52 protein-coding genes (2 of these 52 running past the window's edge) are annotated in these 55633 nt (G+C 69.5%); 31 read left to right on the forward strand and 21 right to left on the reverse strand.

Annotation, left to right across the window (positions count from 1 at the left end; all coding sequences use genetic code 11):
• The 3 genes from U9J39_RS00735 to U9J39_RS00745 form a co-directional block, all read left to right on the forward strand.
• Positions 1-1295, forward strand: the 3' portion of a protein-coding gene (locus U9J39_RS00735) for an NCS2 family permease (protein ID WP_115714173.1). 70 nt of this gene lie to the left of the window's left edge; the window shows 1295 of its 1365 coding nt (coding positions 71-1365); the start codon falls outside the window, past its left edge; it ends in the stop codon at positions 1293-1295.
• Between the two features lie 668 nt (positions 1296-1963).
• A complete protein-coding gene (locus U9J39_RS00740; RefSeq protein ID WP_115714172.1) occupies positions 1964-2434 on the forward strand; it encodes a hypothetical protein in 471 nt (156 codons plus the stop codon).
• A 125-nt stretch (positions 2435-2559) separates the two neighbouring features.
• Complete coding sequence (locus tag U9J39_RS00745; RefSeq protein ID WP_116313731.1) at positions 2560-3927, forward strand: sigma-54 dependent transcriptional regulator; 1368 nt, start codon at positions 2560-2562, stop codon at positions 3925-3927.
• A 145-nt stretch (positions 3928-4072) separates the two neighbouring features.
• Here the strand turns inward: U9J39_RS00745 and U9J39_RS00750 are convergent, their stop codons facing one another.
• The 3 genes from U9J39_RS00750 to U9J39_RS00760 form a co-directional block, all read right to left on the reverse strand.
• Positions 4073-4489, reverse strand: a complete 417-nt coding sequence (locus U9J39_RS00750) for a hypothetical protein (RefSeq protein WP_240987748.1) — start codon at positions 4487-4489, stop codon at positions 4073-4075.
• A gap of 99 nt (positions 4490-4588) precedes the next feature.
• Positions 4589-4810, reverse strand: coding sequence for a hypothetical protein (locus U9J39_RS00755; RefSeq protein ID WP_240991384.1), 222 nt, complete (start codon positions 4808-4810; stop codon positions 4589-4591).
• 430 nt (positions 4811-5240) lie between these two features.
• A complete protein-coding gene (locus tag U9J39_RS00760) occupies positions 5241-5438 on the reverse strand; it encodes a hypothetical protein (RefSeq protein ID WP_240987750.1) in 198 nt (65 codons plus the stop codon).
• Between the two features lie 204 nt (positions 5439-5642).
• Between U9J39_RS00760 and U9J39_RS00765 the strand changes: the two genes are divergently transcribed.
• On the forward strand, positions 5643-6611 hold the full coding sequence (locus U9J39_RS00765; RefSeq protein ID WP_240987751.1) for a YihY/virulence factor BrkB family protein: 969 nt from the start codon (positions 5643-5645) through the stop codon (positions 6609-6611).
• Positions 6612-6830: 219 nt separating this feature from the next.
• Entirely contained in the window at positions 6831-8432 is a 1602-nt protein-coding gene (locus U9J39_RS00770; protein WP_018005752.1) for a peptide chain release factor 3, read from the forward strand.
• A gap of 85 nt (positions 8433-8517) precedes the next feature.
• Here the strand turns inward: U9J39_RS00770 and U9J39_RS00775 are convergent, their stop codons facing one another.
• Complete coding sequence (locus U9J39_RS00775) at positions 8518-10701, reverse strand: TonB-dependent receptor family protein (RefSeq protein WP_326346290.1); 2184 nt, start codon at positions 10699-10701, stop codon at positions 8518-8520.
• A gap of 320 nt (positions 10702-11021) precedes the next feature.
• Here U9J39_RS00775 and U9J39_RS00780 point away from each other — a divergent pair, with 320 nt between their 5' ends.
• From U9J39_RS00780 to U9J39_RS00790, 3 genes are all read left to right on the forward strand, one after another.
• On the forward strand, positions 11022-12269 hold the full coding sequence (locus U9J39_RS00780) for an MFS transporter (RefSeq protein WP_326346291.1): 1248 nt from the start codon (positions 11022-11024) through the stop codon (positions 12267-12269).
• A 181-nt stretch (positions 12270-12450) separates the two neighbouring features.
• Positions 12451-13329 carry a helix-turn-helix domain-containing protein gene (locus tag U9J39_RS00785; RefSeq protein WP_115714168.1) on the forward strand — a complete coding sequence of 293 codons (879 nt, stop codon included), beginning with the start codon at positions 12451-12453 and terminating at the stop codon, positions 13327-13329.
• A 316-nt stretch (positions 13330-13645) separates the two neighbouring features.
• Positions 13646-14605, forward strand: coding sequence for a mechanosensitive ion channel family protein (locus U9J39_RS00790; RefSeq protein ID WP_115714167.1), 960 nt, complete (start codon positions 13646-13648; stop codon positions 14603-14605).
• On the opposite strand, the gene edd is transcribed toward U9J39_RS00790, so the two are convergent.
• Entirely contained in the window at positions 14602-16449 is a 1848-nt protein-coding gene (gene edd / locus U9J39_RS00795; protein ID WP_116313736.1) for a phosphogluconate dehydratase, read from the reverse strand. The two genes, U9J39_RS00790 and edd, sit on opposite strands and share 4 nt — an antisense overlap.
• A gap of 217 nt (positions 16450-16666) precedes the next feature.
• On the opposite strand from edd, the gene zwf reads away from it, so the two are divergent.
• The 6 genes from zwf (at position 16667) to U9J39_RS00825 (ending at position 22753) form a co-directional block, all read left to right on the forward strand.
• Positions 16667-18124, forward strand: coding sequence for a glucose-6-phosphate dehydrogenase (gene zwf, locus U9J39_RS00800; RefSeq protein WP_115682058.1), 1458 nt, complete (start codon positions 16667-16669; stop codon positions 18122-18124).
• Between the two features lie 34 nt (positions 18125-18158).
• Entirely contained in the window at positions 18159-18839 is a 681-nt protein-coding gene (gene pgl / locus U9J39_RS00805) for a 6-phosphogluconolactonase (RefSeq protein ID WP_326346292.1), read from the forward strand.
• A 45-nt stretch (positions 18840-18884) separates the two neighbouring features.
• A complete protein-coding gene (gene glk / locus U9J39_RS00810; protein WP_326346293.1) occupies positions 18885-19898 on the forward strand; it encodes a glucokinase in 1014 nt (337 codons plus the stop codon).
• Between the two features lie 2 nt (positions 19899-19900).
• Entirely contained in the window at positions 19901-20614 is a 714-nt protein-coding gene (locus U9J39_RS00815; protein WP_326346294.1) for a response regulator transcription factor, read from the forward strand.
• The gene (locus tag U9J39_RS00820) at positions 20614-21939 is read left to right on the forward strand and encodes a sensor histidine kinase (RefSeq protein ID WP_116313739.1); all 1326 of its coding nucleotides are present in this window, start codon (positions 20614-20616) and stop codon (positions 21937-21939) included. The genes U9J39_RS00815 and U9J39_RS00820 overlap by 1 nt, the downstream gene beginning before the upstream one ends.
• 358 nt (positions 21940-22297) lie before the next feature.
• Complete coding sequence (locus U9J39_RS00825) at positions 22298-22753, forward strand: YccF domain-containing protein (RefSeq protein WP_115682052.1); 456 nt, start codon at positions 22298-22300, stop codon at positions 22751-22753.
• 4 nt (positions 22754-22757) lie between these two features.
• Here U9J39_RS00825 and U9J39_RS00830 read toward each other — a convergent pair whose 3' ends face one another.
• The 3 genes from U9J39_RS00830 to U9J39_RS00840 are packed head-to-tail and all read right to left on the reverse strand — an operon-like array spanning position 22758 to position 25130.
• Positions 22758-23231 (reverse strand): MarR family winged helix-turn-helix transcriptional regulator, encoded by a 474-nt coding sequence (locus U9J39_RS00830; protein WP_115714162.1) that lies wholly within the window; start codon positions 23229-23231, stop codon positions 22758-22760.
• The gene (locus tag U9J39_RS00835; RefSeq protein ID WP_115714161.1) at positions 23228-23452 is read right to left on the reverse strand and encodes a hypothetical protein; all 225 of its coding nucleotides are present in this window, start codon (positions 23450-23452) and stop codon (positions 23228-23230) included. Before U9J39_RS00835 ends, U9J39_RS00830 begins: the two co-directional genes overlap by 4 nt.
• Positions 23442-25130 carry an FAD-dependent oxidoreductase gene (locus tag U9J39_RS00840; protein ID WP_326346295.1) on the reverse strand — a complete coding sequence of 563 codons (1689 nt, stop codon included), beginning with the start codon at positions 25128-25130 and terminating at the stop codon, positions 23442-23444. The genes U9J39_RS00835 and U9J39_RS00840 overlap by 11 nt, the downstream gene beginning before the upstream one ends.
• A 191-nt stretch (positions 25131-25321) precedes the next feature.
• Here U9J39_RS00840 and U9J39_RS00845 point away from each other — a divergent pair, with 191 nt between their 5' ends.
• The 3 genes from U9J39_RS00845 (at position 25322) to U9J39_RS00855 (ending at position 29004) form a co-directional block, all read left to right on the forward strand.
• Positions 25322-27115 (forward strand): OPT/YSL family transporter, encoded by a 1794-nt coding sequence (locus U9J39_RS00845; protein ID WP_326346296.1) that lies wholly within the window; start codon positions 25322-25324, stop codon positions 27113-27115.
• 128 nt (positions 27116-27243) lie between these two features.
• The gene (locus U9J39_RS00850; RefSeq protein WP_115699299.1) at positions 27244-28401 is read left to right on the forward strand and encodes an acyl-CoA dehydrogenase family protein; all 1158 of its coding nucleotides are present in this window, start codon (positions 27244-27246) and stop codon (positions 28399-28401) included.
• A 30-nt stretch (positions 28402-28431) separates the two neighbouring features.
• Entirely contained in the window at positions 28432-29004 is a 573-nt protein-coding gene (locus U9J39_RS00855) for a hypothetical protein (RefSeq protein ID WP_326346297.1), read from the forward strand.
• A gap of 120 nt (positions 29005-29124) precedes the next feature.
• Here the strand turns inward: U9J39_RS00855 and U9J39_RS00860 are convergent, their stop codons facing one another.
• Together U9J39_RS00860 and U9J39_RS00865 are read right to left on the reverse strand one after the other, a co-directional pair.
• Positions 29125-29499 carry a PHA-granule associated protein 4 gene (locus U9J39_RS00860; RefSeq protein WP_115682045.1) on the reverse strand — a complete coding sequence of 125 codons (375 nt, stop codon included), beginning with the start codon at positions 29497-29499 and terminating at the stop codon, positions 29125-29127.
• Positions 29500-29683: 184 nt separating this feature from the next.
• Positions 29684-32536 (reverse strand): M16 family metallopeptidase, encoded by a 2853-nt coding sequence (locus tag U9J39_RS00865; protein ID WP_326346298.1) that lies wholly within the window; start codon positions 32534-32536, stop codon positions 29684-29686.
• A gap of 119 nt (positions 32537-32655) precedes the next feature.
• Between U9J39_RS00865 and U9J39_RS00870 the strand changes: the two genes are divergently transcribed.
• From U9J39_RS00870 to thpR, 3 genes are read left to right on the forward strand one after another with little or no spacing between them, the layout of a single operon-like run.
• Positions 32656-34137, forward strand: a complete 1482-nt coding sequence (locus U9J39_RS00870; protein ID WP_326346299.1) for an AlkA N-terminal domain-containing protein — start codon at positions 32656-32658, stop codon at positions 34135-34137.
• Entirely contained in the window at positions 34134-34634 is a 501-nt protein-coding gene (locus tag U9J39_RS00875) for a methylated-DNA--[protein]-cysteine S-methyltransferase (protein WP_115682042.1), read from the forward strand. Before U9J39_RS00870 ends, U9J39_RS00875 begins: the two co-directional genes overlap by 4 nt.
• Positions 34635-34650: 16 nt before the next feature.
• Positions 34651-35232: an RNA 2',3'-cyclic phosphodiesterase gene (gene thpR, locus U9J39_RS00880; RefSeq protein ID WP_115714156.1), complete on the forward strand. Its 582-nt coding sequence runs from the start codon at positions 34651-34653 to the stop codon at positions 35230-35232.
• Here the strand turns inward: thpR and U9J39_RS00885 are convergent.
• Positions 35216-35839 (reverse strand): LysE family transporter, encoded by a 624-nt coding sequence (locus U9J39_RS00885; RefSeq protein WP_326346300.1) that lies wholly within the window; start codon positions 35837-35839, stop codon positions 35216-35218. The genes thpR and U9J39_RS00885 overlap by 17 nt on opposite strands.
• 132 nt (positions 35840-35971) lie before the next feature.
• Here U9J39_RS00885 and U9J39_RS00890 point away from each other — a divergent pair, with 132 nt between their 5' ends.
• The 3 genes from U9J39_RS00890 (at position 35972) to U9J39_RS00900 (ending at position 39074) form a co-directional block, all read left to right on the forward strand.
• Positions 35972-36853 (forward strand): LysR family transcriptional regulator, encoded by an 882-nt coding sequence (locus U9J39_RS00890; RefSeq protein ID WP_326346301.1) that lies wholly within the window; start codon positions 35972-35974, stop codon positions 36851-36853.
• Between the two features lie 208 nt (positions 36854-37061).
• Positions 37062-37814 (forward strand): flagellar brake protein, encoded by a 753-nt coding sequence (locus U9J39_RS00895; protein ID WP_240991383.1) that lies wholly within the window; start codon positions 37062-37064, stop codon positions 37812-37814.
• Positions 37815-37898: 84 nt separating this feature from the next.
• Positions 37899-39074, forward strand: a complete 1176-nt coding sequence (locus tag U9J39_RS00900) for an NAD(P)/FAD-dependent oxidoreductase (RefSeq protein WP_326346302.1) — start codon at positions 37899-37901, stop codon at positions 39072-39074.
• 25 nt (positions 39075-39099) lie between these two features.
• Here U9J39_RS00900 and U9J39_RS00905 read toward each other — a convergent pair whose 3' ends face one another.
• The 4 genes from U9J39_RS00905 to U9J39_RS00920 form a co-directional block, all read right to left on the reverse strand.
• Positions 39100-39948, reverse strand: a complete 849-nt coding sequence (locus tag U9J39_RS00905; protein WP_115682036.1) for an IclR family transcriptional regulator domain-containing protein — start codon at positions 39946-39948, stop codon at positions 39100-39102.
• A 94-nt stretch (positions 39949-40042) separates the two neighbouring features.
• Positions 40043-40468 carry a DUF6691 family protein gene (locus tag U9J39_RS00910; RefSeq protein ID WP_326346303.1) on the reverse strand — a complete coding sequence of 142 codons (426 nt, stop codon included), beginning with the start codon at positions 40466-40468 and terminating at the stop codon, positions 40043-40045.
• Between the two features lie 3 nt (positions 40469-40471).
• Entirely contained in the window at positions 40472-40906 is a 435-nt protein-coding gene (locus tag U9J39_RS00915) for a YeeE/YedE family protein (RefSeq protein WP_326346304.1), read from the reverse strand.
• Between the two features lie 238 nt (positions 40907-41144).
• On the reverse strand, positions 41145-43442 hold the full coding sequence (locus U9J39_RS00920; protein WP_326346305.1) for a patatin-like phospholipase family protein: 2298 nt from the start codon (positions 43440-43442) through the stop codon (positions 41145-41147).
• A 248-nt stretch (positions 43443-43690) separates the two neighbouring features.
• Between U9J39_RS00920 and U9J39_RS00925 the strand changes: the two genes are divergently transcribed.
• The 3 genes from U9J39_RS00925 (at position 43691) to U9J39_RS00935 (ending at position 46090) form a co-directional block, all read left to right on the forward strand.
• Positions 43691-43903 carry an oxidoreductase-like domain-containing protein gene (locus tag U9J39_RS00925; RefSeq protein WP_373429586.1) on the forward strand — a complete coding sequence of 71 codons (213 nt, stop codon included), beginning with the start codon at positions 43691-43693 and terminating at the stop codon, positions 43901-43903.
• Positions 43904-43926: 23 nt separating this feature from the next.
• Entirely contained in the window at positions 43927-44799 is an 873-nt protein-coding gene (locus U9J39_RS00930; protein ID WP_326346525.1) for an NAD-dependent protein deacetylase, read from the forward strand.
• A gap of 382 nt (positions 44800-45181) precedes the next feature.
• The gene (locus U9J39_RS00935; RefSeq protein ID WP_326346306.1) at positions 45182-46090 is read left to right on the forward strand and encodes a DMT family transporter; all 909 of its coding nucleotides are present in this window, start codon (positions 45182-45184) and stop codon (positions 46088-46090) included.
• A gap of 47 nt (positions 46091-46137) precedes the next feature.
• Here the strand turns inward: U9J39_RS00935 and U9J39_RS00940 are convergent, their stop codons facing one another.
• The 3 genes from U9J39_RS00940 to U9J39_RS00950 all read right to left on the reverse strand — a co-directional run bounded on the left by U9J39_RS00940 (position 46138) and on the right by U9J39_RS00950 (position 47518).
• Positions 46138-46692 carry a DUF1439 domain-containing protein gene (locus U9J39_RS00940; protein ID WP_115714328.1) on the reverse strand — a complete coding sequence of 185 codons (555 nt, stop codon included), beginning with the start codon at positions 46690-46692 and terminating at the stop codon, positions 46138-46140.
• A gap of 102 nt (positions 46693-46794) precedes the next feature.
• Positions 46795-46998 carry a SlyX family protein gene (locus U9J39_RS00945; RefSeq protein ID WP_115682029.1) on the reverse strand — a complete coding sequence of 68 codons (204 nt, stop codon included), beginning with the start codon at positions 46996-46998 and terminating at the stop codon, positions 46795-46797.
• A 94-nt stretch (positions 46999-47092) separates the two neighbouring features.
• Entirely contained in the window at positions 47093-47518 is a 426-nt protein-coding gene (locus U9J39_RS00950; protein ID WP_012357054.1) for a VOC family protein, read from the reverse strand.
• A 247-nt stretch (positions 47519-47765) separates the two neighbouring features.
• Here U9J39_RS00950 and U9J39_RS00955 point away from each other — a divergent pair, with 247 nt between their 5' ends.
• A complete protein-coding gene (locus tag U9J39_RS00955) occupies positions 47766-48713 on the forward strand; it encodes a LysR family transcriptional regulator (RefSeq protein ID WP_115714144.1) in 948 nt (315 codons plus the stop codon).
• A gap of 23 nt (positions 48714-48736) precedes the next feature.
• Here U9J39_RS00955 and U9J39_RS00960 read toward each other — a convergent pair whose 3' ends face one another.
• From U9J39_RS00960 to U9J39_RS00970, 3 genes are read right to left on the reverse strand one after another with little or no spacing between them, the layout of a single operon-like run.
• Positions 48737-49513 carry an enoyl-CoA hydratase gene (locus tag U9J39_RS00960; protein ID WP_116313751.1) on the reverse strand — a complete coding sequence of 259 codons (777 nt, stop codon included), beginning with the start codon at positions 49511-49513 and terminating at the stop codon, positions 48737-48739.
• 15 nt (positions 49514-49528) lie between these two features.
• Positions 49529-50488: a Bug family tripartite tricarboxylate transporter substrate binding protein gene (locus tag U9J39_RS00965; RefSeq protein ID WP_115714142.1), complete on the reverse strand. Its 960-nt coding sequence runs from the start codon at positions 50486-50488 to the stop codon at positions 49529-49531.
• 44 nt (positions 50489-50532) lie between these two features.
• Positions 50533-51696 carry a CaiB/BaiF CoA transferase family protein gene (locus tag U9J39_RS00970; protein WP_115682025.1) on the reverse strand — a complete coding sequence of 388 codons (1164 nt, stop codon included), beginning with the start codon at positions 51694-51696 and terminating at the stop codon, positions 50533-50535.
• Positions 51697-52031: 335 nt separating this feature from the next.
• Here U9J39_RS00970 and argG point away from each other — a divergent pair, with 335 nt between their 5' ends.
• From argG to U9J39_RS00990, 4 genes are all read left to right on the forward strand, one after another.
• Positions 52032-53357, forward strand: coding sequence for an argininosuccinate synthase (gene argG / locus U9J39_RS00975; RefSeq protein WP_063237605.1), 1326 nt, complete (start codon positions 52032-52034; stop codon positions 53355-53357).
• Between the two features lie 232 nt (positions 53358-53589).
• Positions 53590-54945 (forward strand): MFS transporter, encoded by a 1356-nt coding sequence (locus U9J39_RS00980; RefSeq protein WP_115714140.1) that lies wholly within the window; start codon positions 53590-53592, stop codon positions 54943-54945.
• A 17-nt stretch (positions 54946-54962) separates the two neighbouring features.
• The gene (locus tag U9J39_RS00985) at positions 54963-55556 is read left to right on the forward strand and encodes an RBBP9/YdeN family alpha/beta hydrolase (RefSeq protein WP_115714139.1); all 594 of its coding nucleotides are present in this window, start codon (positions 54963-54965) and stop codon (positions 55554-55556) included.
• 68 nt (positions 55557-55624) lie between these two features.
• Positions 55625-55633 carry the beginning of a porin gene (locus U9J39_RS00990; protein WP_116313752.1) on the forward strand. It continues 1155 nt past the right edge of the window, so only the first 9 of its 1164 coding nucleotides appear in the window; the start codon lies at positions 55625-55627; its stop codon lies beyond the right edge, outside the window.

Genomic DNA, 55633 nt, shown 5'->3' on the forward strand with positions numbered 1-55633 from the left:
TGCTCGAGCGGGTATTCAGGCTGCGCGAGCACCATACCGATGTCCGTACCGAGATCCTGGCCGGCATCACCACGTTCCTGACGATGGCGTACATCATCTTCGTCAATCCCTCCATCCTCGGCGATGCGGGCATGCCCAAGGACGCGGTGTTCGTTGCCACCTGCGTGGCCGCGGCGATCGGCACGCTGATCATGGGCTTCTACGCCAACTATCCGATCGCGATGGCGCCCGGCATGGGCCTGAACGCGTATTTTGCGTACACCGTGGTCAAGGGCATGGGCTTCCCGTGGGAAGCGGCACTGGGCGCGGTCTTTATCTCGGGCTGCCTGTTCCTGCTGGTGACGCTGTTCCGCGTGCGCGAGATGATCGTCAATGGCATTCCGCATTCGATCCGTGTGGCGATCACCGCGGGCATCGGCCTGTTCCTGGCCATCGTTGCGCTGAAGAACGCCGGCATCGTCACCGCGAGCCCGGCCACGCTGGTAACCATCGGTGACCTGCACCAGCCTTCGGCGGTGCTGGCGATCGTCGGCTTCTTCGTGATCGTGGCGCTGGACCACCTGCGCGTGAAGGGGGCCATCCTGATCGGCATCCTGCTCACCACGCTGCTGAGCTTCGCCTTCGCCGGCAACACCTTCCACGGTGTTTTTTCCGCGCCGCCGTCGCTGAGCCCGACGCTGTTCAAGCTCGATATCACCGCGGCCTTGTCGATCGGCATCATCAACGTGGTGCTGGTGTTCTTCCTGGTCGAGCTGTTCGATGCGACCGGCACGCTGATGGGCGTGGCCAACCGCGCGGGACTCCTCAAGGCCGGCAAGATGGACCGGCTCAACAAGGCGCTGATGGCCGACAGCACCGCCATCATGGCGGGCTCGTTCCTCGGCACCTCGTCCACCACCGCGTATATCGAAAGCGCCTCGGGCGTGCAGGCGGGCGGACGTACCGGCCTGACCGCGGTGACGGTGGCCGTGCTGTTTCTCGCGGCACTGTTCATCGCGCCGCTGGCGGGAACGGTGCCGGCCTATGCCACCGCGCCGGCGCTGCTGTATGTGTCGTGCCTGATGTTGCGCGAACTGCTGGAGATCGACTGGAACGACGTCACCGAGGTGGTGCCCGCGGTGATGACGGCGCTGGGCATGCCCTTCACCTATTCCGTCGCCAACGGCGTGGCGTTCGGCTTTATCAGCTATGCGGCGCTCAAGCTGCTGACGGGACGCGCGCGCAGCGTGCCGGTGATGGTGTGGATCATTGCCGCCGTGTTCGTCTTCAAGTTCTATTACCTTCCGGGGCACTGACCGGCACGCGCCGGATCAACGACCAGTCTCGTGCGCAGGGCGGCCCCAGGGCCGCCTTTTTTATCGCCGTGATGACACGCAGCGCAGTTTGCACGCAGCTGCGGCGTACCCGTTTCTGCGCGCGGCCGATGCCGCGAGGCCGGCGCAGCGTACCCGATTCTGCGTGCAGGCCGAGACAGCGATTCTGGGCTCCGACATGGTCATGTCCCTGCCGCGGTGGGGTGTCGGAGCGTACCCGTTTCTGCGTAGTATGTCCGCGTCGCATCACGCGCACGCGCGTTGCTGCGTGCCGCTGCCAGCGCTCTCGCGTGTGTGCGCGAGGGCTCATACCAATGGATGAGATTGGCTGTAAGTCACCCACACAGGGCTGGACAAACCGCCGCAAATGCACTGAACTATAGGCGTGGCAAAGAGGGGCGCGGCAAGCGCCCCTTCTTGACTCCGGTGTATGCGGCAGGGTGCCGGAGCCAGACCGAAAGCGCGTCGGCGCAATGCGCCAGGGCGGCAGTGCTTTTCGGGACAGAGACCGTCAATATCAATGACGGCGCCGCCCACAATCCGGGAGCGTGCGGACAACATGCGCGCCACGCAGACAAGAAAATTCCAAGACTGAAAAGTGGTAAACGTAGACGTGCAGTGCCGGGGGATGTTGTTCAACGGGGATAATCATGACCGCAGGAGAGATCCGGCGACCCGTCATCGGGCCTGTCAGGGAGTCCAGTAACCGATCCATCCGATCTATGCATCCAGCCTGGGCTGCCGTGGGGGAAGCCGCAGGTGAAGTGCCCGCCAAACGGGCCGTGAGCGACGCGGCCACCGCCAATGTTGTCGCCCTGCTTGCCGAAGACAGCGAACTCAGCGACAGCGCCCGTGCGGCGGTGTCCAACCTGCTGCGCCGCCATCGGCTGCTCGAGGGGGAACTGGCGCGTCAGCGCACGCTGCTGCAGGAATGGATCCTGAGCCAGCTGACCTACAAGACGCTCTACTACCAATACTCCGGCCAGTCGCCGCAGGCGCCTCGCGTGGAGTTGATGCGCGAGAAGGAGGCTGTGCGGCGGCGCATCCGCGAGCAGCTCCAGCCGGGCGCGGATTACCTTGCCGCGCCTGATGAATCCACCCGCAGTCTGTCCAGCTCGTGACACCGACGTCGACCGCGGGCGCATGCCCGCAGCCAGTTCAGCCCCACCGTCCGCCACGGACGCGCGCCGCTGCGGCGGCCACGGGTGCCGGCACCAAGAACAAGCCTAACGTCCGGGAGATCGTGATGGACCGACTGTGCAAGGCGTCACGCACTGCACAGCTCGTGGTCGTGTCGCGTCATGAAGATTTTGGTTTCGACCCGTCCGTGATCGGCACGGAATGGGAAATCCGCCGTGTCGCGCAGGTCCGCGATGCCGAGCGCACGGTGCGCGCCTGTCCGCCCACGGCCGGCGTGATCGACCTGCAGTCCGACTACAGCGAGGCCGAGTTCACGCAGCTGGAACAGGCGCTGCAGTACCTGCATGTCACGTGGGTGGCGATCACCTCCGATGCGATGCTGGCCAACGAGCGCGTACGGCGGATGATCCGCGACTATTGCGTCGACTACGTGCGCCTGCCGTTCTCGATGCCGGAGTTGCTGTACACGCTGCGGCATGCGCGCGGCATGGCGTCGCTGCACGGCACGCGCCCGCAGGAAAGCGCGTCGCGCGGCACCATGATTGGCGAATGCGCGGCGATGCGGGCGATGTTCCGCTCGCTCGCCAAGGTGGCGCACAATGAAGCGCCGGTGTTTATCTCGGGCGAGTCCGGTACCGGCAAGGAACTGGCCGCGCAGGCGATCCACGATGCCTCGAGCCGGCGCAAGGGCCCGTTCATCGCCATCAACTGCGGTGCCATTCCCTCGCACCTGGTGCAGTCAGAGCTGTTCGGCTATGAAAAGGGCGCCTTTACCGGGGCCAACCAGCGCAAGATCGGCTGGATCGAACAGGCCGAGGGCGGCACGCTGTTTCTCGACGAAATCGGCGACCTGCCGCTCGAAAGCCAGGTGGCGCTGCTGCGCTTCCTGCAGCAGGGCACGATCACCCGGCTGGGCGGCCATCAGTCGATCCCGCTCAACCTGCGCATCATCTCGGCCACGCACGTGGACTTGGTGGCGGCGCAGGGCGACGGGCGCTTCCGTTCGGACCTGTTCCACCGGCTGTGCGTGCTGACGCTGTCGATCCCGGCGCTGCGCGAGCGCGGCGAGGACATCCTGCTGCTGGCCAATGCGGTGCTGGCCGAGCACGGCCACGAGGCGCACCGTCGCATCCGCGGGTTCTCCGCGTGCGCGACGCAGGCGATGATGCAGTACGCCTGGCCGGGCAATGTGCGCGAACTGATCAACCGTGTGCGCCGCGCCATCGTGATGACCGACAACCGCAAGATTACCGCCGAAGACCTGCAGCTGCACAACGGCGCCGAGCTGCCGCGCAAGACCCTCGATGCGATCCGCGAAGAGGCCGAGCGTGAAGCGATCCGCACCGTGATGGCCAGCCACGGCTTTCACGTGGTGCCGGCCGCGCGCGAACTCAACGTGTCGCGCGTGACCCTGTACCGGCTCATGCACAAGCACAACATCCGGGTGGAGAGCCACGCCTCGGCGGGGGAGTAGCGGCAGTCAACAGCTCCGGTCATGTGTGGGTTGCCGGCACGGCCGGTACCGCGGCCAGTAACACGACCAGGACAGGCGCCAGCGGGAAAGGGGAACCGGCGACGTCCGCTCGCCGGTTCCGCCTTTCCCCGTGCCGGCCGGCACGTCAGCGCACCACCCGCGGGGGCCTAGCGGCCCACTTCCCGTCCGCGAACCCGTCCGCGAACCCGCCGCCGTATGCCTGCGCGGGCGCGGGCGTGGTGGCGAGGTTCATGCTGATCTTGCCGCGCGCCCGCCGCGGCGGCTCGCAGGCATCCTGCGCTGGCCACGGCACCATGTCGCGACGGCGCTGGCCGTCGCGTGCGTGCCGCGCGGGCGGCGCCAGCGCTTCGCCGCCGGTCGTGTCCGGATCCAGCCGCAGCTCTCCCCAGGCCCAGCCGAAGCCGCGCACATAGACGTCATGACTGACCGCGGCGTGGCTGTTAGCGTCATCCGCGTCGGGGCGGTCGAACCACGCGTAGCTGGCCGCCGCCGCGCTGCCCGAGCCGATCGCCAGCGCCGTGGCGAGCATTGCAGCTTTCATGGTCGGCTTCTCCCTGTGGAAAAAAAGTGTCCGCCGGGGGACAGAACACTAATCGGCGCGGTCACGCTGGCTCGCGTCCCCGCTTGTTGTGTCAGTCCGTCACGCGCGCCGCTTGCCGGCATGACGCCGGCAGGACGGACTGGCCTGCGCCGGTCTGCGGATCGCCATGCATGCCATGCCGTGCGCGCTGCGCGCGAGTTGCACCCGCGCGCGCGGATAGGGCAGCAGCGGCGCCGACACCAGGTCCGTCTCTGACGGCGGCGGGCCGGCCAGGCGGTATGCGCGCCGGCGCGCGGTCATGCGGGAAGGCGGGTTACGCATGTGGTGATCTCCAGCGCGCAAACGACGGGTTTGACGGAACTGGCGCCAGCCTGCTGTGCGCCCTGGCCAAGCCAGAGCGACAAGTGTGCCAAGGGCCGCAAACGCTTGTGCCACGCGGCTTTGCGAGACGCTTCGCGGTACCTGGCCGTCACTGCTCGGCGGCGCTGGACCAATCGGTTTCGTCACTGCAACGCGTTGCGCTGGCGCCGTGGCGGCGCAGGCGGCGCGCTGGTGTCCGCTGGCGCGCCCTGGCCGGCGCTTTGCCGTGGGCGCGAGGCGTGGCGCTACGGCCTCGCAGCCCGTTGCACGGTTGAAACTGGCCTTACATCAGTCATGCACGCGAGTAACCGCGGTGCATCGCGCCAGCAAGACGGGGCCCGTGCGTGGCGACGCAGAAACGGGTACGCGCGGTGGCGCGGCCAGCGTGCAGTCAGCGGGGCTGGCCCGAGGTGCCAGAGGGATTGGCCGGGCTGGACGGTGTCGCGGCAGGCGCTGCCGAGGGCACGGCGCCCGATGCGGTGCCGGAGATGGGCTTGGGTCCGGGCTGGCTGCGCTCGCAGCCGGCGCAGCCGAGCACGGCGATGATTGCCAGCACGGCCGCCGGGCGTGCGCGGAGGTTGCAGGTCACGGGTGCCTCCTTGCGCCGGCGCGCGGGCAACGGATGCGCCGGCAGGTATGCCTGGTCTTACTGTAGCAGGTCGCCTGCGGCGCGCCGCGCCAGGCGCGCCTTGGGCAAGCGGCGCGATGCGCAGTATGATGAACGCAGCGCCGGCCGCGCGGGCAGGCGCAATCCATCCGCGGTCCCCGCGCCGGATCGCGCCAGCACCAGGCCGTGACTGACAAGACCGAACCTTCCTCATCGGCTGCCGCCGACGGCGTGCCGCCGCCGCGCCGGCACCGCCCCCACTGGCTGCCCGACCGCCACACCGGCGCGCGCACGCTGCGCGTGGTGGCCGCCGCGATCACCTCGTGGTTCGCGCACCGCGCCGCCAGCAAGGGCGCGGCGCTGTCCTTCTACATGTTGTTTTCGCTGGCGCCGATCCTGGTGCTGGTGATCTCGATCGCCGGCCTGTTCTTCGGCGCCGAGGCGGCGCGCGGCGAGATCTTCGCGCAGCTCGAAGGGCTGGTCGGCGAACAGGGCGCCGCCGCCATCGAGGGCATCCTGGCCGCGACGCACCGCGCCGGCGGCAGCGGCATGGCCGCGCTGATCGCGACCGGCATCCTGTTCGTCGGCGCCACCAGCGCCTTTGCCGAACTCAAAAGCAGCCTGGACGACATCTGGCACGTGCCGGTGCCCGACACCGCCGGCTGGCGCCAGTTGCTGCGCACGCGCCTGCTGTCGTTCAGCCTGGTGCTGGTGCTGGCCTTCATGCTGCTGGTGTCGCTGATCGTCAATGCGGCGCTGGCGGTGGTCGAGCGCATCTGGGGCCAGCTGTGGACGCAGTCGTGGTTCGCTCCGGTGGCCGAAGCGATCTCGTCGCTGTTCTCGTTCGCGGTGGTGACCGCGCTGTTCGCGGTGATCTTCAAGATGCTGCCCAATGCGCGCATTGCCTGGCGCGACGTCACCATGGGCGCGGTCATCACCGCGCTGCTATTCTCGATCGGCAAGCGGCTGATCGGGCTGTACCTGGGCAACAGTGCCGTGGCCTCGTCCTATGGCGCTGCCGGCTCCGTGGTGGCGCTGATGCTGTGGGTGTATTACTCAGCACAGATCTTTTTCTTCGGCGCAGAGCTGACGCGCCAGTACGCGCTGCAGTTCGGCAGCCTGCGCGGCAAGCCGGCGGACAAGCTGGCCGAGTAGCGGCAGCACGCCGGAGCGGGCATGGAGCAGACATGGATCGGGGTGTGGACCCGGCAGGCGACAACGCAAATCCCGTAGCGGCGCCCAAACCGGTAAAATAACGCCCCATTCCCTTCGCGTGCCCGCAGGGCCCGGCCCTGCGGCCGCCCGCGGCGCTGCCGGTCCTGGTTCCGGCCACCGCCGGGCCATCCCAATATTTCCCAGTCTGATTCCGCTGCCGTGAGCTCGCTCGTTCCTGAAATTGCGCGTCGTCGCACCTTCGCCATCATCTCCCACCCCGACGCGGGCAAGACCACCCTGACCGAAAAGCTGCTGTGGTTCGGCGGCGCGATCCAGGTCGCGGGCGAAGTGCGGGCGCGCAAGGCGGACCGCCATGCCACCTCGGACTGGATGGAGCTGGAAAAGCAGCGCGGCATTTCGGTGACGTCGTCGGTGATGCAGTTCCCCTACCGCCGCGACAGCGCGGACGGCAAGGCGCAGGAGAACATCGTCAACCTGCTCGACACCCCGGGCCACGAGGACTTCTCCGAAGACACGTATCGCACGCTGACCGCGGTGGACTCGGCGGTGATGGTGATCGACTCGGTCAACGGCGTGGAAGCGCAGACCATCAAGCTGCTGAACGTCTGCCGGCTGCGCGACACCCCCATCCTGACCTTCATCAACAAGCTCGACCGCGAAGGTCGCTCGCCGATCGAACTGCTCGATGAAATCGAGGACGTGCTGCAGATCCAGTGCGCGCCGATGACCTGGCCGATCGGCATGGGCAAGGCCTTCCGCGGCGTGTACCACCTGATCGACGACAAGGTGCAGCTGTTCGACCCGCACGGCGACAAGGGCACGGCCGCGATCCTGGACGGCCTGGACAATCCCGAGCTGGACCGCATCCTTGGCAGCCAGGCCGAAGAGCTGCGCATCGAGATCGAGCTGGTGCGCGGGGCCTCGCATACCTTCGACAAGGAGGCCTTCCTCAACGGCAAGCAGACGCCGGTGTACTTCGGCTCGGCCATCAACAACTTCGGCGTGCAGTCGCTGCTGGATGCGCTGTGCGAACTGTCGCCGCCGCCGCTGGCCCGCAACACGGATTCGCGCGTGGTCGAGCCGCAGGAGCCCAAGTTCACCGGCTTCGTGTTCAAGATCCAGGCCAACATGGATCCGCGCCACCGCGACCGCATTGCCTTCGTGCGAGTGTGCTCGGGCCGCTTCGAGCGCGGCATGAAGCTGCTGCACGTTTCGGCGGGCAAGACCGTGGCGATCAACAACGCCATCACCTTCATGGCGCAGGACCGCAACACCACCGAAGAGGCCTACGCCGGCGACATCATCGGCGTGCCCAACCACGGCACCATCCGCCTGGGCGATGTCTTCACCGAAGGCGAGCCGCTCAAGTTCACCGGCATCCCGTCGTTCGCGCCGGAATTCTTCCGTCGCGCGCGCCTGAACAACCCGCTCAAGGTCAAGCAGCTGCAGAAGGGGTTGCAGCAACTGGCGGAAGAGGGCGCCACGCAGATGTTCCGCCCGCTGGCGTCCAACGACCTGGTGCTGGGGGCCGTGGGTATCCTGCAGTTCGACGTGGTGGCGCACCGGCTCGAGCATGAATACGGCGTCGATGCCATCTTCGAATCGCATGAATGCGCCACCGCGCGCTGGCTCAAGGGCACGCCGGCCGAGATCGAGAAGCTGATCGCCAAGGCCGGGCATAACGTGGCGCTGGACGGTGCCGGCGACCATGTCTACCTGGCGCCAAGCATGGTCAACCTGCGGCTGACGCAGGAGCGGTTCCCGGAGCTGCAGTTCCTGGAGACGCGCGAGATCGTCTGATCATCGTCCTCGTGCAAAGCAAAACGGCTCGCCATGGCGAGCCGTTTTGCTGTTCTGAGGGTTTGCCTGGCGCTTTTGCAGCCAATCAATACGCCAGTGATGCCTGGATATAGAACGTCCGCGGCATGCCCACATACTTGCCGGCATTGTTGTCGGTCGAGCGGGTGAAATGGCGCTTGTCGAACACGTTCTTCACGCCCACCGCCAGCTTCAGGTTCTGCGCGGCCTTGCCGAAGTCATAGCCCACGCGCAGGTTCATCAGCGCATAGCCCGGGATATCGCCCAGCGCGCCATTGGCGCTTTCCGCGGTCTGGTAGGTGGTCGACGTGCTCGGGTCGCCCGGCGAGTGCTGCTTGGACTGCGCAAAGCCATCGACATTGAACGACCAGCGGTTGCGCGCGTAGCGCATGCCCACCGTGGCCACGTGGCGAGAATAGAACGGCAGGTCGCGCCCGGCAAAGTTGCCCTGGTTGTAGGTGGCTTCGGTGTAGGTGTAGGTGGCGTAGGCCGACAGGCCCATCAAAGACTTGTCGAGCGCGCCGAAGTCATAGCGCAGCGACGATTCCACGCCGCGGTGAGTGGTGGCGCCGAGGTTGGTCCATGCCTCAGGCGAGCCGCCGGTGGCGCCACGCAGTTGCAGCTCGTCGTCGAAGTCGATGTTGAACAGGGTCAGCTCGCCGCCCCAGCCATTGGCGTTAAAGTGCGTGCCAATCTCGTAGGTCTTGGCCTTTTCCGGCGTCAGCCCGTTGGTGGTCTGCGCGATCTGGAAATACTGCAGCGGGCCGAACGACACGCCGGCGTTGGCGAACAGCTTCCACTGGTCGCTGACGTGGTACATCACCGCCAGCGACGGCAGCGGCTCGTTGGAAGACACGTCGCGGCGCACACCGCTGAAGTTGTCGGTCACGTACGAGCGGATGAACTCATAGCGCAGCCCGGGGGTGATGGTCCAGTTGCCGACGTTGATGGTGTCGTCGATATAGACCGCGTTGGCGGTGGTGCCGCCGGTGCGCCACTGGTAGACCGGCGACGGCAGGGTGGTGGGATCGAGCGAGCCGGGCGGGTAGAAGGCTGTGCGCGCGGCCTGCTCGTCGCTGGCTTCGCGCAGGAAGCGGTAGCCGACGCTGACTTCATGGCTCATGCTGTCGCCGCGAAACAGCTGCGAGTAGCGCGGCTCGATCGCGAATGTATGGTAGTTGCGTGGCGCCGCGGTCAAGCGCAAGGGCCGGGGATTGGCGTTGCTCCGGACGTCTTCCTGCTCGATATTGCTGCCGCGGAAGCTGTCGGTGTAGTACGTCAGCACCTCGAACTTGCGGTCGGCGTCGTTGTGGCTGTATTTCAGGCTGAAGTCGTGGCGCCGCCCGCTGAAGTTGTCGTAGGGGCGCATCGACTGGAACGGGTCGGCCGCGTACTGCGCCGCCGTCAGGCCGCCAGGCATGCCGGCCGTGCCTTCGTAGTAGTGGAAGGCGGCGCTCAGCGAGTCGGTCTTCGAGATCCGGTACGCGCCCTTGAGCAGCAGGTCGTCGATATTGACGTGGTCGTTGCTGGCGCGGTAGCCGTTGCCGTGGATGCCCGAGTACAGCAGCGCCCCGCCCAGCCCCTGCTCGTTGGTGCCGCCGATGAATGCGGTCGGGTTGGTCTTGACGTTGCCGCCGTGGCTGTAGATGTCGGTCGAGACCGAGGCATCGGCGGCGAAGGTCGCGGGGATCGGGCGCGTCACGAAGTTGATGATGCCGCCCACGTTCTGCGGGCCGTAGCGCACCGAGCCCGCGCCGCGCACCACGTCGATGGTCTCGAGGTTGCCCAGCGACAGCGGCGCCATCGACAGCTGTGGCTGGCCGTAGGGCGCCACCGCCAGCGGGACGCCGTCCATCAGGATGGTCGAGCGCGGCGACAGCCGCGAGGCCAGCCCGCGCACGCCCACGTTCAGCGAGACATCGCTGCCGCCGGTGCCGTTGTTCTCCTGCACCTGCACGCCGGGAATGCGGCGCAGCACTTCGCGCACATTGTTGGCGCCGGCTTCGGCGAAGGTCTCGCGGTCGACGATGGTACGTGCGCCCGGATGCTCCAGCACCTTGGCCTCATTGGCGTTTTCCAGCCAGTTGCCCACCACGGTAACCGTGTTCAGCGTGGCTTCGGTATTGGCGGCGGTGGCAGTGGCGGGCGTTGCGGAAACCGGTTCGGCGGCGTGGGCCGGCATCGCGGCGAACTGGGCAAACAGCAGGGCGGCGCTGATGGCACCCCCGGTCAGGCGGAAAGCGGGCTGCAAGGTGAGGTTCCTGGGGAGAGCGGCGCGTCCCGCTGCGCCGGAAGCGATGGTCCGGACGGTCGCGCCAATGGGCGGCGATTATAAATGCGAGTGATTCTCAAAAGCGAGAAGCCCGGCGTTGCGCCGCCAGCGCGTGTCGCGTCTCTGCATCATTGTGCTGACAAAGAGGCAAGATACGCGCTTCATTCCGCACATTCCGTAACCGGTGTGCAGGCGTGGGCATTTGCATGCAGCAATTAAACGCACGCTTTAGAATCTGCCCTTTGCGCACGGCGAACCCGCTTCCCGGGCGCAAGCTCCGCTCCCTTCCTGCCCCGTCCATGTCTTCCCCTGCCACCGTTCCGGCCGCCGAGCCGGACAGCGTCTTCCGTGATTCCGTCTTTCGCCGCTACTGGTTCGCGCGGCTGTGCACCACCATCGGCTACCAGATCTTTACCGTGGCGGTGGGCTGGCAGATGTACGACCTGACGCGCGACCCGCTGATGCTGGGCATGGTCGGGCTGGTGCAGTTCCTGCCGTCGGTGGCGCTGATCCTGATGTCGGGCCACGTGGCGGACCGCTTCGACCGGCGCCGCATCGTGCGCACCTGCCAGTCGCTCGAGGCGCTGCTGGCCGCCGGCATGGCCGCCGCCAGCCTGGGCGGCTGGATCGATAGCCACCACATCTTTGTCTTCGTCGCGCTGATCGGCGCCACGCGCGCGTTCGAGAACCCCACGCTGCAGGCCTTGCTGCCCAGCGTGGTCACGCCGCGCCAGCTGCCGCGCGCGGTGGCGCTGGCCAGCTCGGCGGGGCAGGCCGCCATCATCATCGGCCCGGCCATCGGCGGCTTCGCCTATGTGGCCGGCCCGGGGGTGGTGTACACGCTGAGCGCGACGCTGTTTGCGATCGCCGCGCTGCTGGTGGGCGGCATCACGCTGCGTCAGGCGGCGCAGCGGCTGACCGCGCCGGTCAGCGTGCGCACCGTCTTTGCCGGTTTCGCCTATATCCGCAGCCGCCCGGTGCTGCTGGGCGCGATCTCGCTGGATATGGTGGCGGTGCTGCTGGGCGGCGCCGCGGCGCTGTTGCCAATCTACGCGCGCGACATCCTGCATACCGGACCGTGGGGGCTGGGGCTGCTGCGCTCGTCGCCGGCCCTCGGCGCGCTGGCGATGGCGCTGTGGCTGGCGCGCCATCCGCTGAACCGGCGCGCCGGACGCGTGATGTTCGCCGCGGTGGCGGTGTTCGGCGTCGCCACGGTGGTGTTCGGGGTCTCGACCTGGCTGCCGCTGTCGATGGCGGCACTGGTGGTGCTGGGTGCCTCGGACATGATCAGCGTGGTGGTGCGCTCCACGCTGGTCCAGCTCGATACGCCCGACGACATGCGCGGGCGCGTCGGCGCCGTCAATTCGGTGTTTATCGGCGCTTCCAACCAGCTGGGCGAGTTCGAGTCAGGCGTCACCGCCGCGCTGTTCGGCCCGGTGGGCGCGGTGGTCCTGGGCGGGGTCGGCACGCTGCTGGTGGTGGCGGTGTGGATGCGGTTGTTCCCGGCGCTGGCGGCGCGCGACAAGCTGCACGAACATCCCGCCTGAACGGCCGCATGGCGCGTGCGGGCCTGCATGGCGATGCCCGGAGCGTACCCGTTTCTGCGTGCGCGGCGGCGGGGCTGACGGCGGTATAGTGATGCCTCGCGCGCCAACTTTCGTCGCTGAAAGTCGCGCCCGACTGTTGCCGCTCGCATCACCGCCCGCATCCCGCCACGCCTTGCGCCACATGACCTTGCCGACCGATCCGCTCCAGCGCCACGCGGTGTTCGCCGCGCTCAGCGGCTCGCGCGCTTCGCTGGAGCGCGCCGCCCCGTTGGGCGATGGCCTGGGCGTGGCGCTGTGGCGCAACCGGAACGACAGCACCGGCTATGCGCGGCCCGGCCACCACACCATGTCGGTCTACCTGCAGGGCGGCCACGCTACCTACCGGCGCGACCAGCCCGGCAACAAAGGCGCCCCGGGCAGGCTGTGCCTGTTGCCGGCCGACCATGAGTCGCGCTGGCATGTCGGCGGTCCGCAGCGCTTCCTGCATCTGTATTTCCGCCCCGAAACCCTGGCCTGGCACTGCGTGCGCCTGCTCGACCGCGAACCGCGCTCGGTGGCCTTGCGCGACCTGACCTTTGCCGACGATCCGCGCCTGCATGCGCTGAGCCAGCATCTTGCCGCGCTCGACTGGCGCTTGCCCGAGGCCCGCATGGCCGGCAACGCGCTGGCGCACGAGGCGCTCAGCCACCTGGTGCTGAACCACGCCGGCCGCGCCGCCCCGACCGACTGGCGCGGTGGCTTGTCCGCGCAGGCGCGGCGGACCGTGCGCGACTGGATCGAAAGCCATCCCGACAGCAACCCGACGCTGGGCGATCTGGCGGCACTGGCGGGCCTGTCGGAATTCCACTTCGCGCGCATGTTCCGGGTGTCGTTCGGCATGCCGCCGCATGCATGGGTGCTGCAGACCCGCCTGGAGCGGGCGCAACGGCTGCTGGCCGATCCGCGCCGCCCGCTGCATGAAGTCGCCGCCCGCGCCGGGTTTGCCTCGGCCAGCCATCTCAGCCGTCGTTTCCAGGCCGCGTTCGGCATGACACCCGGTGCCTGGCGCGCGGGCGCGTAGCCTTTCTGGTTGCGGTCGGACCGGCGCCAGCCGTTGCAGCGCAAGGCCTGGCGCCCACAGCACACAAATCCGCGTCCGAGTCCTGGGAACCCGCTTCCGCTTCGCTTGTCCCCTCATATGTGTCGTGTTTCCGGCTTTGTCGGTGATCGTCTGACATCTTGCGTTCAATGCTCATCAATTTGTCAAACGTGAACCGCTGTCCAGCGTTCCGGCAAGTCCGCCCGGGCATCGCACGGCACGCAGAAACGGGTACGCATCGCCGTCCCAGGCCAGCACCGTCGACAACCTGACAACAACCGCAAACGGAGCCGCTCCCATGGATCTCAACTTCATCGATGCCGACCAGCTTGAGGCGGGCTGGTCCTACCTGGTCCGCTTCGGCATCAACCAGGGCATGAACTGCCTGGCGGCCATCCTGATCCTGATGATCGGCTGGTGGCTGTCGGGCCGCGTCGGCACTGCGGCGCGCGCTGCGCTGGCCCGCACCCATGTCGACGCCACCATGCGCCCGCTGCTGGCCAATGCGCTGCAGTGGATGGTGCGCGTGCTGACCATCGTGCTGGTGCTGTCGCAGTTCGGCGTGCAGACCGCCAGCATCATCGCCATGCTCGGTGCCGCCGGCCTGGCGATCGGGCTGGCGCTGCAGGGCACGCTGCAGAACATTGCCGCCGGCATCATGCTGGTGCTGCTGCGCCCGTTTCGCGTGGGCCAGTACATCGACGCGCAGGGCGTGGCCGGCACCGTGCGCGAGACCGGGCTCTTCATGACCGAGCTGACCACCTTCGACGGCGTCTGCCTGCGCGTGCCCAACGGCAAGCTGTGGGGCAGCGCCATCACGAATTACAGCGAGAACGCCACGCGGCGCGCCGACATCGAGGCCACGGTGACCTTCGACAGCGACGTGCAGCGCAGCCTGGAAGCGCTGCGCGCGATGCTGGCGCGCGAGCCGCGGCTGCTGGCCGAGCCCGCCCCCGAAACCATGGTGGTCAACTACACCCAGCAGGGCATTACGCTGAACGTGCGCTACTGGACCTCGAACGACGATTACTGGAACGTGCGCTTCGCCTTCTACGAGCGCATCAAGCAGGTGCTGGAGCAGGCCGGCAGCAAGCTGGCGGTGCCGATCCAGGAGCTGCACGTGCCGGGCGCGTCGTCGGTGCCGGGCGTGGTGAAGGTGGCCGACAGCGCGCCGTCGGCAGCCTCGCGACCGGCCGCGCCGCAGTCGCACCAGCCGTCGCACCAGCCGACGCGCCAGCCCGCGCGCCAACCGGGCTAGCCGCGCGCGTCCTGCGCCTCGCCCTCGTCCGAAAACAGCGTGCAGGCCCCGCTTTCGGCCGTGCTGACCTGGCGGCGGAAGCTCGCGAACAGGTCACGGCCGACGCCATGGCGATTGGCGCTCAGGTCCGGGCGCGCCGGCGTGCGTGCCTGCCATTCGTCGTCGGGCACCAGCACGTCGAGCGTGCCCGTGGTCGCGTCGACGCGCATCATGTCGCCGCTGCGCACGCGCGCGATCGCGCCGCCGCGCAGCGCTTCCGGGCAGACGTGGATGGCGGCCGGGACCTTGCCCGAAGCGCCCGACATGCGTCCGTCCGTCACCAGCGCCACATGGAAACCTCGGTCCTGCAGCACCGTCAACGTGGGCGTGAGCTTGTGCAGCTCCGGCATGCCGCACGACGCCGGGCCCTGCCACGGCAGCACCGCAATGAAGTCGCGTTCCAGCTCGCCGCGCTTGAAAGCGTGCAGCACATCGTCCTGATGCTCGAACACGATCGCCGGCGCCTGCACCACCTGGTGCTCGGGCTTGACCGCCGAGGTCTTGATCACCGCGCGGCCCAGCTTGCCGTCGAGCAGCTTGATGCCGCCGTCCGGCGCAAAGGGCGCGTCGGCGGCGCGCACGATGCTGTCATCGAGCGGCGCGGCCGGGCCATCGATCCACGTCAGCTGGCCGTCGCGCAGCACCGGCTCGCGCGTGTAGTCTTGCAGGCCCTGGCCGACGATGGTGGTGACGTCGTCGTGCAGCAGACCGAGTGCGAGCAGGCCGCGGATCACCACCGGCAGCCCGCCGGCGGCCTGGAACTGGTTCACGTCGGCCTTGCCGTTCGGGTACACGCGCGCCAGCAGCGGCACCACTGCCGACAGTTCGTCGAAATCGTCCCAGCTCAGCACGATGCCGGCCACCCGCGCCATCGCGATCAGGTGCAGCGTGTGGTTGGTCGAGCCGCCGGTGGCCAGCAGCCCGACGATGCCGTTGACGAAGGCGCGCTCGTCCAGCACCTCGGCCACCGGCGTATAGCGCTCGCCGCCGTGCACCAGCTTCAGAGCCTGGCGCGCGGCCTCGCGCGTCAGCGCTTCGCGCAGCGGCGTGTTGGGATTGACGAAGGCCGTGCCAGGAAGATGCAGGCCCATCATTTCCATCAGCATCTGGTTGGAGTTGGCGGTGCCGTAGAAGGTGCAGGTGCCCGGTCCGTGGTAGGAGCGGGTCTCGGCCTCGAGCAGCTCCTTGCGGCCGATCTTGCCTTCGGCGTAGAGCTGCCGGGTATGCGCCTTCTCGTCGTTGCTGATGCCGGTGGTCATCGGCCCGCCCGGCACGAACACCGCGGGCAAATGGCCGAAGGACAGCGCCCCCATCACCAGCCCGGGCACGATCTTGTCGCACACGCCCAGGTACAGCGCGCCATCGAACATCTGGTGCGACAGCGCCACCGCCGTGGCCAGCGCGATCACGTCGCGCGAGAACAGCGACAGGTCCATGCCGTCCTGGCCCTGCGTGACGCCGTCGCACATCGCCGGCGTGCCGCCGGCAAACTGCGCGGTGCCGCCGGCGTCGAGCGCGGCTTCCTTGAGCCATTGCGGGAACGCGGCCAGCGGCTGGTGCGCGGACAGCATGTCGTTGTAGGCCGAGACGATGGCCAGGTTGGGCCGCTCGTCGGCCTTCAGCCGGATCTTGGCGGCGTCCGGCATGGCGGCCACCGCGTGGGCGAGGTTGGTACAGGAAAGCTGCGCGCGTTCGACCTTCTGCCCGGCCATGGCGCGGGTGCGGTCAAGATACGCCTGGCGCGAGGCGGTGCTGCGGGAGACGATGCGGGCGGTGACCCGCTCGAGCACTGGATGACGTGGCATGGGGTTCTCCTGCGGGGGAGCTTTCAGCCTAGCGTACTTTGCCGGGGCCTGCACGGCGGAGGGTGCTTGATGGCCCGCCCGCGGCCTACGCCAACCACGCAGAAATGGGTACGCTTGCCTCGCCAAGCCGTAGCGACTCACGTAAACTGGCCGCTACCCGGCCGGCCATCGCGCGCTGGCCGCGACAACTCGAATCCTCAAGGAGCGCAGGGTGAGCATGCCTGATTTCGACATGGTGCTGTTTGGCGGCACCGGCGACCTGGCGCGGCGCAAGCTGCTGCCGTCCCTGTTCGATGCGCACCACGCGGGGCTGCTGCATCCGGCCGCACGCATCCTCGCCACCGGCAGCCAGCCGATGTCGAGCGCGGACTACATCGCCTCGCTGGAACAGAGCGTGCGGCCCGCGCTGGCCCATGCGCCGCCCGAGTCATGGGACAGGTTCTGCGCACGCATCGTCTACGTGCAGGCCGATGCACGCGTGCCGGCGCATTTCGATGCGCTGGCCGAGCAGCTGCTGTCGCGCAAGCCCGAGGTGGTGGTGTGCTATCTCGCCACCGCGCCGCACCTGTTCGTGTCGATCTGCGAGCAACTGGCGCGCACCGGCCTGAACACGCGCCACGCGCCCAACGTGCGCATCGTGCTGGAAAAGCCGCTGGGCCATGACCTGGAATCGAACGAGGCCATCAACTCCGCGGTGGCAAAATTCTTTGCCGAAGAGCAGATCTACCGCATCGACCATTACCTGGGCAAGGAGTCGGTGCAGAACCTGATGGCGATCCGCTTCGGCAACGCGCTGTTCGAGCCGCTGTGGCGCCGCGAGTGGGTGCAGGACGTGCAGATCACCATTGCCGAAGAACTCGGCGTGGAAACGCGCGGCGACTTCTACGACCGCACCGGCGCGCTGCGCGACATGGTGCAGAACCACCTGCTGCAGCTGCTGTGCATGGTGGCGATGGAGCCCCCGGCCAGCTTGAGCGAAGACGCCATCCGCGACGAGAAGATCAAGATCCTGAAGGCGCTCAGGCCGATCACGCCGCAGGACGTGGCCGAGAAGACCGTGCGCGGCCAGTACCGCGCCGGCGCGATCGGCGGCAAGCCGGTGCCCGGCTACCTGGAGGAAGAAGGCATCGCGCCGGACAGCCGTACCGAGACCTTTGTCGCGATCAAGGCCGAGATCGCCAACTGGCGCTGGGAAGGCGTGCCGTTCTACCTGCGCACCGGCAAGCGCATGCAGTCGCGCGTGGCCGAGATCGTGATCCACTTCCGCGACGTGCCGCACGCGATCTTCCCGCGGCCGCTGACGCAGTCGCCGCAGAACCGGCTGGTGATCCAGCTGCAGCCCGAGGAAAGCATCCGCCTGTACTGCCTGGTCAAGCAGCCCGGCGATACGCTGGAACTGACGCCCACCTCGCTCGACCTCGACTTCGCCAACTCGTTCAAGGTGCGCCGCGCCGGCGCCTATGAACGGCTGCTGCTGGACGTGATCCGCGGCCGGCTCGGCCTGTTCGTGCGCCGCGACGAGCAGGTGCAGGCGTGGCGCTGGGTCGAGCCGATCATCGACACCTGGGAAGCCAGCACGGTTCCGCCCAAGCCCTATACCGCCGGCACCTGGGGGCCGGCGGCGTCGTCGGCGCTGATGTCGCGCGATGGCGGCCTGTGGCACGAGGAAGCCTGAGCCATGGGCTCGCACCCCTGTAAAGGAAGCCGCCATGCGCCTGTTTGAACATCCCACGCCGATGGACCAGGCCGAGGCCCTGGCGATCTCGATCGGCAATGCGCTGGAGCTCGCCGTGCGCGTCAAGGGCTGGGCGGTGCTGGCGGTCTCGGGCGGGCGCTCGCCGGTGGCGATGTTCGAGCGGCTGCGCCACCGGCACGTGCGCTGGGACGCGGTGACGATCACGCTGGTCGACGAACGCGTGGTGCCGCCCGACCACGCCGACAGCAACGCCGCACTGGTGCGCGCCCACCTGCTGCGCGAGGCCGCGGCCAGCGCCGCCTTCGTGCCGCTGATTGCCGACGCGCACGACGCCGCCGCGCCCGCACAGGCGGTGGCGCGCGCCAACGCCGCGTTCCGCCAGCCCGACGTGGTGGTGCTGGGCATGGGCGAGGACGGCCATACCGCCTCGCTGTTCCCCGATGCGCCCGAACTGCAGAGCGCGCTGAGCGAGCCGCAGCCGGGCTACGCCATCACCCATCCGTCGGTGGCGCCGCATGCGCGCATCACGCTGAACCTGGCCGCGCTGCTGGCCGCCGAGCGCGTGTTCCTGTCCGTCTCCGGCGCGGCCAAGGCCGCGGTGCTGGAGCGCGCGCTGCAGGGCCCCACGCCGTCGTTGCCGGTGAGCCTGGTGCTGTCGCGGCACCGGCACGGGTTTGACGTGTTCAAGACCTGACCGCCCCGCTTGCCCACCTTTGCGCAAGGAACGAGATCCGCTGCCATGGCCACTACCGCATCCTTCTCCGCTGACTTCCCGCGCCTGCTCGGCGATGTAGGCGGCACCAACGTGCGCTTTGCGCTGGAGACCGCGCCCATGCGGATCGGGCCGGTGACGGCGCTGAAGGTGGCGGATTTTCCGTCGCTGGAGGCGGCGCTGCGCCAGTACCTCGACGGCCTCGCCGGTTCCGGCCAGCCCACGCCGCGTCACGCCGCGATCGGCCTGGCCAATCCGGTGACCGGCGACCAGGTCCGGCTGACCAACCACAACTGGACCTTCTCGATCGACGGCATGCGGCGCGCGCTCGGGCTGCAGACGCTGGTGGCGATCAACGACTTCACCGCGCTGGCGCTGGCGCTGCCGCACCTGCCCGCCGACGGGCTGGCGCAGGTGCGCGCCGGCACCGCGGTGCGCACCGCGCCGCTGGCGCTGGTCGGGCCCGGCACCGGCCTGGGCGTTTCCGGACTGGTGCCGGCGCCGGGCGGGCAGGCCGTGGCGCTGGCCGGCGAAGGCGGCCATATCGAGCTGATGCCGGACACCGACGACGAATGGATCGCGTGGCGCGCGGCCCACCGCAACGTCGGCCGGGTCTCGGCCGAGCGGCTGCTGAGCGGCAGCGGCCTGTCGCATATCCATGCCGCGCTGGCCGCAGAAACGGGTACGCTTTTGCTGGCGCCGCTGCAGCCGGCGCAGGTCACCGCGGGCGCGTTCGAGCGCAACGACCCGCTGTGCCAGCGCGCCATGGCGGTGTTCTTCGGACTGCTGGGCTCGGTCGCGGCCGATATCGCGCTGGTGATCGGTGCGCGCGGCGGCGTTTATCTGGGCGGCGGCATCCTGCCGCGCTTCGTGCCGGCGCTGCGGGACTCGGTATTCGCCGAGCGCTTTGTCGCCAAGGGTCGCATGCGCGGCTGGCTCGAGGCGGTGCCGGTCCATGTCATCACCGCCAGCCATCCGGCGTTGGCGGGGCTGGCGCAGGCGCTGGCCGAACGCCTCGGCAGCGCGGGCGGGAACGGTTAGCCATGCGCGTGCTGCTGGTCGAAGACGATGCCATGATCGGCGAGAGCGTCAAGCTGGCGCTGCGCCAGGAAGGCTTTGCCGTCGATTGGGTGCGCGACGGCGATGCGGGCCTGGCTGCGGCCAGCACCGCCGCGGACGGCCAGGCGTGCTACGACCTGATCCTGCTCGACCTGGGGCTGCCGCGCCGCCCCGGCCTGGAGGTGCTGCGCGCGCTGCGGGCGCGCGGCGTGCCCACGCCGGTGCTGATCCTGACCGCGCGCGACGCCGTCGCCGACCGTGTCGCGGGGCTCAATGCCGGCGCCGATGATTACCTGGTCAAGCCCTTCGACCTGCAGGAGCTGGCCGCGCGCATGCACGCGCTGGCACGCCGCGCCGCCGGGCGTGCTGAACCGCTGGTCACCTACGGCGACATCGTGCTCAACCCCGCCACGCGCGAAGCCACCTGCCGCGGCGAACCGGTGCGGCTGTCGGCGCGCGAATTCGCGCTGCTGTCGGCGCTGATGGCGCGCCCGGGCAAAGTGTGGTCAGTGCCGCAGCTGCAGGAGCGGCTCTATGGCTGGGACGACGAGGTCGGCAGCAATACCGTCGAGGTCTACATCCACGCGCTGCGCAAGAAGTTCGGCGCGGCGCTGATCCGCAATATCCGCGGCGTGGGCTATGTGGTGCCGCGCCTCGACAGCGAAGCAGCGGCCGATGGCGAGGAGGAGGGCAGCTGATGCGCTCGATCCAGCGAACGCTGCTGGCCTGGCTGGCGGCCGGCCTGATAGCCGGGATCGCCATCGCCACCGCGCTGATCTACGGGCAGGCGCGGCAGGAGGCCAACGCGCTGTTCGACTACCAGATGAAGCAGATGGCCGCGGCGCTGCCGAGCCAGTTTCCCAACCCGGTGGCGCCGCCCTTTGTCGGCGCGCCCGGCGACCTCGCGCATGCCGACGAGGATGTGGTGATCCATATCTGGGACGGCTCCGGGCGCAGCCTTTACCTGTCGCACTCGCATCCGGCACTGCCAGCGCGCGCCGAGCTGGGGTTCGCCAACGTGACCACGCAGCAGGGCGAATGGCGCCTGTACAGCATGCAGCTGGGGCCCGCCGTGGTGCAGATCGCGCAGCCGATGAGCGCGCGCCGCACGCTGGCCGCGCGCATGGCGCTGCGCACGGTGGCGCCGCTGCTGCTGTTGCTGCCGCTGCTGGGCTGGCTGGTGTGGATGGCGGTGGGCCGCGGCCTGCGGCCGCTGCGCGAGATCGCCACCGAGGTGCGCGCGCGCGATGCCAACGCGCTGGCGCCGCTGGCGGTGCGCCCGATGCCCGACGAGATCGCGCCGCTGAGCGCGGCGCTGAACCAGCTGCTGGCGCGGCTCTCGCATGCCATCGACACCCAGCGCGCCTTCGTCGCCGATGCCGCGCACGCGCTGCGCACGCCGCTGACCGCGCTGCAGCTGCAGGCACAACTGGTCGAGCGTGCCGACGACGGCGCCGCGCGCGACGAAGCCATCGCCAAGCTGCGCCAGGGGCTGGAGCGGCTGACCCACCTGGTGACCCAGCTGCTGACGCTGGCGCGGCAGGAACCGGGCGCGGCCGTGCCCCCGCACGAACCGGTGGAACTGCATCAACTGGCCGCGGCCGTGGTCGCCGAGATGGCCCAGGCCGCGCTCGATCGCGACATCGACCTGGGCCTGGACGGCAGCGCCGACACTACCCCCGCCGTGGTACGCGGCGACGCCGATGCGTTGCGCATCCTGCTGACCAACCTGCTGGACAATGCGCTCGCATACATCCCCGCCGGCGGCCGCATCGACGTCGCGGTGCGGCGCGGTGCCGATGGCCGTAGCGTGGAACTGGTGGTCAGCGACAACGGCCCGGGCATCCCCGCCGCAGAGCGCGCGCGCGTGTTCGACCGCTTCTATCGCGTCGCCGATGCGCCGACCGGCGGCAGCGGCCTGGGCCTCGCCATCGTCGCCGAGATCGCGCAGTCGCATGGCGCGCGGGTGGTGCTGGAGGATGCCGGGCCGGGGTTGCGGGTCAGGGTGGTGTTTCCGGCTTAGCCCGCGTCAGCAAACATTGCGGCCTGCCCGCTGCGCAACTGGCTGAAGCGGGAGCGCAAATCCAGTTGGTCTTCTGCCCTGCGCAAGGCTTGCCAAAAGCGACAGCCCATCGATCGACACGCAGAAACGGGTACGCTTTGCGCCCGCAGGCCGGGAATGCGACGCGGTTGCGTGCGCTGGCTACGCAGCTAAATCATGCGTTATCGCCGGCCCGAAGGCGCCGCGGCATGGCTTTGACTGGACCCGCCGCGGCACGCAGAAACGGGTACGCTTTTACGGCGCAGGCCATTCAGCGCCATGCCGGCGCGGCGCCATTGCGTATCATGCGTGTTCCTCCCCTCACTGGTGCAACGACAGCATGCGCGCGATCGGCAACTTCCTCTGGTTCATCCTTGGCGGCGTGGTGATGGGCCTGGCCTGGTGGCTGGCAGGGCTGCTGGCCTTTATCTCGATCATCGGCATTCCCTGGGGCAAGGCCTGCTTCGTGATCGGCAGCTTCACCTTCTTTCCGTTCGGCAAGCAGGCCATCAGCCGGCGCGAACTGACCGGGCGCGACGATGTCGGCACCGGAGCGCTCGGGCTGGTGGGCAATGTGCTGTGGTTTGTCGTTGCCGGCGTGTGGCTGGCCATCGGCCATGTCATGGCGGCGCTCGCCAACTTCGTGACCATCATCGGCATCCCGTTCGCGATCCAGCACCTGAAGCTGGCCGGCATTGCGCTGGCACCGATCGGACAGACCGTGGTCAGCAACGAGATGGCGGACGCCGCGCGCCGCGACGGCGCCCGCGCGCAGGTGGACAACCTGCGCCGCTGAGCGCTCAGGCGTCCGCGTCGTCGTCGGGGCCTTCTGCGTCCTGCTGGCCGGCGTGCGCCACCAGCCGGTCGAGCAGGCTGCCCAGCAGCGCCTGCTCGGCTTCGCTCAGGCAACCGAAGATCTCCTCATTGCGCCGGGCGATCATGGCGATCGCCTGCCGGTACAGCGGCTTGCCTTGCGGGGTCAGCGACAGCACCACGCCGCGCCCGTCGGCCGCGCTGGCTTCCTTGCTGACCAGCCCGCGCGCCACCAGCGCCTGTGCCGAGCGGCTCGCCTGGCCCTTGGTCAGGTTGGCGCGCTGCGCCAGGGCGTTGACCGACAGCGGCGCGAAGGCCCCGATCGCCGCCAGGCAACGCCCCTCGCTGAGCAGCAGCCCGCATTGCTCCAGGTAGGCGGCGGCGCTGTCCTTGTCGCTGAGCTTGTTGACCTGGTGCAGGCGGTAGGTCAGGAACTGTTCGAGGCGTGGCAGTGGCTTCATGGCGTTTCCGTTTCGGGCGTCGGCATTGTAGAGCCGCCATGGCCTTGCCGGCTGCGTGCCTCGGCCTCGTCGATCAGCGCCATCACCGGCGCCAGCGCTTGCTGCCGGCTCATCAGGCCCAGGCACACCATCGCCAGCATCAGCGGCGCACGCGCTTCGCCGGTGCGGCCCATGGCTTCGCACAATCGGGTATAGGCCTGGTCGAGTTCTTCAGCTTGCATGGCGGGTTCCGGTCTGCAGCAGGGGGGCGAGGGTGGCGCGCACGGCGTCCCATGACGGTTCGCACCAGCGTGCCAGCACATAGCCATCGGGACGGATGAGATACAGGGTGCCAGGGCTGGCACCATAGCGGGCGTGGGCCTGGCCGTCGACGTCGGCCAGCGCGGCGGCGCCGGCCGGGGCGCCGGTGACCACCTGGTACGCTTGCAGGGCTTGTGGATATTCCTGCGCGAGCGCGGCCAGCGGTTCGGGCAGCGCCGGCCGAGCGGCGCCATGCCGGAACCAGAGCAGCGTGAAGCGCTGCCCGAAGCATTGCGTCAGATGCCGGATGCCGTCCGGCCCGTCCACGCGCAACTCCGGCGCGGGCACGCCTGGTGCCGCGCCCGGGCAGTCGTCGCCGAAGTCGCTGGGACCGTTCAGCGCCGAATCGACATAGGCAATCGGTGCCGACTGGCGCGGATTGATCAGCGAACGCACCGCCGGCTCGGATGGCGCCAGCCGCAGCGTGGCCTCGCGCATCAGCTTGAAGGCGAAGTCGGGCGGCGCCATGAACTCGGTGCTCTTGGCGCCGTAGGCAAGGTTCTGGCGCGTGGCGTGCAGGCGCTCGGCGGAGTAGGTGTCGAGCAGGCTGTCGCCGGCCTGGCCGCGCAGCACCCAGGCCAGCTTCCAGGCCAGGTTGCCGGCATCGTCCAGCCCCGAATTGAGCCCGCGCACGCCGAAGATCGGCACCAGGTGCGCGGCGTCGCCAGCGAACATGACGCGGCCATGGCGGTAATCCTGCAGGGTCAGGCACTTGGCGTTGTACATCGAGATCCACAGCGGCCGCCACGGCTCGGTCTCGCCGATCATGTCGAGGTGGCTCTGCACGCGCGGCAGCACGTTCTCGGGCCTGATCGCCTCGTCGGGATCTTCGTCGTCGCGGATCTGGTAGTCGATGCGCCAGACATCGTCGGGCTGCCGGTGCATCAGCAGGGTCGAGCCGGGATTGGAGGGCGGGTCGAACCAGGCCAGCCGCTCCACCTCGCGCCGGGTTTTCTGAACGATGTCGACGATCACGTAGCGGCCTTCGTACTGCGTGCCTTCCATGCGCAGGCCCAGTTGCTCGCGCACCGTGCTGCGTCCGCCGTCGCACGCCACCAGCCATTGCGCATCGATCTCCACCGCGCCGTCGCCGGTCTCGATCTCGGCGACCACGCCGCCGGGGTGCTGGCGCAGCGTCCGCAGGCGCGCGCCGAAGCGCACGTCGGCGGGCGACGCGCCGCGCAGCGCAGCATCGTGGGCGAAGGCCTCCAGGTAGTACTGCTGGATATTGACCATCGGCGCAAAGCGCTCGCCCGGCTCGCTCGGCATCTGGAAATGCAGCACTTGCGTATCGCGGTAGTAGCTGCGCCCGCCGACCCACGGCAGGCCGGTTGCTACCGTGGCCCGGTCGGCGCCGGCCCAGCCCAGGATTTCGAGCGAGCGCCGCGCCATGCAGATCGCGCGGCTGCCGGCGCAGTAGCCGTCGTCGGCTTCCACCACCAGCGTGGCAATGCCCTGGCGCGCCAGCAGTGCGGCCAGCGTCAGGCCGACCGGGCCGCCGCCGGCAATCAGCACCGGGATGCGCTGCGGCCAGGGACGGGACGAATCGGGCGGTGGTGCGGGCGGCACCGGCAGGTGAGGCGCGTGGGGATCTGGCATGACGGGCGATAGTTTGTGCGAGATGGTTGTGGGCGCAACTATATCGGCCATATAGTTGCGTGCGAAACTAGTGTAAACCCCTCCGGCCACGGCCGGCACTGCGGTAGCGCAAACCAGCCGCAGCCGCCGCGCTCCTTCCCCTGTGCTTCGCCTATGCTTCGCAACAGGCACACTGCTGAAGGGGCCGCGCCATGCCCGTCCTGCCCTCCGATGCCGCGCCGCGCGTGGCCTGGCTGCCATCGCCCGGCAGTTGGCGATACCACCTGATGCTGGGTGCGGCCGGCATGCTGGTGCTGGGGCCGCTGGGTGGCGTCGCCGCGGCGTACATGAATTTCTCGCTGGGGTTCTTTGTTGGCGGACAGGTACTGGCGGGCATCCTGGGCTCGGTGGTGACGGCCGGCTATGGCGCATCCGGCCGCCATGGCGCCAACTACATCCAGACCGCGGCGGCGTCGGTGGCGGGCATGGGCGGCATGGCGGTGGTACTGCAGGCGATGGCGTGGCTGGGCATGGCGCAGCCGCCGCTGTGGCAACTGCTGCTGTACCTGCTGTGCATCGGCATGTTCGGGGTGGGCGTGGGCATGCTGTACACGCCGTTGCTGGTGGACCGCATGCAGCTAACCTTTCCGTCGGGGCTGGCGGTGGCCAACATCCTGCGCGCGCTGACCGACCCGGTGCTGTTGCGGCGCTCGGTGGCGCGCCTCGGCGGCGGTATGGCGCTGGGCCTGGCCAGCGGGCTTGGGGCCGGGCGCGTGCCGGGGCTGGCCGTGCTGGACCTGTCCGCTGCCACCTTCGGCGCCGGCATGATCGTCGGTGCGCGCGTGGGCGTCGCCGCGCTGGTGGGCGGGCTGGCCGGATGGGCCATGACGCCATGGTTCGTCGACGCCGGCTGGCTCGCGCGGGGCGAGCCCTACCGCAAGGCCACATTCCTGGTGGCGCTCGGCATGATCATGGGCGCGGCCGTGGTCGACCTGGCGCAGTTGCTGGCGCAGTTGTCGGTGCAGGCATGCCGGCGCTGGCGGGCACGGCGCCAGCCGCAACCGCCCGCGCCGCGGCGCGGGCCGGGCATGGGCTGGGTGGCGGCGTGGGCGCTGCTGTGGGGTGCGGCCACGGTGGCGGCGGGCGTGCTGTGGTTCGGGCAGCCGCTGGCCTTCCAGCTGATTGCCGTGCTGCTGGCGCTGGTGTTCGCGCTGGTCAACGGCATCTCGGTCGGGATGGTCGACCAGAATCCGATTTCATCGGCATTCGTGCTGTCGGTGATCCTGATGGCGGCCGCCGGCCTGCGCGCGCCCGAAGTCGGCCTGATCGCCGCCACGGTGCTGCTGGTGGCCACCGCCGAAGCCAGCGACATGCAGCAGGACCGCTCCACCGGCTGGCGCCTGGGCAGCGACCGCATGGTGCAGTTCGGCTACCAGGTGGCGGGCATCGTGGTCGGCGCACTGGTCGCGGTGGCGATGGCGCGCCTGTTCCTGCAGGCCTATCCGGTGCTGGCGCTGGACCAGACCAGCCTGCCGGCCGACCAGCAGCCGGCGCGCTGGACCTCGGCCATGACCTACAAGATCGTGGGCGTGCTCCATGGCTTGTCGCAGGACCGGACCGGCCAGTATCTGGCGGTCGGAGCGGGACTGCTGATCGGGCTGGCCACGGCGCTGTTGCGCCGCGCCATCCTCGGCCACCCTGCGTGGCAGCGCTTTGCGCGTTCCGGACGAGGCGGGCAGGCGGCGGATTTCGTGCTTGATGCCGTGATCCTGCCCTCGCCTTATGCGTCGTCGTTCGGCGGTTTCGTCAACCTGACGGCGGCGGCATGGATGGCGGCAGGCGGTGTGCTGGCCAGCGTGGGCGCCGCAGTCGGCGCGCGCGGGACGCGCGGGCAAGGCTTGCCGCGCGACATGAACACCGCGTCGCTGCTTGGCGGGGGCTTGATTGCCGGCGACGCACTGGCGGCGTTGGGCATCGGCATGGCCGGCCTGCTCTCCGTCAGCTGAGAGGTCGGGGCGGCTGATTGTCAAATTTCGTTGACGCTTCTGTCCAAGATCCAGTGGATTGTCAAATCCCGCCACCGGCGTACCATAGGCGGCCAGACTGACGTACTGGCTTGACCCGGAGAATCACCATGGCCCTAGACCAAGAATCCTTTGCCCTGCTGCGCGCCTCGGTGCAGCGCTTCATCGACGAACGCCTGAAGCCCGCCGAAGACACGCTGGAGGAAACCGACGACGTGCCCGCCGAGATCGTCGCCGACATGAAGGAGATGGGGCTGTTTGGCATCTCCATCCCCGAGAACTACGGCGGCATCGGCCTGTCGATGTCGCAGGAATGCGATGTGGTCTATGACCTCGGCCATACCGCGTTCGCCTTCCGCTCGGTATTCGGCACCAACGTCGGCATCGGTTCGCAGGGCATCCTGATGGATGGCACCGAGGAACAGAAGCAGCAGTACCTGCCGCGCATCGCCAGCGGCGAGATGATCATCTCGTTCGCGCTGACCGAGCCGAACGCCGGCTCCGACGCGGCCTCGCTGCAGACCCGGGCCGAGCTGGACGGCGACCACTATGTCATCAACGGCACCAAGCGCTTCATCACCAATGCGCCGCGCGCGGGCGCGTTCACGCTGATGGCCCGCACCGGCGGCCCGGGCGCCGCGGGCATCTCGTCGTTCATCGTGCCGGCCGACACCCCGGGCATCTCGCTGGGCAAGCCCGACAAGAAGATGGGCCAGCGCGGCACCAAGACCTGCGACGTGGTGCTCGAGAACGTGCGCGTGCCGGCCGCCAACATCATCGGCGGCGTACCGGGGGTGGGCTTCAAGACCGCCATGAAGGTGCTGGACCGCGGCCGCCTGCACCTGTCGGCTTTGGCCTGCGGCATGGCGCACCGGCTCATCACCGACGCCGTGGCGTACGCCAAGGAGCGCAAGCAGTTTGGCCGCCCGATCGGCGACTTCCAGCTGATCCAGGCGATGCTGGCCGACAGCCAGGCCGAGCTCTACGCGGGCCTGTCGATGGTGCGCGATTGCGCGCAGCGCTACGATGCCAAGCCCGCCGGCAAGAGCGATCCGGAAGTCAGCATGCTGGCTTCGTGCACCAAGATGTTCTGTACCGAGATGGTGGGCCGCGTCGCGGACCGCGCGGTGCAGATCCACGGCGGCGCCGGCTATATCGCCGAGTACAAGGCCGAACGCTTCTACCGCGATGTGCGCCTGCTGCGCCTGTATGAAGGCACCACGCAGATCCAGCAGATGATCATCGCCAAGCATCTGCTGCGCGACTGACCCCCAACGGCCCGCGTGGCAGGAGTCGACATGGACACGATGCAGTATCGCGCGCGCGACGGTGCGCCGCAGGCAGGACATGATGACGGCGCGCCGCACCGGCTGCGCGCGGTGGTGGCGACCTATCGCCCCACGCTGCAGGCGTACACGCTGGCGGTATCGCCGGCCGAGCTGATGGCGCTCTCCGCGCTGCCGGCACAGATGGCGGCCAGCGTCGGCGCTGCCCCGGACCCGCGCGTGCAGGCGCACCTGGCGCGGTTGCGTACCAAGGTGCAGGACAGCGGCATCGCCTTGCCCGGTGCCATCGTGGTGGCGGTCAGCGGCGGTAGCATGCAGTGCGAGTGCGACCACCTGTTCACGCTTACGCTGCAGCCGCGCCATGGCGACCGCCTGATCGTGATCGACGGCTACGAGCGCCTGCTGGCGCTGGCGCATGGCGAGCGCCGCCAGTGCAAGACGCTGGTGTCGGCGGTGCTGTGGCGCACCGCGCTGGAGACTGCCGCGGCGACACCGGCCGACGATGCCGCCAACGACATCATCGACGCGCCGGTGGCGCAGTCATGCGCGGCGCGCTGGGCCAACGCGACCCGGCTCTGGCATTGATCCGCATGATTGGCGTGACCGGCGTGACCGGCGTGACCGGCGCAACGTAACGGAAGCCGCCTGCAGGGCGGCTTCCTTATTTTCTGGTGATCGCAGGCGCGCTTACGTAGCTTAGGCCGCTTACTGCGGCCACACGCCATCGACCTCGCGCAGCAGGTGGCCGGCGAGAATATAGTCCCCGAGCCGCGTGGCCTTGGCTTCGAGGTCGAGCAGTTCATGGTCCGCCAGCGTGCCAAGATCGAACTGGCAATAGAGATTGCGTTGACGGAATGTGCCCTTGGGTTTGGCCAGCCCTTCGATCAGGGCTTCGCGGGAACGGACGGCGATGCTTTCTTGTCCGCGATACTGCACCTTGATACCGCGCTTTTCTCCGAGCCTGCCGAGTTCGACGGCGTCCTGCCATCCGGTCTCGTAGTCCAGCTCAAGCGCCAGCACGCCTTCGGAGGCCAGAAGCCTGAGCGCTTCTGCCTTGCTGCCAGCTCGCACGATTGACATCCACACCTCTTGTATCGACTTATACTGTACGAATATACAGTCAACCCGGGGTCGGGGCAAGGCCCCTGGCGCGGCGCGCATCGGACCAGCCGCGCACCATCGCCGCAAAGACGCCGGGTCGCCCGCGCTCGCGGATGGCGCCACCGCCCGGCGAGTATGGTTGCCGATGTATTTCAGGGGCATGTCAGAGGCGCGCGGGCGGCGTGTCGCCGGCTTCGTTGCCGCCGGCGGTCGGACCGGTCGACGTGCTGGCGGGCGTGCCCGCCGCCTGGCCGGTTGCCGCGCCCTGCGCCGCTGCGCCGGCGAAGTCGCCGGCATAGGCGCGCGACAGCGTGTCAGGTTGCATATAGCGGCGGATGGCGGCGTTGACCGCTTCCGTGGTGGCGTCGCGCAGGCGTTGCTCGAGTTCAGCGGTAAAGGCCATGGTGCGGCCCAGGTAGAGCTGGCTGGCCAGCGCGCCGGCCAGCGCGGCGTCGTTGCTGCGGCTGACCATGCCCTGCTGCAGCAGGCCGCTGACGGCCTCGGCCAGTTCCTGCGCGGTAATGCCGTCGCGCACCAGCCGCTCCAGTTCCTCGCTGACGGCGCGCTGTACCCGCGCCAGGCTCTGCGGCGCATATTGCGCGCGCACGCCGAAGCGGCCGGCGCGGTCGAGCGCGCCCACCTGCACCCAGCTGCTGGCGCCATAGCTCATGCCTTCGCGCTGGCGCAGCCGGTCCGCCAGCCGGCTGCGCAGGCTGGCACCGCCCAGTACGCGGTTGGCAATCATCATCAGCGCGTAGTCAGGCGCATCATTGGTCAGGTCGATCGGGGCGGTGGCCAGGTACACGGCGTTCGCCTTGCCCGGCGTGGGCAGCGTGAACTCGGCGGCCGGGATCGGCACGAACGGCCGCTCGACGCGCGCATAGGGCTGCGGCGCGGTCCAGTCGCCAAACAACGCGGCCGCCTGCGCGGCGGCAGCCGCGCCATCGAAATCGCCCACCAGGCTCAGCTGCGCATGGCTCGTGCCGTAGAAGCGCGCATGGAAGTCGCGCACCTGCGCCAGCGTGGCCGCGCGCAGGTCGGCGATATTCTCGGCGATGGTGCGCGCGTGGCGCGGGTCGCCCGCGGGGTAGGGGTCGCCGTGCCGGCCCAGCGCATTGGCAGCCAGCACGCCGGGCTCGCGCTGCACGCTTTCGAGCTCCGCGATGCTGGTCTGGCGCAGGGTCTCGAACTCGGCTTCGGGGAAGGTCGGCGCGCGCAACAGGTCGCGCAACAGCGCCAGCAGCTCGGGCAGATGTGAGCGGCGCGTCTCGAAGCTGACCGACACCTGCTCGGAGCCGCCCGAGATGCCCACGCGCGCGCGCAGGGCCTCGATGCGGTCGGCGATCTGCTGGCGGTCCATGCCGGCGCTGCCGCGGCGGAGCATCGCGGCGGTCAGCGCGCCCACCGTGGTCAGCCCCTGCAGGCTGTGCGCGTCGCCCATGCGCAGCACCAGCACGCCGTGCACCACTTCGCCGCGCGCGGGCTTGGGCAGCAGCGCCAGCTGCATGCCGTTGGCGAGCGTCTGGCGCGTGGTATGGGCTTCGATGTTGGCGGGACTGGGATCGAATGCCGCCACCGCGGGCAACGCCGGCCGGCCCTGGTAGCCCTTGACCATGGCCGCGATGTCGGGCACCTCCGGCACTTGCGCGCGCTGCGGTTGCTCGGCCGGCAGGAACACGCCCAGGGTGCGGTTCGAGGCCTGGAAGTAGTTCAGCGCCACGCGCTGCACGTCGGCCAGGGTGGTGGTCTCGATGCGGTCGCGCGCCAGGAAGAACAGGCGCCAGTCGCCCTTGGCGATGGCCTCGGAAAGGGCAATCCCCAGCGCGCCGGGGTCGTTCATGTACTGCTCGTAGGCGTTGCGCATGCGCACGCGCGCACGCTCCAGTTCGGCCTCGGTCACGGGCGCCTCGGCAAAGCCCTCGATCTGCGTGATCAGGCCGGCACGCGCGGCCGCGAGCGGCTGGTCTTTCGACGCCTGCGCCATGAACAGCAGCGCGCCGGGATCCTTCATCGCATAGAACGCGCTGCCGATCGACGTAGCCTGGCCGCGCTCCACCAGCGCCTTGTACAACCGGCCGCCGGGGGTGTCGCCCAGGATGATGGTCAGCAGCGACAGCGCGGTGGTGTCGGGGTGCGAGCCGGGGCTGACATGGTATTGCGCGGCCACCAGGCGGGTGTCGCCCGGGCGCATCACTACCAGTTCGCGCGCGCCTTCCTGCGCGGGCTCGACGGTGGGCTCCGGCGGCAGCACGCGCTGCGGGCGCGGAATCGGCCCGAAATAGCGCTCGATGCGCGCCAGCGTGGCGGCGGGATCGAACTTGCCCGCCACCACCAGCACCGCGTTGTCGGGCTGGTAATAGCGGCGGTAGAACGCGCGCAGGTTGTCGAGGCTGACGTTCTCCACGTCGCTGCGCGCGCCGATCGGGGCCTTGCCGTAGTTGTGCCAGCGGTAGGCGGCGGCCATGGTCTGCTGCATCAGCATGCGCCCGGGGCTGTTCTCGCCCATCTCCATCTCGTTGCGCACCACCGTCATCTCGCTGTCGAGGTCGGCGCGCGCGATCACGCTGTTGACCATGCGGTCGGCCTCCATGCGCAGCGCCCAGTCCAGGTTGTCGTCGCTGGCGGTGAAGGTCTCGAAGTAGTTGGTACGGTCCTGCGCGGTGGTGCCGTTGACGCTCATGCCGCGCCGCGCGAACTCGCCCGGGATGGTCTTGCCCGGCAGCGACGGCGTGCCCTTGAACAGCAGGTGCTCGAGCAGGTGCGCCATGCCGGTCTCGCCGTAATTCTCGTGGCGGCTGCCGACCAGGTAGGTGATGTTGACCGTGGTGGTGGCCTTGGCGGCATCGGGCGCCAGCACGATGCGCAGGCCGTTGGGCAGGCGGTGTTCGGTAATGCCTTCGACCGATGCCACCTGCGTCGCCTGCACTGCCTGTACCGGCGCTGCCGAAGGCTGCGCCAACGCCGGGGGGCAGGCCAGCGTGGCAAGCAGTGACAGGTGCAGGGCGGTGCGGCGCATGGGGTCTCCGATGGGAAAGATAAGGGCAGGGCAACTGTGCCCCAACCGATCCCCGCGCGCCAGAGGGAAATGTCCGAAAGCAGCGGATGCGCGCCGGCATCTGGCGGTAGCATGCCGTCATGAACCTCGATCCCGACACCTGCTACAAGGCCGTGGCCTCGCACGACCGCCGCTTCGACGGGCGCTTCTTCGTGGGCGTCTCGTCGACCGGCGTGTATTGCCGCCCCGTGTGCGCGGTACGCACTCCCAAGCGCGAGAACTGCTCGTTCTATGAAAGCGCCGCCGCGGCCGAGAAGCATGGCTTTCGCCCGTGCCTGCGCTGCCGCCCGGAACTGGCGCCGGGGCATGGCCTGGCCGATATTTCCGGCCGGCTGGCGCAGGCCGCCGCCACGCTGATCGACGAAGGCTTCATGGCCGACGGCAGCGTGGCCGCGCTGGCGGCGCGCATCGGCGTGACCGAGCGCCACCTGCGGCGGCTGTTCGACGCGCAGTTTGGCGTGTCGGTGCTGGAGTACGCGCAGACCCAGCGCCTGCTGCTGGCCAAGCGGCTGCTGGCCGATACCGCGCTGCCGGTGACGGACGTGGCGCTGGCGGCGGGCTTCGGCAGCGTGCGCCGCTTCAATGATGTGCTGAAGACCCGCTACGGCCTGACGCCGCTGGCGCTGCGCCGGCGTGCCGCCGAGGGCGTGGCCGACCGGCTGGTGTTCGAGCTCGGCTACCGGCCGCCCTTTGCCTGGGACGCATGGCTGCGCTTCCTGTCCACGCGCGCGGTCGACGGCATCGAAGCCATCCGCGATGGCGCCTACCTCCGCACCTTGCGCGTCGAAGCCGGTGGCAGCGCCCACCTCGGCTGGGTCCGCATCGAGCATGTGCCGCGCCGACTGGTGCTGCGCGTGACCCTGTCGGCGTCGCTGGCGCGCGTGATTCCGCAAGCGCTGGGCAAGGTGCGCCGGCTGTGCGACCTGGGCTGCCGCCCCGACGTGGTGGACCGGCACCTGGGCGACCTGGCCGAGGCGATGCCGGGCGTGCGCCTGCCTGGCTGCGTCGACGGCTTCGAGATCGCGGTGCGCGCGGTGGTCGGGCAGGTGATTTCGGTGGTGCAGGCACGGCGCATCCTGGCCGCGCTGGCACAGTGCGCGGGGCAGGCGCTGGACGGCGCGCCGCCTGACGGCTTGCGCTACACCTTCCCGAGCGCGGCCGCGCTGGCGGCGTTGCCCGAGGCTGCGCTGCGCCAGGCGGGCGTGTCGCCAGGCAAGGCCCGCACGCTACAGGCGCTTTCCCGCCGCGTCGCCGACGGCACGCTGGTGCTCGACCCGCATGCGGCGCCGGAGCAGGCGGTGGCGGCGCTGCGCGGGATCGACGGCATCGGCGACTGGACCGCGCAGTATGTCGCCATGCGCGCGCTGGGCTGGCCCGATGCCTTCCCCGGCACCGACTATGCGCTGCGCAAGGTGTTGGGCGTCAGCACCGTGCGCGCGATGCACGAACGCACTGCGCAATGGGCGCCGTGGCGGGCCTACGCCGCAATCCACCTGTGGCACCGCTATGAAACGATGAAGGACACGCCGCCGGCCGCGGCGCAACCGGAGACCCTCCCATGACCAGCTATCGTCATATCGACAGCCCGCTGGGCACCGTGCTGCTGCGCGCGCGCGACGGGCACCTGACCGGCCTCTTCTTCGCGGGACAGAAGTACCATCCCGCCGGCATTGCCGACAGCCGCGACGTGCCTGCGGCCGACGCCGCGGTGCTGGACCGGGCCGCCGCCGAGCTGGCCGAGTATTTTGCCGGCCGCCGCGACACCTTTACCGTGCCGGTGCGCTTTGCCGGCAGCCCGTTCCAGCAGCGAGTGTGGCAGGCGCTGCTGGAGATCCCGTGCGGCGTCACCGCTTCGTACGGCGAACTGGCGCGCACGCTCGGGCTGCCGCCCACGCATGCACGCGCCGTGGGCGGCGCGGTCGGCCGCAACCCGCTGTCGGTGATCGTGCCCTGCCATCGCGTGCTGGGCAGCGCCGGCGCGCTGACCGGCTATGCCGGCGGCATCGAGCGCAAGCGCGCCCTGCTGCGGCGCGAGGGCATCGCTGCCGCGACGGGCTGAAGCCGGCCACGCAGCGATGGCACGCCTGTTCATCGCGGTGGAAGTGCCGCCCGCACAGGCGGTGGGGCTGTTGTCGACGCTTCCTGCCGTGCCCGGCGTGCGCGCCGCGACACCGGCCCAGGTCCACCTGACCCTGCACTTCCTCGGCGAAGGCCTGGGCGAGGCGGCACAGGCCGTCGAAAAGCTCGCTGCCGCGCTCGCGATGCTGCGTACCCCTGCGTTCACGCTGCAGGCGTACGGCACCGGGCGCTTTCGCAGCGGCCCGGGATCGGTGCTATGGGCCGGCCTCGCGCCCGGTCCCGGACTGGACGCGCTGCGCGCCATGCACGCCGAGGTAGGCGAGGCACTGGCGCAAGCCGCCGGCTTCGCGCCGGAGCGGCGGCGCTTCCATCCGCACGTGACCCTGGCCCGCTGCAAGCCGACCGTGCCCGAGAGCGCGCTGCGCGCGTGGCTCGATGCGCACCGCACCCTGGCCAGCGCGCCGTGGCGCGTCGCGCGGCTGGTGTTGTTCGAAAGCCGGCTCGGTCCGCAGGGCCCGCAACACCTGCTGCGCCAAGCCTGGCCGCTGACGGCGCAAGGCCCTACGCCAGGTTGCTGAAGCCCAGCGCCATGCCCAGCCCGCACAGGGCCGAGCCGATGGCGCGGTCCAGCAGCCGCTGGCGCCGCAGCATGGCCGCGCGCAGCGCCGGCGCGGTGAACACCCACGCCACCACGCTGAACCACGCCAGGTGCGCCACCGACATGAATCCGCCATAGGCCCATTGCACCGGTACCGGGGTGTGGACGTCCACCACCTGGGTGTAGGTGCTGACGACGAACAGCGTGGTCTTCGGGTTCAACGCATTGGTCAGCAGGCCCATGCGCAGCGCCGCCAGCGGGGCCAGCGCGCGGCCGCCGCGCAGGTCTACCGTCAGCGCGTCGCGCCTGCGCAGCGTCTGCAGGCCGATCCAGACCAGATAGACGGCGCCCAGCGCCTTCACCACCGTCAGCACGCCATGCGCGTGCGTCATCAGCAGCGATACCCCGAACATCGTATAGAGCACATGCACCTGCACGCCCAGGGCGATGCCGACTGCACTGAGCAAGCCGGCACGGCGGCCGTACAGGTAGCTGTTGCGGGTGACCATGGCGAAGTCCGGGCCGGGACTGATCACGGCCAGCACGGTCACCGTGGCGACAGCGAAGGATTCGGCGAGAGGGGGCATGTTGCGTCAGGATATGTTGTGTTTTCCGGCCGATCCCCAGTCGTGGGGGTCGAAGCGTACCCAATTCTGCGTGCCGCTAAACGCCCACACAACCGATATATACTCGCGCGATTCCGTGAGAAAAACTGACCGATGCACTGGCTGGGATGGATCCGATTCTTCGAGGCCGCGGCGCGCCATGAGAGCTTTGCCCGCGCGGCGCAGGAGCTGCACCTGACCCATGGCGCGGTCAGCCGGCAGATCCGCCAGTTGGAGGACACGCTTGGCGTGGCCTTGTTCGAGCGGCGCAACCGCGGCGTTTTCCTGACCGAGGCGGGGCGCTCGCTGTTTGCGGCGGCGACGCAGTCGATGGAGGGTCTGGCCGCCGCCGCCGCGCGCATCCGCGCACAGCCCGCGGAGCGGGCGCTGGTGCTGTCGTGCGAGCCGACCATCGCCATGCGCTGGCTGATCCCGCGGCTGCCGCGTTTTGCCGCGCGCCATCCCGACATTCCGCTGCACCTGATGGCGGCGGGCGGGCCGATCGACTTTGCGCGCAGCGGCGCCGACCTGGCGCTGCGGCGCAACGACTTTGCCTTCGACGTCCGCTGGCATGCGCGCGAGGTGGTGCAGGAGCGCGTGGGCCCGGTGTGCCGGCCACAGTCGGCCGAGGGTGCGGCGGTGGCGCCGGTGCGATTGCATACGCGCACGCGGCCGCAGGCCTGGCAGCGCTGGCAGGCGGCGTGCCCCGATGACGCGGGCCGGCTGCGCCTGGACGGCGACGCCTGGTACGAGCATTTCTATCTGAGCCTGCAGGCCGCGGCGGCGGGCCTGGGCTGGGCCATGGCTTCGCAGCTGATGGCTGCCGACGAGATCGCCGACGGCCGGCTGGCGGCGCCGTTCGGGTTTGCGGCCGACGGCTCGGCCTACCACCTGCTGTCGCCCGCGCCGTTCGAGCACGACACGCGCCGGCTGGCCCTGCTGGCATGGCTGCGCGAGTGCGCGCACGCCACGCTCGCACCACCGCTGCAGGCCTGAAAGGCACGCAAGCGCTACCCCCCGGAAGTCTGTCCTCAAGTTCTGCCACAGATTTGCCGAAGTGAGATCATCGGTCTTGCCGGCCTATGGTGCAGGCGCTTAACATGCGGCGCGCGGCCGGCAGGCCGGTGCCGCCGACGGGCTCACGGCTGGTCCGCGGCTGTGCCATGGCCGTCGCTCCCAGCCCCTCCAGATGTTGCGTGAACCTATGAACCAGCACGACGCCCCCGGGCCCGCCGATCACGATGCCGAAGCCGACCCGGCGGACGAGCGCTATCGCCTGACCCACAACTCGCAGATCGGCACGGTGCTGCGCGACCTGGCGTGGCAGAAGTGCATGCTGAGCGTGCGCACCCGCACCGCGCACCAGTTCGTCACCTCGATCCTGCATGTCGACCCGGTCAACCGCACCTTCGTGTTCGACTGGTGCAATGCCGAGCCCGAACGGATGTCGCTGATGACTTCCGAAGAGAACGCGTTCTCCGGGCTGCTGCGCGGCGTGCCGGTCAACTTCGTGGTGGGCCAGCCGGCGGCCACGCGCTATGAAGACGGCCCCGCCTTCGTGGTCGAGTTTCCGGACAAGCTCTATCACTTCCAGCGCCGCCGCCATTTCCGCGCGCGCACGCTGGTGACCAAGGGCTACCGCTGCGAGATGCCGATGCCGGACAAGACCGTGCTGGGCCTCGATATCGCCGACCTGTCGCTTTCCGGCGTGGGCCTGCGCTCCAGGACCGTCACCGCCGAGCGCCTGCCGGTTGGCACCACGGTGGCGAAGTGTCGGCTGGACTTCCGCGAGCTGGGCAAGCTGGAGGTGGACATGCAGGTGGTCGGCCACTGGCTGGTGGGGCACGACGACAGCGCCATCCACCACTTCGGCTGCGCCTTCGTCAATCCGGACGGGCGCATGGAAAACTTCCTGCAGCGGCTGGTGTTCTCGCTCGAACTGGCGCACCGCGGCTGAGGCGCCGCCTCCGACCCGGCGCAGTACGCGACCGGTTTACGCTACATTGCCTGCCAGTTCGCATGACACGGGAGGCGCAGGGCAATGGTCCACAGCGATCCGGCTCCGGCCGGCGGCAAGCAGTTTTCGGCTGACTACCTAGTCATCGGGGCCGGCATTGCCGGGGCCTCGGTGGCGTACTGGCTGGCGCGCGCGGCCAGCGTGATCGTGCTCGAGCGCGAGGCGCAGCCGGGCTACCACGCCACCGGCCGTTCGGCCGCGCTCTACCTGGAAAGCTACGGCACGCCGCAGGTGCGCGGCCTGACCATGGCCAGCCGCGCCTTCCTCGATGCCCCGCCCACGGGGTTTGCCGACCATCCCGTGCTGTCGCCGCGCGGCGCCATGATGCTGGCGCGCCCGGGCGAACAGGACCAGCTCGACGCGCACTGGCAGGTGCTGGCCGGCATGGGCGCACGGGCGCAGCGGCTGGACCAGGCCGGCGCGTGCGCGCTGGTGCCGGTGCTGCGGCCGGAACTGGTGCTGGGCGCGGTGCTGGAGCCCGATGCCGCCGACATGGACGTGCATGCCTTGCATCAGGGCTACCTGCGCGGCGTGCGCCATCACGGCGGGGTGATCGCCTGCGGCGCCGAGGCCGGCGTGATCGAGCGGCGCGACGGCTTGTGGCACGTCCATGCCGGCGCCGGCATCTACCGCGCGCCGGTGCTGGTCAACGCGGCGGGCGCGTGGTGCGACGTGGTGGCGGCGCGCGCGGGCGTGGCGCCGGTGGGGCTGCAGCCGTGCCGGCGTTCGGCCTTCGTCTTTGCCCCGCCCGATGGCATCGAGGTCTCGCGCTGGCCGATGTTCTACGGCTTCGACGAGACCTGGTACGTCAAGCCCGATGCCGGCATGCTGCTCGGCTCGCCGGCCAACGCCGACCCGGTGCCGCCGCACGACGTGCAGCCCGAGGAGCTGGACATCGCCACGGGCATCCACCAGATCGAGGCCGCCACCACGCTGACGATCCGCCGCCCCGCGCGCACCTGGGCCGGACTGCGCTCGTTCGTTGCCGACGGCGACCTGGTGGGCGGATTCGATCCCGAGGCGGAAGGTTTCTTCTGGGTGGCCGCGCAAGGCGGCTATGGCATCCAGACCTCGGCGGCGATGGGTGAGGCCTGCGCCGCGCTGGCGCAGGGCCGGCCGCTGCCGGCGCATATCGCTGAGCATGGCGTGACCGCCGCCATGCTCAGTCCCGCGCGGCTGCGCGCACAGGCGGGCTGGTAAGCCCTGGCGCCGGCCAGCGGCAGGATCAGGAGCCGATCATCCGGCCAATCGCCGCGGCGGCCTCGCGCATCGGCGCCAGCAGCCGCGTGATCATGTCCGCTTCGGAAACGCGCGCGGCGCGCACGCTCACGCTCAGCCCCGCCAGCACGATGCCCGAGGCCGAGCGCACCGGCACGGCCATGGCGCGCAGGCCGGGCTCCAGCTCTTCATCGACGATCACATAGTCCACTTCGCGGGCACGCTCGAAGCAGGCTTCCAGTTCCTGCCGCGAAACCTTGGTCTGCAGCGTGCGCGGGCGCAGCTCGGCATGCTCGAAAAAGCCGTCGAGCACGGTCGCGGGCTGGTGCGCCAGCAGCAGCCGGCCGTTCGAGGTGCAGTAGGCCGGCAGGCGGCTGCCCATGCCGAGCGAATAGTTCAGCACGCGCTGCACTTCGGAGCGCACCAGGTACAGGATGTCGGTGCCGTCCAGGATCGCCAGCGTGCAGGTCTCGTGGATGCGCGCGCTCAGGTTGTCCAGGATCGGCTGCGCCAGCGACACCAGCGAGGTCGACGAGAAATACGCGTGCCCCAGGTGCAGCACGCGCGGGCGCAGCGCGAACTGCCCGTCCTGCTGGCTGACATAGCCGAGCTGCTCCAGCGTGTACAGGCAGCGCCGCACCGACGCGCGCGAGAGCTGGGTGCGCTGTGCCACCTGCGAGATCGTCAGCGGGCGCTTGCGCTCGGAAAACGCTTCCAGCACGGTCAGCCCGCGCGCCAGCGACAGCATGAAATTGGGATCGCCGGCAAAGCTGCCGAGCAGGTCGGCCTGGGGCCGGGCAACGCGGACGGTGTCGGCCTGGGCATGGCCAAGACCGATGGGGCGGAGGACATCCATGGGAGGCTGGGAGTGGTCTACGGTCGTTCGATAATCGCGCAATGTTAAACCGCTCCGGCGCTGCGAGCCAGCATTGCTTGCATGCTGCACTGCGTCATCGGCGACGCCGGGTCACCACTTCCGCCACCTCGAACAGTGCCATGCCCGCGAGCATCGCCGCGACAAAGCCCCACGCCTTGGCGTAGCCCGCACCCAGCGCGACCAGCGCGGGGCCCGGGCAAAAGCCGGCCAGGCCCCAGCCGGTTCCGAAGGCGGCACTGCCCAGCAGCAGGCGCGGCGTGACCGCGGCCAGCGCCGGCCACTGCATCGGCAGACCAAGCCAAGAGCGCTGGCGCCGGCGTGCCAGCGCAAAAGCCACCACGCCGACCCCGATCGCGCCGGCCATGACGAAGGCAAGCGAGGGGTCCCACATTCCCGCGAGGTCGAGAAAGCCCAGCACCTTGGCCGGGTTGGCCATGCCGGAGAGGATCAGGCCAATGCCGAACACCAGTCCGGCCAGCAACGCCAGCAACGTGCCCATGGTTCAGCCTCCCATTACGTGGCGCTGCACGAGCACCGTCAGGAAGCCGGCCGCCATGAAGGTCACGGTAGCCGCCAGCGAACGCACCGAACCGCGCGACAGGCCGCACACGCCGTGGCCGCTGGTGCAGCCGCCGGCGTAGCGCGTGCCCACGCCGACCAGCAGCCCGGCCACCAGCACCTCGGTCCAGCCCGCGTCGATGCGCGCCGCGGGCATGGCATCGAACGCGAAGGCCAGCCATGGCGACAGCAGCAGCCCGATGACAAAGGCGGCGCGCCATGCGGTGTCGCCTTGCGGCAACCGCAGCACGCCGCCGACGATGCCGCTGATGCCGGCGATGCGACCCAGGCCGAGCATCATCAGCGCCGTCGCAAGGCCGATGACAAGCCCGCCGGCGAGCGAAAGCCACGGCGTGAAATGCTGGAAGTCGATCTGCATCAAGGGTGCGCGCGGAAGCTGGCGCGGAGAACGGCCGCAAGTGCAGCCCAAGGCAGGGATTATAGGCGCGCCAAGGTCGGCCAGGCGCCCATAAAAAAGTCGCCGCTGGGGAAGCGGCGACCGGGGAAGGTTGTCATTCAAGAGGGGGTCTTGGTGACAGGGAAAAGTATAGACATTTGAATTAAGACATTACATACAACTTTGGAGGGGTACGGCAGGCGCACATTGCCGCGCCGCGTCAGAACGGTTTGCCCAGATACAGGTAGAAGCTGAATACGCCGGCCGCCGCGCGGCCATAGGCCAGGTACAGCGGCCCGAGCGGGCTGTCGAGCGTCAGGAACAGCGAGCCGGACTTGAGCAGCCCGGTCGGGCTGCCCGGCACCAGCGGATCCCCCACGCGGCCAGCCTCCAGCGAGAAGCCGGCGTAGACGCCCTGCAGCAGGGTCTGCCGCGCCAGCTTGTTGTAGTACACCAGCCGCGCAAACTGCATGTTGGCGCCCATCAGCTGCCCGGTCGCGTAGCCGGACTGCTGCAGGAAGCCGCCCCACTGGAACTGGTCGTAGTTCGGCAGCGGCTTGCCGCCGGGGTTGCCGCCGACCTTGAAGCCGAACGACAGCGTATGGTCGCCGAACGAATGGGCATAGATGCCGTCGGCCTGCGCCTTGATATAGGTCTGGTCGGCTCCGAGCCCCGGTTGCGAGGCGTAGATCCGCACCCCGCCCGCATAGCCGAAGCGGGGGAAATCCACGCTGTCGAGCTGGTCGAAAAACAGCCGCCCGGTGATGGCCCCGCGCCGGATGCTGCCCGGACCCGGCGCCAGCGACGCCGGGCCGGTGCTGAGCGTGGCGTGCTCCGAGCCGGCCTGCACCCCGACGCGCAGCTCGCCGTACTTGGTGAACTGGCTGCCGACGTCGAGCGCCAGGTCGAAGCGGCGCACGTCGTAGGTGGCGATGCGCGTGCTGCCCTGGAACACATTGACCGGGCGCCGTTCCAGCTCGATGCGCGGGGCGATGAAGAAGAACTGGCGCGTATCCAGCGGCTGGTAGAACTCGCTGCTCAGCGCCGAGGTCTGCCCCGCCTGTGCGTCGGTGCGCCATTCCGCCCCCAGCGCATTGAGCCAGGTGCGCCGGTAGCTGCCGACCAGGTTGAAGTACGCATCGCCGCGGAAGTCCGAACTCAGTCCCAGCCCGAAGCGCAGGTAGTCGGGGCCCCACGATTTTTCCACGGCATTGACCGTCAGCACGCGCCGGCCCGGTTCTTCCAGGATGCCGTAGTTGACGTGCTCGAAGTCGCCGGTGCCGAACAGGCGGCGCATGTCCTGGTCCAGCGCGGCCTGGTCGATCGGCTCGCCCGGGCGGGTCTGCATCACCGCCCTGGCATAGTCGGGATTGACGCGATGCAACGGCGCCAGCCGGATTTCGTCGACGGGGCGGGTGTCAGGCGGCTGCACCGCCTGCTGGGCCGCGCGCAGCTCGGCATACTGCGCCGGCGGCAGCGCCAGCGGCGCGAGGCGGTCGGCGACCTTGCGCGCGGCGGCCTCGCCGATCGGGATGGTGGTCGACAGGTGGTCGAAGTCGGTCGCGGAAAAGTCGCCCAGCGCGGGCTCGATCAGCACGTCGGTGGGCCGCAGCGAGGCCAGTGAGGCGCGCACGTTCTGCTCGGTCAGGATGTTGAGCATCTGGCCGGTCACGCCGATCACCGAGGTCAGCGCCTCGCGCTTCATCAGTGGCGTGCCCAGGTTCACGGCGATGACGATATCGGCGCCCATGCTGCGCGCCACGCCCACCGGCAGGTTGTCGGTCAGCCCGCCGTCGACCAGCAGCCGGCCCTCGTATTCCGCCGGGGCCACCGCCCCCGGCACCGACATGCTGGCGCGCATCACGTTGGCCAGCTCGCCCTCGCTGAACACCACCGCCGTGCCCGCCACCAGATCCGTCGCCACCGCCCGGTACGGGATCGGCAAGCGGTCGAAATCGCGGTAGCCCGGGGTCCTGGCCAGTTGGCGCAGCACCGTCTCCAGCTGCACGCCGGAGACCGCGCCCTTCGGCAGCAGCACGCCACTTGCCTGCAAGCCGATCTCCGGCGTGAACAGGTTGGTGAAGTCGTCCTGCTTGCGCCGCACGGACAGGTCCTGGCGCGGCGGCCGTTCCTTGAACAGCTTGTTGGTGCTCAGGCCGCTGACCAACTGTTCCATTTCAGCAGGCCCCATGCCGGTAGCGTAGGCGCCGCCGACCAGCGAGCCCATGCTGGTGCCGGCGATGCAGTCGACCGGAATACGCATCGCCTCCAGCACCTTGATCACGCCGATATGCGCGGCGCCGCGCGCGCCGCCGCCCGACAGCACCAGGCAGATACGGGGGCGGCCGGCCGCGGCGGGCGGCGCGCCTGCAGCGGCGGCAAGGTCCGCGGCAGCGCCGGCGTCGTGGCCGGGCGCCGGGGGCTCCGCGGCCGTCGCGGCGCCGGCGCCCAGCGCGATGGCGGCAAGCAGGCGCATCATGCCGGCGCGGCGCAAGCAATGGTGTGGAGCTGCCTTCATGGCTCGATCAGGGTCGCAATTCGCCACCAGGCCCGTTGCCGTGGGGGAAGTCCGGCTATCTTCCGGCAAAACGTGTTGTGCGGGCGCCGCGCCGCGCCGTGCGCAAAAACAATTCAACACGCGGCTCGGAAGCATTCAGATCGGCTCCGGGCGCTGACAGGTGGGGCGGCGGGGCCGCCGGACGCCGGCGAGCGCGCCGGAATATACTGGGGACTGGTCTGCCATGGCGCCGCGCGCGCGATCTGCAAGTGTCTCAAGTGTCTCCCGAAGTTCCCGTCGCCGGTTCCACGCTTACCCCTGACGACCCCCGCCCGGAGCCGCCGGAGCGGCCCGCCGATGGCGAGTGCTGCGGCTCCGGCTGCGATCCCTGCATCTTCGATTACTACTACCAGGAGCTGGACCGCTACCGCGAGGCGCTGCGGGCATGGGAAGCGCGCCATGCCGAGGATCCGGCCGCTTGAGCACACACCTGAGCGTCCCGGCCATGCAGCCATCGCAGCCATCGCAGCCCTCCCCGGCAGCCGGGGCGGCGCTGTTCGATTTCGTGCAGCGCCACCCGCGCCTGTTCGTGCTGACCGGCGCCGGCATCAGCACCGATTCCGGCATTCCCGGTTACCGCGACGCGCGTGGCCAGTGGCAACGCTCCCCGCCGATCACGCTGCAGGCCTTTCTCGGCTCGCACGCCGGGCGTCAGCGCTACTGGGCGCGCAGCATGCTCGGCTGGCCGCTGGCGGGGCAGGCGCGGCCCAACTATGCCCACCACGCGCTGGCGCGGCTCGGCGCGCAGGGCCGGATGACGGCGCTGGTCACGCAGAATGTCGACGGCTTGCACCAGCGCGCCGGCAGCCAGGACGTGATCGAATTGCACGGCAGCCTGGCCAGCGCCATCTGCCTGGACTGCGGCGCCAGCCACGACCGCGCCGCCCTGCAGGACTGGCTGGTGTCCCGCAACGCCGCGCTGCGCGACGTGATCGCGCCGCCCGCCGCCGACGGCGACGTGCATTTCGAATCGCCGCTGTTCGCGCAGTTCCAGGTGCCCGATTGCAGCCATTGCGGCGGCATCCTCAAGCCCGACGTGGTGTTCTTCGGCGAATCCGTGCCGCGCACGCGTGTCGACGCCGCGCGCGCGGCACTGGCCGGCGCGGATGCGATGCTGGTGGTGGGATCGTCGCTGATGGTTTATTCGGGCTACCGCTTCTGCGTCTGGGCCGGCCAGATGGGCAAGCCGGTGGCCGCGCTCAACCTGGGCACCACGCGTGCCGACGCCATGCTGGCGCTGAAGGTCGAGGCCGGTTGCGCGCCGGCGCTGCAGGCGCTGGTGTCGCGGCTGGAGCAGGACACGGCAGGATCCCGTTGACGCGAGCGCCGTCCAGGCATAGCATCGCCACACCACTTTGATCGACGCCGGTCGATCTTTCTTCAAGGCTTCCGCTTCCCACCATGACCGCAGACCGCCAACGCCCCGTCATCGTCGCGCCTCCGAGCCGCGCGTTGCCGTGCCCGCGTCGCCAGCCTGCGTTCACATCTGTCGCGCCGCCGCCGCTGTTCTCCGGCGGTGCGCACCCGCCGCCGCCGCGCGGCTGACGGGCACGCGCCCCAGCCCTTCTCGTCTCCGGTAATCCCGCCTTTGTGCGCCCGTGCGCACGGCCGCCGCACGCCCGTGCGCGCTGTCGCCGTGCCGTGGCCGCATGCCGAAGCGGGTTGCCGGGGCCCGCCAAGCTGACGACAGATGACAAGCCATGACCAACCAAGAAGATTGCGCGGAGTGCTTCGACGCCGCGCGCAACACGCTTACCACGCGTACCGCTTCCTCCGCCCTCTGGGCCACGCCGCTGTTCGTGCTGCTATGGAGCAGCGGCGCCATCGCCGCCCGGCTGGCGCTGGACCACGCCACGCCGTTCGCCCTGCTGGCCTTGCGCTTCGCGCTGGTCTGCGCCGTGCTGGGCGCGATTGGCCTGGCGCGCAAGCGCCTGCTGCCGCCGCGCGGCGAGCGGCTGCACACGGCCGGCGCGGGCCTGCTGCTGATCGGCGGCTACGCGGTCTTTTACTTTCTGGCGCTGGACCACGGCATGACGCCCGGCGTGCTGGCCACGGTGCTGGGCGCGCAGCCGATGCTGACACTGCTGCTGACCGAGCGCCGCGCCAGCGCCGCGCGCCTCGGCGGCCTGGCGCTGGCATTCGCCGGGCTGGCCATGGTCGTCGCCGACAGCCTGCTGGTGGCCCGGCTGTCACCGGCGGGCGTACTGTGCGCGCTGGCCTCGCTGGCCAGCATGACCGTCGGCGCCATCCTGCAGAAGCGCAGTCCGCGCCCGCCCGCCGAAGTGCTGCCGCTGCAGTACGGCGCAAGCCTGGCGGCCTGCCTGCTGTGCCTGCCGTTCCAGCCCTTCGCCTTCGAAGCGTCGCTGGCGTTCGCCGCACCGCTGCTGTGGCTGGCGCTGGGGATTTCGATCGGCGCGACGCTGCTGTTCTACCGCCTGATCCACGCCGGCAACCTGGTCAACGTGACCAGCCTGTTCTACCTGGTGCCGGCGGGCACCGCGGCGCTGGACTACTTGCTGCTGGGCAACCGCATGGCGCCGCTGGCGCTGGCGGGGATGGGGGCGGTGCTGACCGGGTTGGGGTTGGTGTTCCGCGGCACCAAGCGCTGATGAAGCGGTAGGTGGAGCAGGGGGAGAGGCGCGGCCCGAAGGCGCGCCTACCGCTGCTTCACCTCCACCCGCACCTCATCCTTGCCCACCGTGATCGCCCCCGGTTCCATCTCCTTGCCGCCCACGCGCAGCTCCTCCGGCTTGAAGGTGTAGATCGGGTAGTCCTTCAGCAGCTGCTGCGCGACCACGGCGCCGATGGCGTTGAGCTGTTCGCGATAGGGCCCCATGCCGGCCACTTCGACCTGCTGCACGGTGGGGTTGTCGAGCAGCACTGCGCGCCGGCTCGCGTCATAGCGGATGCCGCTGTTCAGGGCGAGCTTGCCGTCGACCGGAGGCGAAGGCAGCAGGGCATTGGTCAGGCGCGCGTCGACATGGGTGGTGATGCGGTTGCTGGCTTCATCCAGCACCAGCCGCGGGTGGCTGAGCTGGACGCTGACGACTTCGGCGTAGCGCAGCGTGGCGGGAAAGCGCTTGTCGAGTTCGGTCTGCAGTTCCTGGCGGGTCAGGGAATATTCGCCGGTCCAGATGTTGTAGCCGGCCAGGGCCGGAGCGGAGCCGGCGATGCAGGCGGCGGCAAGGAGCAGGCAAGGCGTCAGGCGCATGTGGCGGGTCGGGCGCGCCATGGGGCGCCGCGATAAGTGGGATCAGCCTGTCAGACCGCGCGGCCGGGGCTTGCGTTCCGTCACATCGGCCAGGGTGCCGGTTCAGTAGTGCGGCGGAATTTCCTGCAAGGGGTCGGCGTCGGCCGCGGTGGTGGCGGCGCTGCGCACCTGCTGGTACAGCGCGCGGAACTGCTCCTGCAGCAGGTCGATCTGCTGCTGCTGGCGCGCCACGGTGCTGTTCAGGGTATCGAGCAGGTCTTCCTGGAAGGCGAGCTTGATTTCGAGTTCGTTGATGCGATCGTCCATGGCTAAGTTTCTCCGGCGGGCGGCGCGCATTGTAAACCCATCCCCGGGCTGTGGCCCGAAGCGCGCGCCGCTGGCCGGGAACCTGCGCCCCGGCTTACTTGGGCGCGGTCAGCAGCATCCACATGATGCCGAAACGGTCGGCCACCATGCCGAACTGCTCGGCGAAGAAGGTCTTGTCCAGCGGCATCAGCACCTGGCCGCCTTCCTTCAGGCCGTTGAACGCCTTTTCGACCCCGGCTTTGTCGGGAAACGTGATCGCCAGGCCGAAACCCTGGAACGCGGGCTGGTTCGAGCACTGTCCGTCGGAGGCCAGGATGATGCTGTCGCCGACCTGGAATTCCAGGTGCATGACCTTGTCCTGCGCGCCCGCGCCGGGCTGGCAGCCTTCGCCGCCCTTGCCGGCATCGGGGTTGTCGGCAAAGGTCATGCGGGCGTTGACCTTGGCGCCGAGGGTCTGCTTGTAGAACTCGACCGCTTCGTCGCAACGGCCTTCGAAAAACAGATAGGGCTGGACTTGCATGACAACTCCTGTGAAGGGGCGGCCTGTGGGGCTGTAGGGGCCGCGGGGATCTCGGCAAAATGGCGACACGATTTGTGTACGCCGTCCACAATACCTTAGCAAAGAAAATGGACGTCGTCCACATTAAACGCGCCGGCGGCGCGGTGGGGCGGCTGCCGGAACGCCGGCGGAGGTGCACTAGAATGGCCGGCGAGAGCGCCCGCCCGGCGCCAACCGTTTCGACTGCCGCGGCCCGAATGGAGTTGCCTTGCGTTACGAACTGACCGACCTGCGCCTGTTCCAGGCCATTGCCGATGCGCAAAGCCTGTCGGGCGGCGCATCGGCCACCCACATCACCGCGTCGGCGGCGAGCTACCGGCTGAAGAACCTCGAGCACGCCATGGGCACGCCGTTGTTCGTGCGCACGGCGCGCGGCATGGAGCTGACACCGGCCGGCGAAACCCTGCTGGTCCATGTGCGCGAACTGCTGCTGGGCGTTGAGCGCATGCATGGCGAGGTCGGGCGCTTCTCCGCCGGGCTGAAGGGCAATATCCGGCTGCTGGCCAACAGCAGCTCGCTCAACGGCTTCATCATTCCCAGCGTGAGCCGCTTCCTGCTGGCCAATCCGGATGTGAACATCGACCTGGAGGAGCGCGCGAGCCAGGCGATCCTGGCCGCGGTGGCGGCGCATGAGGCCGATGTCGGCATCCTGGCGGGAGATTTCCATACCGGCGACGAAGCCGCCGGCGTGCGCTCGGTGCGCTACGCGCGCGACGAGCTGATCCTGGTGATGGCGGCCGAGCATCCGCTGGCGCGCGAGCCGGAGGTGCGCTTTGGCGCGGCGCTGGCGTTCGACTTTGTCTGCATGAGCCGCACCAGCAGCAACTTCCTGTTCCTGCGCGAGATGGCGCAGCGCGCCGGCAAGGGCCCCAATGTACGCCTGCATGCGCACAGCTTCGATGCGGTGCTGTCGCTGGCCGAGGCCGGCGTCGGCGTGGCGCTGGTGCCGCGCAGTGTCGCGGCGCAGGCGCTGCGCGAGGCGCGCGTGGCCGGGGTGCGGCTGGCCGAGCCGTGGGCCTTGCGCGAGCTGAACCTGATCGTGCGCGCCGACGGCAAGCTGCCGGCGTTTGCCGAGGCCTTTGCGCAGTTCCTGCTCAACGATCCGCGCGTGGTAGCCACGCGCGAAGGCGGCGCCGTGGCGGCCACGGCGCCGTAACTGCCTGTCCCACGCTTAGCCCGTCAGCGCTTGCGGTTCAGGAAGGTGGCCATGTGCTGCTGCGGCTCGCCGGTGTCGAAGGCGCTGCCGAACTCGGTCACGCTGTTGCCGATTGAGACCTCCAGCGGCGCGTCTTCCCACTCTCGCAGCAGGCGCTTCTGCTGGCGCACCGCGACCGGGCCAAAGCCCGCCAGCAGCGCGGCCACGCGCTCGACTTCCTGATCCAGTTCGGCCAGCGGCACCACGCGGCTGACCAGCCCCCACTGCAGCGCCTCGGCCGCGTTGGAGATCTCGCCCGTCAGCAGCATCCACGCGGTGCGCGCATTGCCGATCAGGCGCGGCATCAGCGCGGCATGGATCACCGACGGGATGCCGACCTTTACCTCGGGCATGCCCAGCTGCGCGGTGTCGGCGGCGATGCGCAGGTCGCACGCCAGCGCCAGTTCCAGCCCCCCGCCCAGGCACCAGCCCGGCATGCGCGCGATCACCGGCACCGGCAGGTGGCGCACGGCATCGCACAACCGGCGCAGGCCGCTGATAAAGGCCTCGGCGCTGGCCCGCTCGAGCGCGGCCATCTCCTTGATGTCGGCGCCGCCGATGAAACCCTTGTCGCCGGTGCCGCGCAGCACCAGCACGCGCAGCGCGTCATGGGCGGCCAGCGCTTCGATCGCGCGCGTAAGCGAGGCGATTACCGGCGTGCTCAGGATATTGAGCGAGCCGGCCTCGCGGATGGTGACGGTGGCAATGCCGCGCGCGTCGATCTCGACGCCGGCGTGCGGTTCCTGCTGAAGTGTGCTCATGTCGGTCCTCTGGGCTTACTGGAGCTTGGTGAAGTGGATGGCCTCGACCACCTGCTTCCAGTGCGCGTTCTGCCCACGGATCAGGTCGCCAAAGGCCTTGCGCGAGGTCGGTGCCGGTATCGCGCCCTGTTTCTCGATGGCGGCGACCACCTCGGGCTCGGCCAGCACCTTGCGCACCGCGTCGTTGAGCTGGTCGAGGATGGCGGCGGGCGTGCCCGCCGGCGCGCCCAGGCCGAACCACGACGGGTTGTTCATCGCCGGCAGCCCGGCCTCGGCATAGGTGGGCACATTGGGCAGCACCTTCAGGCGCTCTTTGGCGGCCACCGCCAGCGGCTTGAGGCGGCCACCCTGGATCAGCCCGGACGACGACGGGATATTGTCGAACACCACCTGGATCTGCCCGGCCACCGCATCGTTGAGCGCCGGGCCCAGCCCCTTGTACGGCACGTGCAGCATGCGCGTGCCGGTGGTATTCATGAACAGCTCGCCGTTCATGTGGCTAAGGCCGCCGTTGCCGGACGAGCCGAACGAATATTTGCCGGGATTGGCCTTGAGCTGCTTGATGAAGGATGCCAGGTCCGTCGCCGGGAAGGCGGGATTGACCACCAGCACGTTGGGCACGTCGGCCAGGTTGCTGATCGGCGCGAAGTCCTTGACCGGGTCGTAGGCGGTCTTCAGGTAGACGTTGGGGTTGACCGCGTGCGAGCTTTCCACCTCCATCACCAGCGTGTAGCCGTCGGGCGGCTGCTTGGCCGCGTAGGCGCTGCCGACCGCGCCGCCGGCGCCGGGGCGGTTCTCGATCACCACCGGCTGGCCCAGCACCGGGCCCAGGCGGGTGCCGACGATGCGGGCGATGATGTCGGTGGTGCCGCCGGCCGCGTAGGGCACGATCAGCTTGATCGGCCGCTCGGGATAGGCGGCGTGCGCGCTGCTGGCAACGCCGAGCAGGGCCATGGCGAAAAGGGTTGGCTTCATCGGGATGTCTCCGGGTCGGGGTTATAGATGTCGTGGCAGAACGGTCAGCGCTGGGGGCTGTGTTCGCCCAGCAGCGGGGGCGGTGCCGGCGGGGCCTCGTGCCCGGCCAGCATCGGGTTGCGCACCATCGGCACGCGCCCCATCACGGGGTGCTCGGCCACCTGCATCAGCTTGCGGTGCCTGACCTGCGGATGGGCGAAGACTTCGTCCATGGTGTGGATCGGGCCCCAGGGCACGCCGGCGGCGTCGAAGGCCTCGGTCCAGGCGGCGCGGGTGCGGGTGGGAAAGAGTTCGGTCAGCCGCGCGCGCAAGGCGTCCAGGTGTTCGATGCGCGCGGAATTGGTGGCGTAGCGCGGGTCCTGCGCAAGATCCGGCATGCCGGCCACGGCGCAGAAGCGCGCGAACTGGCTGTCATTGCCGATCGCCAGGATCAGGTGGCCGTCGGCGCAGCGGAACACTTCATACGGCGCGCAGTTGGGATGGGCGTTGCCGCTGCGCTGCGGGTTCTGGCCCGAGACCAGGTAGTTGGCGGCCTGGTTGGCATTCATCGCCACCGCGACGTCGAGCAGCGCGATGTCCAGGTGCGCGCCCACGCCGGTCGCCTGGCGCTGGTACAGCGCGGCCAGCACCGCGGAGGTGGCATACATGCCGGTGCTCAGGTCGACCACCGCGACGCCGGTGCGCAGCGGGCCGGCGCCGGGCGTGCCGTCGGGCTGGCCGGTGTAGCTCATGAGCCCGCCCATGCCCTGGAACACATAGTCGTAGCCGGGCTTGTCCGCCATCGGCCCGCTCTGGCCGAAGCCGGTGATCGACAAATAGACCAGGCGCGGGTTGATGGCCTTGAGCGTGTCGTAGTCCAGCCCGTAGCGGCGCAGCGTGCCGACCTTGTAGTTCTCGACCAGCACGTCGGCCGTGCGCGCCAGTTCACGCACCTGCGCCGCGCCTTCCGGCGTGCCGTAGTCGATCGCGAGCGAACGCTTGCCGCGGTTGCAGCAGATGAAGTAGCCGGACAGGCGCGGGTCGCCTTCGGTGCCGGCCGGTGCGTCGAGATAGGGCGGCCCCCAGCCGCGGGTATCGTCGCCGCGTTCGGGGTGCTCGACCTTGGTCACCTCGGCGCCCAGGTCGGCAAGGTTCTGGGTACACCAGGGACCGGCCAGGATGCGCGACAAATCCAGGACCCGGACACCTTCCAGGGCGCGATGCAGCATGACGACTCCGCTTTCCGACAACAGTGCGGCGCAGTATAGGGAGGGGTATCGGGCCGAACCAGTCGAGAGTTTTGAAAGGCGCGTTCGCCGGATTTGAACGGTGCGGCAGCGGTCGCGCGTGCGGGCCGCCAGCACGGGCACGGGTGGCGCCGGCGCCCCCGCCGGCGCCCCGCGTTTGGCGCGTGGGCGCTGCCGTGTCACAATTCGCGTTTGGCACTGACTCGGCACGTGACTCGGCCGGCCGCGTCGCCGTGCTTCCCGCCGCCCCGGCCGCTTGCGGTCGCCGCAGTGGAAGCCCGCCCAAGAGCCGACAAATTCACATTGATTTTCTGGCGATGACTACCATCCTGCAGCACATTCCTACCGGCGAGCGCGTCGGTATCGCCTTCTCCGGCGGCCTTGACACCAGCGCGGCACTCCTCTGGATGCGCCAGAAGGGCGCTGTTCCGTACGCCTACACCGCCAACCTGGGCCAGCCGGACGAGCCCGACTACGACGACATCCCGCGCCGCGCCAAGGCCTATGGCGCCGAGGAAGCCCGCCTGGTCGACTGCCGCACGCAGCTGGTGGCCGAGGGCATCGCGGCGCTGCAGTGCGGGGCCTTCCATATCTCCACCGCCGGCATCACCTACTTCAACACCACCCCGATCGGCCGCGCCGTCACCGGCACCATGCTGGTCGCCGCGATGAAGGAAGACGGCGTCAACATCTGGGGCGACGGCAGCACCTTCAAGGGCAACGACATCGAGCGCTTCTACCGCTACGGCCTGCTGACCAACCCCGGCCTGCAGATCTACAAGCCGTGGCTGGACCAGCAGTTCATCGACGAACTGGGCGGCCGCGCCGAGATGTCCGAGTTCATGCGCCAGAACGGCTTCGACTACAAGATGTCGGCCGAAAAGGCGTATTCGACCGACTCCAACATGCTGGGCGCCACCCACGAGGCCAAGGACCTGGAGCACCTGGATTCGGGCATCCGCATCGTCCAGCCGATCATGGGCGTGCAGTTCTGGCGCGACGACGTCGAAGTCAAGCGCGAGGAAGTCACGGTGCGTTTCGAGGAAGGCCAGCCGGTCGCGCTGAACGGCCAGACCTTCGCCAACGCCGTCGACCTGTTCATGGAAGCCAACCGCATCGGCGGCCGCCATGGCCTGGGCATGAGCGACCAGATCGAGAACCGCATCATCGAGGCCAAGAGCCGCGGCATCTACGAAGCCCCGGGCCTGGCGCTGCTGTTCATCGCCTACGAGCGCCTGATCACCGGCATCCACAACGAAGACACCATCGAGCAGTACCGCGACAACGGCCGCCGCCTGGGCCGCCTGCTGTACCAGGGCCGCTGGTTCGACCCGCAGGCCATCATGCTGCGCGAAACCGCCCAGCGCTGGGTCGCCGGCGCCATCACCGGCGAAGTCACCATCGAACTGCGCCGCGGCAACGACTACTCGATCCTGAACACCACTTCGCCCAACCTGACCTACAAGCCGGAACGGCTGACCATGGAAAAGGGCGAGTCGATGTTCACGCCGCTGGACCGCATCGGCCAGCTGACCATGCGCACGCTGGATATCGTCGACACGCGCGAGAAGCTGCAGACGTATGCCAAGACCGGCCTGCTGTCGACGCAGGTCAGCGCTTCGCTGCCGAAGCTGGAAGACTGAGCTTCGCGCTTCCCCGCCTGACGGCGGGGCCCGCCAGAAACCGGCACCTCAGGGTGCCGGTTTTTTTTGTCTCGGCGTTTTCCCCACCTGTCACGTAATGTCAAGCGAACGTCCCGGAATATCAAACCGCGTAGTCCCGATCGCCAGATACTGGCTGCGCTCACCCGCCACTCCGCGCGGGTACTGAACACACGGCGGCGCCAAGACCGCCGGCCGGCTTCCGGAGACGCCCATGCCCAGATCCCGCCTTGCCCTTGCCGCCGCATCCGCCGCGCCCACGCCGGCCGCGCCCGCGGCTGCCGGACCGCGCTATGCGTGGCTGGTGTTTGCGCTGACCTTTGCGCTGCTGCTGTCGGACTACATGTCGCGCCAGGTGCTCAATGCCGTGTTTCCGCTGTTGAAGGCCGAATGGCAGCTGGGGGATACGGAACTGGGCGCGCTCGGCGGGGTGGTGGCGCTGATGGTGGGGCTGCTGGCGCTTCCGCTGTCGCTGCTGGCCGACCGCTGGGGCCGCGTGCGCAGCCTGATCCTGATGGCGACGCTGTGGAGCCTGGCCACGCTGGGCTGCGCGCTGGCGGGCAGCTTTGGCCAGATGTTCCTGGCGCGGCTGTGCGTCGGCATCGGCGAGGCCGCCTACGGCAGCGTCGGCATCGCGGTGGTGGTGTCGGTGTTCCCGCGCCACCTGCGCGCCAGCCTCAGCGCCGCGTTCATCGCCGGCGGCGCGTTCGGCTCGGTGCTGGGCATGGGACTGGGCGGCATCCTGTCCGCGCATTTCGGCTGGCGCATGGCTTTTGCGGGCATGGCAGCGTTCGGACTGGCGATGGTGGCCTGCTATGCGCTGACGATCAGCGAGCAGCGGCTGCGCCGGTTGCAGCAGCGCCTAGGCGATGCCAGCGCGGACGGCAACAGCGACGCGGCCACGGCGCGCCAGCTGGCGCCGCGCCGGATCGTGCGCGAACTGCTGACGCTGCCCTCGATGCTGTGCGCCTGTGCCGGCAGCGCCTTGCAACTGCTGGTGATGGCCGCGCTGCTGGCGTGGCTGCCGAGCTTCCTGGCGCGCGCGTACGGCATGGCCACCGGCCGTGCCGGCGTGGTGGCGGCGCTGCTGGTGCTGGTGGCCGGCGCCGGCATGGTGGCCTGCGGTGCGCTGACTGACCGCGTCGCGCGGCATGCACCCCGCCGCAAATGGCACATGGCCATCGCCTACAGCCTGGCGTGTTGCGTCTTGCTGATGGCGGCGTTCCGGCTGCCCGCCGGCACGGCCCAGCTGGTGCTGATCGGCGCGGGCATGCTGGTGGTGGGCGGCTGCGCCGGCCCGGCCAGCGCGATGGTGGCCAACCTGACCCGGCCTGCCATCCACGCCACCGCGTTTGCCACGCTGACGCTCATCAACAACCTGCTGGGCCTGGCGCCAGGCCCGTTCCTGACCGGCGTGCTGGCCGACCGCATCGGACTGACCGGCGCGCTGCAATGGATTCCGCTGGCCGGTGCCGCCGCCACGCTGCTGTTCTGCATCGGCCGCCGCCACTATGCCGCGGACCTGCGGCGCCTGGATGGCCAAGCCGTGCCTCGCGCCGTTCCTGTCTGACTTTTTCCGATCCCACCATGACTGCTACCCCTTCGCCCACCATCCTGATGGTGCCGGGCTTGCGCGACCACGTTGCCGAGCACTGGCAGACCCTGCTCCAGGCCGAGCTTCAGGCACAAGGGCATGATGCCCGCTGCGTGCCGCCGCTGGAGCACGACAAGCTCAGCCGCACCGCCCGTGTCGCCGCGCTCGATGCCGCCCTGGCGGACATCGACGGGCCGGTGGTGCTGGTCGCGCACAGCGCCGGCGTGATGATCACCGTGCATTGGGCGGCGCTGCACCGCCGCCCCATCCGCGGCGCGCTGCTGGTGACGCCGCCGGACTTCACGCAGCCGCTGCCGCCGGGCTATCCGGCGCAGCAAGCGCTGGCGCAAGCCGGCTGGCTGCCGACGCCGCTGGCGCCGTTGCCGTTTCCCAGCCTGGTGGCGGCCAGCCGCAACGATCCGCTGGCGAGCCATGCGCGCGTCACTGAAATGGCCGCCGCGTGGGGCAGTGGGCTGGTGGACCTGGGCAACGTCGGCCACCTCAACCCGGCCGCCGGCTACGGTCCCTGGCCGCGCGCCCATGCCCTGCTGGCAGAACTGGACACGCTGGTCGTGCAGCAGGCCTGAGCGCGCCGCAGCGCGCGTCACGACAAGAACATCCGGCCACCAAGGCCGGGCCAACAAGGAGGAGAGAGATGAAAACC

The sequence above is a fragment of the Cupriavidus sp. SS-3 genome, from assembly GCF_035818815.1.
GTDB classification, from domain to species: domain Bacteria; phylum Pseudomonadota; class Gammaproteobacteria; order Burkholderiales; family Burkholderiaceae; genus Cupriavidus; species Cupriavidus taiwanensis_C.

Bases quoted from the DNA above. Each gene is read 5' to 3' on its own strand.
- U9J39_RS00895 (WP_240991383.1), top strand. From the start codon at position 37,062: ATGAACCAGCACGACGCCCCCGGGCCCGCCGATCACGATGCCGAAGCC.
- U9J39_RS00960 (WP_116313751.1), bottom strand. From the start codon at position 49,513: ATGAGCACACTTCAGCAGGAACCGCACGCCGGCGTCGAGATCGACGCG.
- U9J39_RS00820 (WP_116313739.1), top strand. From the start codon at position 20,614: ATGCGCTCGATCCAGCGAACGCTGCTGGCCTGGCTGGCGGCCGGCCTG.
- U9J39_RS00900 (WP_326346302.1), top strand. From the start codon at position 37,899: ATGGTCCACAGCGATCCGGCTCCGGCCGGCGGCAAGCAGTTTTCGGCT.
- U9J39_RS00750 (WP_240987748.1), bottom strand. From the start codon at position 4,489: ATGAAAGCTGCAATGCTCGCCACGGCGCTGGCGATCGGCTCGGGCAGC.
- U9J39_RS00825 (WP_115682052.1), top strand. From the start codon at position 22,298: ATGCGCGCGATCGGCAACTTCCTCTGGTTCATCCTTGGCGGCGTGGTG.
- U9J39_RS00940 (WP_115714328.1), bottom strand. From the start codon at position 46,692: ATGCGCCTGACGCCTTGCCTGCTCCTTGCCGCCGCCTGCATCGCCGGC.
- U9J39_RS00985 (WP_115714139.1), top strand. From the start codon at position 54,963: ATGACTGCTACCCCTTCGCCCACCATCCTGATGGTGCCGGGCTTGCGC.
- U9J39_RS00855 (WP_326346297.1), top strand. From the start codon at position 28,432: ATGGACACGATGCAGTATCGCGCGCGCGACGGTGCGCCGCAGGCAGGA.
- U9J39_RS00835 (WP_115714161.1), bottom strand. From the start codon at position 23,452: ATGCAAGCTGAAGAACTCGACCAGGCCTATACCCGATTGTGCGAAGCC.
- U9J39_RS00970 (WP_115682025.1), bottom strand. From the start codon at position 51,696: ATGCTGCATCGCGCCCTGGAAGGTGTCCGGGTCCTGGATTTGTCGCGC.
- thpR (WP_115714156.1), top strand. From the start codon at position 34,651: ATGGCACGCCTGTTCATCGCGGTGGAAGTGCCGCCCGCACAGGCGGTG.
- U9J39_RS00890 (WP_326346301.1), top strand. From the start codon at position 35,972: ATGCACTGGCTGGGATGGATCCGATTCTTCGAGGCCGCGGCGCGCCAT.
- U9J39_RS00935 (WP_326346306.1), top strand. From the start codon at position 45,182: ATGACCAACCAAGAAGATTGCGCGGAGTGCTTCGACGCCGCGCGCAAC.
- argG (WP_063237605.1), top strand. From the start codon at position 52,032: ATGACTACCATCCTGCAGCACATTCCTACCGGCGAGCGCGTCGGTATC.
- U9J39_RS00785 (WP_115714168.1), top strand. From the start codon at position 12,451: ATGACCTTGCCGACCGATCCGCTCCAGCGCCACGCGGTGTTCGCCGCG.
- glk (WP_326346293.1), top strand. From the start codon at position 18,885: ATGGCCACTACCGCATCCTTCTCCGCTGACTTCCCGCGCCTGCTCGGC.
- U9J39_RS00945 (WP_115682029.1), bottom strand. From the start codon at position 46,998: ATGGACGATCGCATCAACGAACTCGAAATCAAGCTCGCCTTCCAGGAA.
- U9J39_RS00860 (WP_115682045.1), bottom strand. From the start codon at position 29,499: ATGTCAATCGTGCGAGCTGGCAGCAAGGCAGAAGCGCTCAGGCTTCTG.
- U9J39_RS00830 (WP_115714162.1), bottom strand. From the start codon at position 23,231: ATGAAGCCACTGCCACGCCTCGAACAGTTCCTGACCTACCGCCTGCAC.
- U9J39_RS00745 (WP_116313731.1), top strand. From the start codon at position 2,560: ATGGACCGACTGTGCAAGGCGTCACGCACTGCACAGCTCGTGGTCGTG.
- U9J39_RS00790 (WP_115714167.1), top strand. From the start codon at position 13,646: ATGGATCTCAACTTCATCGATGCCGACCAGCTTGAGGCGGGCTGGTCC.
- U9J39_RS00950 (WP_012357054.1), bottom strand. From the start codon at position 47,518: ATGCAAGTCCAGCCCTATCTGTTTTTCGAAGGCCGTTGCGACGAAGCG.
- U9J39_RS00930 (WP_326346525.1), top strand. From the start codon at position 43,927: ATGCAGCCATCGCAGCCATCGCAGCCCTCCCCGGCAGCCGGGGCGGCG.
- U9J39_RS00845 (WP_326346296.1), top strand. From the start codon at position 25,322: ATGCCCGTCCTGCCCTCCGATGCCGCGCCGCGCGTGGCCTGGCTGCCA.
- U9J39_RS00875 (WP_115682042.1), top strand. From the start codon at position 34,134: ATGACCAGCTATCGTCATATCGACAGCCCGCTGGGCACCGTGCTGCTG.
- pgl (WP_326346292.1), top strand. From the start codon at position 18,159: ATGCGCCTGTTTGAACATCCCACGCCGATGGACCAGGCCGAGGCCCTG.
- U9J39_RS00920 (WP_326346305.1), bottom strand. From the start codon at position 43,442: ATGAAGGCAGCTCCACACCATTGCTTGCGCCGCGCCGGCATGATGCGC.
- U9J39_RS00980 (WP_115714140.1), top strand. From the start codon at position 53,590: ATGCCCAGATCCCGCCTTGCCCTTGCCGCCGCATCCGCCGCGCCCACG.
- U9J39_RS00755 (WP_240991384.1), bottom strand. From the start codon at position 4,810: ATGCGTAACCCGCCTTCCCGCATGACCGCGCGCCGGCGCGCATACCGC.
- U9J39_RS00965 (WP_115714142.1), bottom strand. From the start codon at position 50,488: ATGAAGCCAACCCTTTTCGCCATGGCCCTGCTCGGCGTTGCCAGCAGC.
- U9J39_RS00780 (WP_326346291.1), top strand. From the start codon at position 11,022: ATGTCTTCCCCTGCCACCGTTCCGGCCGCCGAGCCGGACAGCGTCTTC.
- U9J39_RS00840 (WP_326346295.1), bottom strand. From the start codon at position 25,130: ATGCCAGATCCCCACGCGCCTCACCTGCCGGTGCCGCCCGCACCACCG.
- U9J39_RS00905 (WP_115682036.1), bottom strand. From the start codon at position 39,948: ATGGATGTCCTCCGCCCCATCGGTCTTGGCCATGCCCAGGCCGACACC.
- U9J39_RS00865 (WP_326346298.1), bottom strand. From the start codon at position 32,536: ATGCGCCGCACCGCCCTGCACCTGTCACTGCTTGCCACGCTGGCCTGC.
- U9J39_RS00870 (WP_326346299.1), top strand. From the start codon at position 32,656: ATGAACCTCGATCCCGACACCTGCTACAAGGCCGTGGCCTCGCACGAC.
- U9J39_RS00740 (WP_115714172.1), top strand. From the start codon at position 1,964: ATGACCGCAGGAGAGATCCGGCGACCCGTCATCGGGCCTGTCAGGGAG.
- U9J39_RS00850 (WP_115699299.1), top strand. From the start codon at position 27,244: ATGGCCCTAGACCAAGAATCCTTTGCCCTGCTGCGCGCCTCGGTGCAG.
- U9J39_RS00915 (WP_326346304.1), bottom strand. From the start codon at position 40,906: ATGCAGATCGACTTCCAGCATTTCACGCCGTGGCTTTCGCTCGCCGGC.
- edd (WP_116313736.1), bottom strand. From the start codon at position 16,449: ATGCCACGTCATCCAGTGCTCGAGCGGGTCACCGCCCGCATCGTCTCC.
- U9J39_RS00885 (WP_326346300.1), bottom strand. From the start codon at position 35,839: ATGCCCCCTCTCGCCGAATCCTTCGCTGTCGCCACGGTGACCGTGCTG.
- U9J39_RS00815 (WP_326346294.1), top strand. From the start codon at position 19,901: ATGCGCGTGCTGCTGGTCGAAGACGATGCCATGATCGGCGAGAGCGTC.
- U9J39_RS00910 (WP_326346303.1), bottom strand. From the start codon at position 40,468: ATGGGCACGTTGCTGGCGTTGCTGGCCGGACTGGTGTTCGGCATTGGC.
- zwf (WP_115682058.1), top strand. From the start codon at position 16,667: ATGCCTGATTTCGACATGGTGCTGTTTGGCGGCACCGGCGACCTGGCG.